Raw genomic sequence first — 53,265 nt, forward strand, 5'->3', positions numbered from 1 at the left:
GGTGTCGCTGTCCCATGTGGCGACGTCGGCGAAGCGGGCTCCGCCGAAGCCGGTGCCGATGAGGACCCGGCTGGCCCCGTAGGCGTAGAGGTTGCCGTTGAGGGGGCCGCCTTCGATCCGGTAGATGACGTCGCCGCTGCCGTCGCGGTCCCAGTCGGCTACGCCGGCGAAGGTCGCGCCGCCGAAGCCGGTGCCGGCGCGCTGGGGGCCGCTGGCGTTGTACACCATGAGGTCGCCGGCGTTGGGGCCGCCGTCGAGCCGGTAGTACACGTTGGTGGCACCGTCGCCGCGTACGGCGAGGCCTGCGAAGGTCGCGCCGCCGAAGCCGCTGCCGGCGAGCCTGGCGCCGTCNTTGCCGTAGGCGTAGAGCTTGCCGGCNTTNNNGCCGCCGTTGATGCGGTAGATGACGTCGCTGTGGCCGTCGCGGTCCCAGTCGGAGATGCCCACCATGGTGGAGCCGCCGAATCCGGTACCGATCCGCACGCGCGGGGCAGACCGCAGGCCGGTGGTGCCGGTGCCGGGGTAGCTCCACATCACGCCGTACTCGTCNACCGCGACGAGNTCGGCCTTGCCGTCCTTGTCCCAGTCAGCGATACCNGCGAAGTCACAGGCCGTGCACTCCGGAGAGTTCTGGAGCAGCAGGTTCGGCGACCCGTCACCAGCGGCCGTCACCCGGCCAGCCACCGCACCAGCCTTCACCGCGTCGGCCGTGGCCGCCGGGGTGAGACCGTAACGGGTACGGAGGTTGGCAGCGACGCCAGCGACGTGCGGGGTGGCCACCGAGGTACCGCTGGCCACCATGTACCAGTAGCCGTTCTCGGTCCCCCACGACGGCGCGATGGCCGAGGAGAGGATGTCGAGACCCGGCGCGAAGATGTCCACGCACTTGCCGTAGTTCGACGCGCCGAGAACTGAGCCGTCCTCGTCGGTGAACGTGGCCCGCCAGTCGGAGCTGTTGGTGGCCCCGACCGTGATCGCCTCCGGAACCCGGGCCGGCGACTGCGTGCACGCGTCGACACCCGCGTTGCCTGCCGACACGACATACGTCTTGCCGGACGCGATCGACTTCTTCACCGCTTCGTCGACGGCCACGTCGCCGTTCCGGAAACCGAGGCTCATGTTGACGACGGCGTTGGCTACACCGTTCTGAGTCACCCAGTCGATCCCGGAGACGACGGTCGACGTGCTACCGCCGCCGTCGCAGTCCAGCACGCGGACCGCGGCGATGGTCGCCTTCTTCGCCACGCCGGCGCCAGCGCCAGCGATGGTGCCAGCCACGTGGGTACCGTGGCCCGCACAGTCGATGCTCGAGCCGCCGTCGTTGCTGAAGTCAGCGTAGGTGGCGGCCCGGCCACCGAACTCGTTGTGCCACGAGAGCACACCACTGTCGATCACGTAGACCGTGGAGCTCTTGTCGTACGCCGAGGCCGGGTAGTGGAACGCCCCGTCCATCGGCCGGTCCGGCTGGTCGATCCGGTCCAGGCCCCACGGAAGCGGGAAGTCGCCCGGCCACGGATCGGTGCTCACGTCGTCGGCACCAGCAGCACCCTTGAGGTTGAACCGCTTGCCGGAAATGGCGTCGACGGTCACCTTCTGGTCCTGCTGGACGTAGGCCACGGCCGGGTCAGCGGCGAGCTTGCGCGCCTCTGATTCCGACATGGCCGCGGCGTAACCCTTCAGGGCACTGCCGTAGACGCGCTTGACCTTGCCACCGTGCCGGCCCGACAGGCTGTCTGCGGATGCCGACACGGCGTCCTTGCTCTTGCTCTTGTCCTTGAGCACCACGACGTAGCTGCCCGGAATAGCATCCGGGTTGCCAGCTCCGACGATCTGCCCGCCCGGCTCAGCCGCCGCCGCACCAGCGACAGCGAACGTGAGACCGAGACCCATTGCCGCACCCGCACCCAGAATCCTGGGCATGCGTGAACTGCGCATATGAGGGTGTTCCTCCCCGTAATCCAAGCCGCGGCTCGATAGTCCGCGGCGCGCGAAAACTCGCGCGAGGAAAGTTAGCGAAATCACCTCACACATGCATCGCCCAAATGGCCATTATGGATGCCGGAACCCCCGGAAGTGACAAAGCCCACATCGAATAGTCCGAATTGGACTAGCTCGGCGCGAGAGCCTTGGCTGACCCGCACCGCCGGTCTATGGTTGCCGTCGTCACCGGGGAGAGGAACAGGGCAGTGAAGAAGTACGTACTCTTCGATCACGACGGCGTTCTGGTGGATACCGAGCACTGGTACTACAAAGCCGGAGAACGCGCCCTGGCCGACATCGGCTTCACCCTGGACAAGGACCAGTACCTCCAGGACATGAACCAGGGGCTGGCGACCTGGGCCCAGGCCAGGGCGGCGGGTGTCGGCGAGGAGACCATCAGCAGGCAGCGCGTGGTCCGCGACGCCTACTACCAGGAGTACCCGCGAACAGAGGCCATCGAGATCGAAGGCGTCCTGGAGACTCTCGCCGAGCTGTCGGAACACGTCCGCATGGCCATCGTGACCACGTCGAAGTGCGCGGACTTCGAGGTCATCCACGAGAAGCGCGGCATCAGGAAGTTCATGGACTTCGTGCTCGTCCGCGAGGACTACCAGCTCGCCAAGCCGCACCCGGAGCCGTACCTGACCGCCCTGAACCGCTTCGGCGCCACCAGGAAGGAGGCGCTGGTCGTCGAGGACTCGCTCCGAGGGCTGAACTCGGCGGTGGCGGCCGGTATCGACTGCGCCATCGTCCACAACGACTTCACGAAATCACACGACTTCTCGCAGGCGAGCCACCGGATCGCGACCCTCGCCGGACTGAAAGACATCGTTCTCTAGCTCGGCAGCAGCTCCAGGCCGTGTGAGGCCGGTGCCGCGCCCAGCTCGATCGCCTGGAGAGCGCTCGCCGCGTCCCGGTCGAGCAGCACGACGCTCAGGTGCCCGCACAGCACCCCGGGCAGGCCGTCACCCTCCGGGAAACGCCAGGCCCTGGCGTGCTTGCGGAACGCCGACCCGCGTACCTTCCGGCCGCGCGCCTGCTGCCCGGCCCACGCCGTCTCCGGCGCCACGTCGAGGGCGACCACGTGGGTCTGGCCGCCGGTGACGAGCCGGAGCAGCCGGCGCCGCGTACCGCAGTCGTGCAGGATCACGCCGCGCCCCGCCCGGACGGCCCGGGAGACGGTGAGCAGGTGGCAGGCGTGGACGAGCGGCCGGTACAGCGCGTAGGGGACGCGGGAGCCGAGGCGCTGGCGCCAGCGGTTCCGCGACTGCTCGGAGTCGATGACCTGCGCGCCGCCGGGCAGGGGCACGGGCTGGTCCTCGCGGCCGGTCAGGCCGAACAGCCTCCGCAGCAGCGTCGTCTTGCCGGCGCCCGGGATGCCGACCACCACGATGGTGGACCCCACCGGGTACCGGAGGGTGATGTTCTCGGCCCTGCCCCGCAGGTCATGGACGTTCACGGCAGGCTCGCCGTGAGCCGGGCCAGATAGCTGGCGTAGAGCGCGCGGAGATCCGTGGTCTCCGGATCGACCAGCCACAGAATCAGCGCACCTTCCAGAAAAGCGAGCAGTTCGGCCGCAGTGCCCTGCGGGTCGTCACTTCCAGCATCCGCCAGCACTGCGGCCAGGTGGTGCCGCAGCATCCTGCCACGCTCCTGGAACCACAGGTGTACCGGAGAGCCTGTGCCCAGCTGCTCGGCCTGAAGCACGGCGTGCAGCGTGGCCAGCCCGGAGTGCCGCATCGTGTGCTCGGCGTCGGACAGCAGCGCCTCGGCGAGCCCGGCCCACCCGGTGCCCGCATACCCCTCCAGCCGGGCGGCCGACCGCGCGTCGTGCTCGGCCAGCACCGCCTGCAACAGGGCTTCCTTCGTGCCGAAGTGGTGGATCACGGCCGAGGGTGTGACCCCGGCGGCGGCTCCGATCGCGGCGACGGAGGTGCCACGGTAACCGTGCTGGCCGAACAGGCCGATCGCGGCATCGACGATCTGGCGGCGGCGCTCGGCGCCACGCCGCTGTACCTGTCCCTTGATCCCGGCTATGCCCGCCAGTTTATCGGATTGCCGCACGGGGGAGCCGTCATTATCCTGAACGACCATGCAGGAAAATACGATCCACACCACCGTCACCATCCATGCCCCAGCCGCCCGGGTCTGGGCGGTCCTGGCCGACTTCCCCGGGTATGCCGGCTGGAACCCGGTGCTCGAATACCTCTCCGGCACGGCGGACCCGGGCGCGGATGTCCTGACCAGGGCGGCCAAGGGCACCCCGGCCGAGCGCGACTTTCCCGGGACCGTGATCGAGGCCGTCCCCGGCAAGCTCCTCGTGACCGAGGGCGGCGACCCGGCCATGCTCCACGGCCGCCACCGCTGGGAACTGTCCGAAGTAAACGGATATACCGTCCTGGTCAACTCCGAGACCCTCACCGGAGCCCTCGCGGACTCGGTCCTCGGCGAGCACCGGGCGGCGCTGACCGCCGAGTTCGACGCCTTCAACGAGGCGCTGAAGACGGAGGCGGAGCGGGACTGACAAGGCGGAAGGCCGGGGACACCGGCCTTCCCCCTCACTAGATCACGCGCTGAGCTGCGAAAACAAGACTTGAATCTGGCTGTCGTCACCGGCAGGCTTCCCCGGGTCGATTCGAGAACGGGGAGACGTACATGCGCGACCAGGTGACCACAGCGGACCTGCGGGCGGCCGTAGCCGGAGTGGCGGAGCTGCTCGGCACGGCGATCGGAGAAGACTGGACGGCAAAGGCCGGTACCACGGACTGGACCTGCGCGGCGACCGTCCGGCACCTCGGTGAGGTGGGCGTGCACTACGCGGCCCAGCTCGCCGTGCGCGCCGGTACCGGGCACGTCCGGGTGATGAGCGGGCCGCACCCGGAGGGTACGAACAGCCGGCTCGCCCAGCACATGGAGTCCGGCGGAGCGCTGCTCGCCGCCGTCGTGGAGTCCGCCCCGCCGGACGCGCGGGCCTTCCACGCGTACGGGATCGCCGACCCGGAGGGCTGGGCGGCGATGGGGTGCGCGGAGTTCCTGCTGCACGGCGGGGATCTCGCGGCGGGGCTCGGAGTCCCGTACGAGCCGGACGGCGAACTGTGCGGCCGGGTACTGGCCCGGCTCGCACCCCAGCACACAGCCCACGGCCTGGACGGCTGGCTGGGCCTGCGCTACGCCTCGGGCCGCGCCGCCGTACCGGGGCTGCCCAGCGTGGGTACCTGGCGCTGGCAGGCAGCGCCGGCCTGAGCCTGCTAGGGCTTGGGCTTGGCAGGTAATCGAGCAGCGCGGGGCTGGAGACGAGCCGCGTCGCGGCCGCCAGGTCCACTGGGTACTTGGCCGCCGCGTCCCTGGTGTTCAAGATGTCGACGGAGATCGAGCCGTGCCCGGGATAGACCATCGCCGCACGGAGAATGCCGGTTACCGGTTCGCCGGCGTTGGTGAACAGCAGCGATCCGTCCGCCTGCGGCTGCGCGGACGCCGCATGCGTGCGGGTCGGCTGCGGCGTGGACGAGCTGGTGCACGCCGCCAGGGCACCGGCGGCGAACAGCGCGGCCATAGCCTTCGCGGAAGGCAGCTTGGTACTCATGTCGTTTCCCTGTGCGCCGGACAGCCGTTCGCCGGCCTGCCCGGCCCCGGGCCACTACATCAGGTGGATCTTGGCCGCGCACGCGAGAACCCCCGGCTGCCCACAAGGCCGGGGGTTCTCGCGTGACTGGGTGTGATCAGGCGGCGACGAGGTCGCTGATCTGGGCGATGGCGCGCGCCTCGGCACCCTCGGCGTCGAACGCCTGGCCGGTGCCGTCGAGCACCTGGACGTCCTTGACCCCGAGGAAGTTCAGGAAGAAGGCGGCGAAGCCGCTGGCGTAGTCGCCCTGGCCGTCGATCGAGGTGCCGCCGCTGGTGACCGCGAGGTACGCCTTGCGGATGTTGTGCACCATGCCGACCGGGCCGGTCTCGGTGTAGTGGAAGGTCTCGTCGACGGCCGCGATCTGGTCGAAGTACGCCTTGAGGCTGGCCGGCACCGAGAAGTTGTAGATCGGCAGGCCGACGACCAGGTAGTCCGCCGACTTGAACTCGTCGATCAGGTGCTTGGAAGCCGACACCACGTGGTGCTGCGCCGGGGTACGTTCGGCAACCGGCGTGTACCGGGCCTCGATCAGCGTCTCGGTCACCACGGGCAGGCCCTGGGCGACGTCGCGCTCGATCACCTGGGCGTCCGGGTGCTGGCGGAGAAGGTCGGCGACCACGGCCTCCGCGATCCGTCGGCTGCTGGCGTCGGCGTACCGGGCACTAGAGTTGACCTTGAGAATGCGGACGGACATGGGAGCCTCCGGGCTCTTGCGGGGGTATCGTTGGGGTTGCTTACCATAGGTAAGCGGCCTTGCGCTTATGAAACGTAAGCGCTTACTGATGGTAAGTGCAAGGGGAGGGGAAGTGATGGAGGCCATACCGAAGACGAGCGAGGGGTACTGCGCTCAGGTGCAGTTCGCCGCTGAGCTGGTCGGACGCCGGTGGACGGCTTCCATCATCGGGGTGTTGTGTGAGCTGGGTCACGCCCGGTTCCGTGACATCAAGGCCAGCATTCCGGGTTTGTCAGACCGGCTGCTCGCCGACCGGCTCGAGGAGCTGGAGCAGTACGGCATCACGCGGCGATGTCCCGACGGCAGCGGGTACGGGATCACGGAGAAGGGCCGCGAGCTGGAGCCGATCCTCGGCTCGCTCGGCACGTGGACGTACAAGTGGGACGACGAGCTCGGCCCGAAGCCCGGCCGGAAGAACTGCCCCTCGGCGGAGGCGTGCCCCGAGCCGGACGAGGACGGCACGGAAGCCGGGCCGGTGAACACCACGGTCACAGCGGCACCCAGCGGCCCGGCCCAGGTCCGGGTCGACGCCTAGCCGCAGGTCAGGAGCTCTTCTTCTCTCCCGTGTACTCCGGATCGTCCGGCCCCTCGCTGGGGGCCGTGGCATGCTCCCCGCGCCGCTTGGCCTCAGCGGTCGGAGCGTCGTCCGGATACGCCTGGGAGTCGACAGTCGTGTCGTAAGGGCGCTTCTTCTCGGTCTTCATGAGCTGACCTCCCCGCACACGTACCAGCTTAATTCCCTGCTCTTGATCTTGGTCTAAGACGCGGTGGCCCGCTGAGCGGAAATCTGATCGCATAAACGAAAGCCCGTGTACTGGGTTGTACACGGGCTTTCGTTTCGCGCAGCTCAGATTTTCGCTCAGCGGGTCGGCAGCACCTGAGTGATGCGGAGGGCGGGGGAGTCGGGGGTGGCGGTCCAGGCGCCGAGGGTGTAGCCGATCTGGCCGCCGGCGTGCCCCTCGAAGTAGCAGATCATGTTGACCGGCCAGCCGGTCTGCTGGAGGACGTAGCTGTCCATCGGGGTCGGGTTCTCGCTGATCCGCATGCCGCGTTCCCCGGGCGGGCCGATCTGGTGCCAGTCGGGGTGCAGGTGGATCGAGCCGAGTACTTCCAGGTCGTCGTCCTCGGCGTCGCGTGTGATCCGCAGCAGGTCCTTCGAGTCGCACCAGAAGCCCCGGCGGCTGTTGCGGTACGCGGCGCCGAAGCAGGGGACGATGGTCTGCTCGTACTCCTCGGCCGCGACCTCGTCGCTGGAGCGCACGTTGCGGCCGAAGGCGATCCGCTCCACGGTGTACCGGCCGCCCTCCGCCCGGCCGACGAGCACCGCGAAGCAGGAGGGTGGCTCCTCCGGGGTACACGCGAGGTATTCCTCCCTGGCTGCCTCCAGGAACGGCGCCAGCACGCCCGGGCCGAGCACCACCTCGGCCGGCTCGGCAGGTGCCGGGCTGGCGAGCAGGTGCCGGGCCAGTGCGTCGTCGAGCGCCTCGGCCCGCCCGCCCGACCAGTCGTAGAAGCCCCGGCCGCTCTTCATGCCGAGGTGGCCGGCGCCGACCAGCTCGGACAGTGCCGGCGGGACGGGCTTACCCTGGCGTTCGAGGATGGCGGTGACGGTGTCGAGGCCGGCCATGTCGAGCCGGTCGAAGATCCCGGTCACGCCGAACCGGCTGCCGATGCCCTTGCTGAGCACCAGGTCGACCAGCTCCGGCTCGGCGACGCCCTCGGCGACGATCCGGAAGGCCTCGCCGAGCAGCGCTGTCTGGAGGCGCGGGCCGATCGTGCCGGGCGCGTCCCAGCCGAAGACGCCGGCTGTCTTGCCCAGGCCCTCGATGATCTCCCGGGCCGCCGTGACGGCCTCGGGGGCCGTGTCCTCACCAGGCACGATGTCGACCAGCGGCACGAGGTGCGCTGGCAGGTAGAAGTGCGTGGCCAGGATGCGGTCACGGTGCGTGGCCTTCGCCGCGATCCCGGTCACCGGCAGTGCGGTGGTCGTCGATCCGATCAGGACATCGGGTGCCGCGAGGCTGTCCAGCTCCGCGATGATCTCCTGCTTGATCTCGAGATTCTCCGGTACCGCCTCGACGAGGTGATCGGCTCCGGCCACCGCTGTGGCCAGCCGGTCGGTGTGGGTGATCCGGCGGAGTGTGGCCTCGGCTCCCGGTACGCCGAGCCTCGTGAGCTGGGTGGCGAGCCGGGTGACCTGGGAGCGGCCGGAACGCGAGTACAGGGTGACCTGCCGGCCGGCCAGCGCGTACGCGAAGGCGATGCCGCTGCCCATCGCTCCGGCGCCGATCACACCGACCTGGCGGGCGGCTGTCCGATAGGAAGGGGTCATTGTGTGGGGTTTCCTCTCGGTTTGGGAGGTCCACTATGTACGGACGGCGCCAAGTCTAGATCGTCTCTTGCGAGCCCAGCTTTACATCAACTAGCCTCGTGTAAAGCGGATCGAGAGGGGTCGACATGGACTGGCGGGACGGCAAGCGATACCTCTGGCCGCTCGGGCTGCTCGTGCCTACCCTGCCCTTCGTGGCCTGGCTCGGCGTGCAGCTCACCGGGCTGTCCGCGTTCTGGTGGATCGGCCCGTTCATGGTCTTCGTCGTGTTCCCGGTGCTCGACACCATCTCCGGTGCCGACCCGGACAACCCGCCGGACGAGGTCATCGCCCACCTGGAGCAGGACCGCTACTACCGGTGGTGCACGTACCTCTACCTGCCGATCCAGTACGCGACGCTGGTGTTCGCCTGCTGGCTGTGGGCCTACGGCGGGCTGGGCGCCGTCAGCAAGATCGGGCTCGCGGTGACCGTCGGCTGCGTGAGCGGCATCGCGATCAACACGGCACACGAGCTGGGGCACAAGCGGGAGAAGGCCGAGCGGTGGCTGAGCAAGGTCGCGCTGGCGCAGACCGGGTACGGCCACTTCTTCATCGAGCACAACCGCGGCCACCACGTCCGGGTCGCGACCAGGGAGGATCCGGCCAGCTCACGGCTGGGGGAGAGCTTCTGGGCCTTCCTGCCCCGCTCGGTGTACGGGAGCGCGCGGTCGGCGTGGCGGCTGGAGCGGATCAGGCTCAGCCGGGGCGGCGGGACGGTGTGGACGATCCGCAACGACGTGCTGAACGCGTGGGCGATGACGGTGGTCCTGTTCGGAGCGCTGCTGGCGGTGTTCGGGATCGGCATCACGCCATACCTGCTCCTCCAGGCCGTCTTCGGCTTCGGCCTCCTCGAAGTCGTCAACTACCTGGAGCACTACGGGCTGGCCCGGCAGCGCGAGGCCACCGGCCGCTACGAGCGTGTCCGCCCCGCCCACTCCTGGAACTCGAACTTCGTGCCCAGCAACGTCCTGCTCTACCACCTCCAGCGGCACAGCGACCACCACGCGAACCCGACCCGGCGCTACCAGTCGCTCCGGCACATGGACGACGCCCCGCAGCTCCCGAGCGGGTACCCGGGCATGATCCTGCTCGCCTGGGCCACCCCGCTCTGGCGGCGCGTCATGGACCGCCGGGTGCTCGCCCACTACGGCGGTGACGTGACCCGGGCCAACGTCCGATGAGTACCTACCGGTGCCCGGTGTGCGAGTACGAGTACGACGAGGCGGCGGGGGAGCCCCGCGAGGGGTACCCGGCCGGCACGCCCTGGGCCGGGCTGCCCGAGGACTTCACCTGCCCGGACTGCGGGGTGCGGGAGAAGCCGGACTTCGAGCCAGCCTCATAGCCCGTACTTCAGTCTCACAGCCCGTACACCCGGTTGAGCCGGGCCACCTTGAGGGCGAGGTGCAGGCACAGCCGCTCGCCGCCGTCCTTGAGGTTGGTGCCGGCCAGTTCCTCGATCCGCTGGAGCCGGTAGTACAGCGACGTGCGGTGCATGTGGAGGCGCTCGGCGGTGGCTCCGGCGTTGCCCGCCAGGTCGAGGTAGGTCTCCAGCGTGTGCAGCAGCGGCTCGTGGGCCGGCGAGGCCAGCAGCCGGGCCAGGCCGGGGTGCGCCGACTCCGGAGTGCCCTGCTGGAGGCCGATGAACCGGTACACGCCCAGGCCTGCCCAGTGCACCACCGGGCCGAGCCCGCACTGGAGCATGCCGACCCGTGCGGCGAACTGTGCCTGGTGGTACGACTCGGCGGCACTGTCCAGCGTGTCCTGTGGCGTGCCGGCGCCCACGGCCACCGGGCCCAGGAGCCGGTGCGCCACCGCGTACAGCCGATCCGCGCTGCCACCCGGGGCGGTGGTGAGCAGGACGCCGTGGTCGCGGCGGGTCAGGTGCAGGGCGGAGTGCGGTTCCTCCGCGCGGACGGCGGCGGTCAGCACGTCCTCGATCGCCGCCTCGGCCCGGTGGGTACCCTCCGGCAGGAGAAGAACCAGCGCTGTCACCGAGGCGGCGGCCGTGAAGAAGCCGTCGTCGGCGATGTCCCGGATGGCGGCCTCCCGGGCCGGGGCGCTCCCGCTGAGCAGGTCCCGGAGCGCGTCGCCGGCTCTGCGCCTGGCCTCACTCGCGCGGATCTCCCTGAGCAGCAGCGCGGCCAGGTCCTCGGCCCCGCCAGCCGCGCTGGCCAGGTCGGCGGCGGACATGGGCAGCCCGTCCTCGATGAACCAGACGTAGCCCATCACCTGCTCGCCGTGCCGGATCGGCACGCAGATCCTGGCGAGCATCCCCAGGCGCGGGCAGGCCGGTACGCGGACCGGGCCGGTGGCGCGGGTGATGCCCTGCTGCCGTAGCCAGGTGACGACCTCGGCCGTGGTGTGCCGGCGCAGGATGGACAGCCGCCGGACGTCGTCGACGGGCTCGTCGTGCTCGCTGTACACGATGACCCGGTGCTCGTAGTCCTCGATCACCGCCGGGCGGCCGGCCCGGGCGGCGAGGGAGTCCACCGCCTCCTGCATGCTCTGGGCTCTCATCGTTCTCCTCGCCGCTGGGCCTCCGGTGTGGACGATCGTGCGCGAAGACTGCACGATCCACGTGCATTCCGGGTAATCCCGGAATCCCATAGCACGTAGTTATGGCTGCCATCTGGTCACGATGCGTGGCGATCCCCTACTGTCGCGGCATGGAACTGGAGGTCCGGCACCTGCGGCTCTTGTGCGCGATCGCCGAGCACGGCAGCCTGACCCGGGCCGCCGCCGCACTCCGGCTCACGCAGCCCGGCCTGAGCGCCCAGCTCAAGCGGATCGAGCGCATGATCGGCGGGGCGCTGTTCGTCCGGGACGTCCGGGGCGCGGTACCGACCGCGCTCGGCGAGCTGGTGCTGTCGAGGGCACGCGCCGTGCTGCCGGCCCTGGACGACCTGCGGGCCGTGACGACGGCAGCCCCTCCGGGCTCCGGCCACGTCCTGCGGCTGGGCACTGTGAACAGCCCGCTGTTCGGCCGGTTCGTCCGGGGCCTGCGGGAGCTGTTCCCCGCGGTCACGATCACCACCCGCGCGGAGTCCAGCTCCGCGCCGCTGGCGGACCTGGTCGGCAGCGGGCACCTGGAGCTGGCCGTGCTGGGCGACAGCCCCGGCTACGAGCTGGCTCCCCGGCCCGGCCTGGTGCTGCACCCGGTGGCGGCCGAGCCGCTGTTCGCCCTGCTGCCCGCCAGCCATCCGCTCGCCGCCGGCCCGGAGGTGACACTGGCCGAGCTGGCCGGGATCGAGTGGACGCTCCCGCCGCGCGACGACGACCGCATCCACGAGTACTACACCTCCGTCCTCGACCGGCTCGGCGTCGAACCGCGCATCACCCACCAGGTCGAGGGCACGGTGGTGTTCGACCTGATCCGGGAGGCCGGCGTGGCCTCGCTGTGCCAGGCGGCCTGCCGGGAACCACCGGGCGTGGCCGTCCGGCCGATCACCGGCGATCCACTGTGGTACCGGCAGGTGCTCGCCTGGCACGCCCGCGGCCCGGTGGCCGGCCACGAGGAACAGGTGATCGAGCTGGCCAGCCGGGCACAGCGCGAGGCGGCCCGGCGCAGCCCGGCCTACACTGCCTGGCTCAGCCGCGCGCACCACTCATGATCGTGGGACCCCTCATGCTGCTATAGCGGCATGAGGGGTCCCACGGCTCAGCCGAGGTACGCCTCGATGACGCGGCGGTCGGCGCGCAGTCCGGCCGCGTCCCCGTGCAGGCCGAGGCGGCCACGGCTGAGCACGTAGCCGCGCTGGGCCAGGCCGAGGGCCGCGCGGGCGTTCTGCTCGACGAGGAGTACCGACGTGCCCTGCTGGTTGATCTCCTTGACCAGGCCGAGCACGGTGCGGGCCATCCTGGGCGCGAGCCCCATCGTCGGCTCGTCGAGCATCAGCAGCCGTGGCCGGGCGATCAGCGCGCGGCCGATCGCCAGGAGCTGCTGCTCGCCGCCGGAGAGGGTGGCGGCGTTCTGTGCCCGGCGCTCGGCGAGGACGGGCAGCAGCTCGCAGACGGCGGCCACCCGGCGGTTCACCTCGCGTTCGTCGGCGAGGACGTATCCGCCGAGCTGGAGGTTCTCCCGCACGGTCAGCCCGCCGAAGACCCGCCGGCCCTCGGGCACGTGGCCGGCGCCCAGCCGGACGATCGCGGCCGGGCTCAGTGCCGCCAGGTCCGTGCCGCCGAGGCTGATCCGCCCGGCCGACGGCCTGACCAGCCCGGAGATCGCCGCCAGGGTCGTGGACTTGCCAGCGCCGTTCGCGCCCAGGAGCGCCACGATCTCGCCGTCGCCCACGTGCAGGGACAGGTCCCGGACCGCCCGCACCCCGCCGTAGCTGATGTCCACTCCGGACAGTTCAAGCAGCGGCATCGGCATCTCCCAGGTACGCGTCGATGACTGCCTGGTCGGTGCGGATCTCGTCCGGCGGGCCGTCGGCGATCTTGCGGCCCCGGTCCAGGACGGCTACCCGGTCGGCCAGCTCCAGTACCAGGCCCATGTCGTGCTCGATCATGAGGACGGCCACACCGGTCGAGCGGACCTCCCGGATCAGCCGGACCAGCCCGGACCGCTCCGCGTGGTTGAGCCCGGCGGCCGGCTCGTCCAGCAGCAGGACCCTAGGGCCGGCCGCGAGCGCCCTGGCCAGCTCGACCCGGCGCTGCTCACCGTAGGGCAGTGTCCCGGCCGGCTGGCCAGGGTCGCCCTCGTACCCGGCGACGTCCAGCCAGTGCCGGGCCTGCTCCAGGGACTCCCGTTCGGAACGGCGGTACCGGGGCGTGTGCAGCAGCACGTCCCACAGCGCCTGCCGCGTGGCCCGGTGCAGCCCGGCGCGCACGTTGTCCTCGGCGCTCATCGCCGGGAACAGCCGGAGGTTCTGGAAGGTGCGGGCCAGCCCGAGCCCCGCGATCCGGGAGGGCGGCAGCCCGGTGATCGGCCTGCCGTCGACGGTCACGCTGCCCCGCTGTGGCCGGTACACGCCGGTGACGCAGTTGAACGCCGAGGTCTTGCCGGCCCCGTTCGGGCCGATGACCGCGAGGATCTCGGCCGGTTCGAGGTCGAAGGACACTCCGTTCACGACGGTCAGGCCGCCGAACGACAGCCGGAGGTCGCGTACCGACAGCAGGCTCATGCCGTGGCCCTCCTCCGGTGCCGGAGCAGCATCACGACGACCAGGAGCACGCCGAACAGGAAGTACCGGGCGTCGGGGAACGCGCGCAGCAGCTCAGGGGTGACGGCCACGAACGCCGCCGCGAGGATCACGCCGGTGATGTTGCGGGCCGCGCCGAGCACGACGGCCACGAGGACCAGCGCCGACTGGAGGAACGTGAAGCTGGCCGGGGAGATCGCCGACAGCTGCGAGGCGAACAGCACCCCGGCCAGCCCGCCCCAGACGGAGCCGAGGACGTACGCGGCGAGCTTCACCCGGTACGTGCTGATCCCGGTCGCCTCGGCGGCGTCCTCGTCCTCCCGGACGTACTGCCAGGCCCGGCCCAGTTTCGACCGGCCGAGCCTGGCCGCGCCGGTGAGCGCGAGTGCCGTCACGACCAGTACGAGATAGAAGAAGGCGACCGGATCGGCGGCCAGCGGCGGGATGCCGTAGATGCCGGTCGGCCCGCCGGTGATCTCCAGGCGCGTGGCGGTGACCCGGACGATCTCCCCGAAGCCGAGCGTGACGATCGCCAGGTAGTCGCTGCGCAGCCGCAGGGTCGGGCCGCCGATCACGATCCCGGCCAGCACGGTCGCGCACAGCACGGCCGGCAGCGTGGCCACCAGCGGCAGCTCGAACCGGGTGGCCAGGATGCCGCTGGTGTACGCGCCGATGGCGAAGAAGGCCGCGAAGCCCAGGTCGAGCAGCCCGCAGTATCCGACCACGATGTACAGCCCGGCCGCGAGCATGACGAAGATGCCGGCGGTGGCGGCCATGTTCAGCACGTACGGGCTGATCGTGAAGACCGGCAGCGTGGCAACCGCCGCGAAGGCCAGCAGCGCCCGCTTCACATCCGGACCACGGCTTTCTCCCCGAGGATGCCCTGCGGCCTGGCCACCAGGAACACGATCAGGCAGCCGAAGGCGAACACGTCCCGCCACTCGCCGCCGGTCAGCCCGGTGCCGAACGACTCCAGCAGGCCCAGGGCCAGCCCGCCGAGCATGGCGCCCGGCAGGTTGCCGATCCCGCCGATCACCGCGGCCGTGAACGCCTTGAGCCCGATCACGAAGCCCATCAGGAACTCGATCCGCCCGTAGTACGCCCCGGCCATCACCCCGGCGGCCCCGGCGAGCGCCGAGCCGAGGAAGAACACCCTGGCGATCACCTGGCCCACCTCGATCCCGCTGAGATGTGCGGCTTTCGGGTCGGCGGCGATCGCGCGCATCGCCCGCCCGGCCCTGGTACGCATCACGAGCGTGTGCAGCGCTCCCATCAGCACGAACGCCACCGCGACCAGGACCAGCTGCTCGGCGGTCAGGCGCGCGCCGAGCAGCTCGACGGGCTGGCCGTCGAGCCGCACCGGGTACACCTTGGGGTCGGCTCCCGCGATCAGGCGCACGCCGTACTCCAGGCTGAACGACACGCCGACCGCCGTGATCAGCACAGCGAGCCGGGGTGCCTGGCGGAGCGGGCGGTAGGCGAGGCGCTCGATGCCCACGCCGGCCAGCCCGGTGGCCAGCATCGCCACCACGAGGACGATCAGCAGGGCCGGCAGGCCGCTTGTCACTCCACTCAGGAGGGTCAGGCAGTAGTAGCCGATGAACGCGCCCAGCATGTAAACGTCGCCGTGCGCGAAGTTCAGCAGCCGGATGATGCCGTAGACCATGCTGTAGCCGAGCGCGACGAGGGCGTAGAAGGATCCGGTGAACAGGCCGTTCCAGATCAGCTGGCTCACTTCACCAGCTCGAATCGGGAACCCTTCACTTCCAGGATCACGAATCCCGACACCGCCAGGGTGTGCTGCGGTGTGAAGGACAGCGGGCCGGAGAACATCGGGAAGGCCTTGGTCTCCTCCAGCGCCTTGCGGAGCTTGTCACCGTCCGTGCTGGCCGCCCGGGTCAGCGCGTCGGCGACCAGGCGCACGGCGTCGTAGGACTGCGTGGAGTACGGGCCAGGTTCAGAACCGAACTTCTCCTTGTACTTGCTGATCCACTGCTCGGCTCCCGGCGTGAACTCCGGCAGCCCGGTCATGGTCGCGTACACGCCCTGCGCCTTGTCCTGCCCGGCGATGGTGATCAGCTGCTTGTCGACCGAGCCGTCCGCGACCATGATCTTCCCGGTGTAGCCGGCCTGGCGCAGCTGCCGGATGAACAGGCCGCCGTCGGCGTAGTAGCCGGTGAAGTACACGAGATCGGGGTTCTTCGCCCGGACGGCCGTCACCGCCGGGCCGTGCTCGGCCTCGCCCTTCGTGATCACGACGCTGCCCGCCGAGCGTTCCTTGAGCGCGGCGCTGGTCAGGTCGGCGATGTTCTTGGAGTAGCTGGTGTTGTCGTGGACGACCACGACCCGGGACAGGCTCTGCTTGGTGGCCCACTCCACGGCGGTACCGGCCTGCTGGGTGCCCGTGCTGTTGATCAGGAACACGTAGGGCAGCTTCTTCTCGAAGAGCTGGTCGGAGTTGGCGGCCGGGATGACCACGGGGATCTTCGCCCGGTCGAACACCGGCAGCGTCGGCAGCGTCGCCCCGCTGCAGTAGCCGCCGACCGAGGCCACGACCTTCTGCGAGACCAGTTTCGTCGCGGCGGCCGTGGCGGTCTGCGGATCGCAGGCGTCGTCCTCCGCGGCCAGCTTGAGCTTGCGGCCCAGCACGCCGCCCTTCGCGTTGAGCTCGTCGATGGCGAGCTGCGCGCCGTTGCGCATGTACGGGCCGATCGCGGCGCTGTCCCCGGACAGCGGGACCGGCATCCCGAGGACGATCTCGCTGGTGTCGTCCCCGCCGCCGAACAGGCCACCGGAACAGCCGGGCAGGGCGAGCAGGACGGCCAGGATCGCCGCGGCTCTGAGCTTCATCGTGACCTGCTTTCGAGGGAAGGGTGGTCCTCGGGGTGGTTGAGTCTGGCAGCAGGACAGCGGCCAGATCTTCCGGCAGATGACGGAAGTCCTTCCTGCATATGTAGGAAGGACTTCCGCCGTACCGTCACGCGACGGTGATCCGCACGTCGTCCACGGCGGCCTCGACCAGGCTCCCGCCCTCGGCGTCGGCGGCCTCCACTGTGATCTGCACGCGCTGCCCGGCGAGCGCCGACAGGTCAGCGCTGCCGGACTGCCAGGCTCCGGCCGCGTGGCTGGCGCTGGCCCTCTTCTCGAACAGCACCCTGCCGCCGGCGCTGACCCGGAAGTAGTCGGCCGCCGTCGCGTTGTCCGCGTGCGCCAGGTACCAGCGGAACGTCAGCGTGACCGTCCCCGCCGGCAGTGTGATCTCGGGAGACCGCATGCTCGTCAGCCCGCCGTCCACGTCGTACGTGCCCGCGTCCGCGCCAGCCAGCCGCCCGGTCACCAGCGCACTCGTACCCGACGTGGTGTCCCCGCGCTGGTACGTCGTCCCGTTGAACACTGTCGCCTCCGGGTCGCCGCGCTCGAAGCGCCCCGTGGTGGCCGTGTCGCCGGTACCAGCCGTCCAGCCCTTCGCCGTCTCGAAGTCGTCGGAGAACACTGTGGACCCGGTGACGGTGCCATACGTGGCCCGCACGACGTAGTTCTCCCCGGACTGGCTCAGCACCTGGATCTTCACGCCTGCGGCGCTGTCGGTGAACGTCTGCCCCGGATCCCACGCCCCGTCGTTGAACTCGTGGCCGGAACAGCCGCCGGAGCCCGGCCGGGAGTCCTTCACCCTGACCGGCCCCGAGCCGCTCTGCACGGCCGAGTCGACCGAGTAGATCAGCACCCCGGTGTCACAGGAGGCGCTGTTGTTGCCGCGCCGCGTCCTGACCTCGGCGACGTAGGCGCGGGTGTCGGCGTACCGGACCACGATCGCCTTCGTCCCGCCTGCCGTCTCCAGTGGCGTGATCGTCTGCTCGGTGGCCGTGTTGTACGTCCGGACACAGGAAACCTGCTGGTCGTCCAGCCAGCCGAGCTTCCACTTGTGCCAGGCGAACAGGTCTGGCGACGGGCCGCCGAGGTTGCCCATCAGGTCCCAGCCGCCGATGTAGCCGTGGCCGCCCGTACCGCCGTAGAGATCCGGCAGGCTGATCGTGTGCCCGTGCTCGTGGGCGAACAGCAGGTGCCGGTGGCCCGGCCAGTCGGTACCGAGCGTCGCCCCGGCCCTGATGGTCTTCCCGTCCAGCGTGACGTTCTCGAACTCGGCGTACGAGCGGGAGGTCCCGGCGTCCACCAGGAACACGCTGTCGATCGCCGAGAAGTCGAACCGCGAGTCCGCCTGCTCGGCTGCCCGGCCCCACACCGTGGAGGCGGCCAGCCCGGACCCGGTGACCGGCGCGGCCACGTCACCGGTCAGGTTCCCCGGCGGCGTGGCGTCGAGGGTCACGCTGGGGCCCTGGACCAGCTCCAGCGTGTACCGCCCGTAGGAACTCGTCCCGAACCACTGCTCGGCGGGCTTGAGCCTGCTGACCTCGGCAGCCGGGTTGCCGATGCCCCGGAAGAGCAGCGCGACGCGCAGCCTGCCGACCGGCCGGGGGAAACTGGCCCAGTTGGTGGTGCCCTCGCTGAGGAACGTGCGGCTGGGCAGCTTGCAGTCCGCGCTCGGGTCGGCGGCCTGTGCGAGCGCTGGCGCTGTCGTGAGTACCGTGCCGAACAGCAGCACGGCGAGTGCTTTCCTGATCATGGTGACTCCAGTTGAGGGGTTACTGGCTGACGCGGAGGGTGTAGCCGCCACCGGACGTGCCCAGCAGCTCGATGCGCGTCCGGCTCTGGGGGTCGGAGAACGTGCGGATCTCACCGGGGCCGAGGTCGTAGGCGGCGTCGTTGAGCGGGTCGCCGCAGACGCCTGTCGACGGGTGCGCGTCGGCCACCCGGATCGACCCCGAGCCATTCGCCCGCGAAGCGTCCACCTTGTACACCAGGACGCCCTTGTCGCACGCCGCCGAGTCCACTCCGGTGCGCTGCCGGACCTCGGCGACCCAGGCCGTGTACCGTCCCGTCCTCGCGACCACGGCTTTGCGGCCACCGGCCGTCTCGATGGGGGACAGGGTGACGACCTGGGACTCGCCGGGCAGTACGCAGGCGATCTGGCTGTCGGTGACCCAGCCCAGCTTCCACTTCTCCCAGGCGAGGAAGTCCGGCGCCTCGGCCGCGATGTTGCCCATCACGCCCCAGTCGCCGGTGAACTGGAACGTCCGGCCGCTGCCCGTGGCGTTGTACAGCTCCGGCAGCCCCGTGTCGTGCCCGGTCTCGTGGTTGAGGATCTTGTAACCCCAGTGCCAGGCGTCCTGGCCGAAGGTCACGCCGTTGCGGAACACGCGGCCGTCGAAGACCACGGCACCCCGGTAGTCGTTCCACTCGGGGGAGTAGGGGATCGCGGTGGCGTTGCGGGAGGGCACGACATACACCAGCTGGTACCTGCTGAAGTCCACCTCCGCGTCCGCCAGCCGCATCGCCTCGCTGATGTAGCGCGCCTGCACCTCGGGCGTGACGATGTACCCGAGTTCGTAGTCCCGATCGTTACGGCTCATCCGGTACCAGCGCTGCGGCGCGTCCACCGTCAGCCGGAACTGCCCGTAGGACGCGTCGCGGAAGAACTGCGTGCTGCCGGGTACGAGATGGTTGTAGTAGGTGGCAGTGCTGCCCGAAGCCCGGGCGTTCGGGAAGTCGACGAAGAGCATGATCGCCCGCACGTCCCCGATCGGCCGGGCCTGGTTCGCCCAGTCGGTGTCGATCCCGTGGTGCAGCCGGGTGTTGTAGCCGGGTACGCCGCCACCCGGCCAGCCTTCCGGCGGGGCGGCGACCCGGCACTGCTCCGCCGGGGAGGTGATGGCTGCCTGTGCTGGCGCGGCGAGCGCCGTCACGGCCAGGAGGGCCGAGCACACCGCGCCGAGTGTCCTGTTACGCATCTGCTTCTCCGCTGAGGGGGTGCGGATAGGGATGCGTCCATCACAGCCCCCGAGGCCCCGTCCAGGCATCCAGCAGGTGTCGGGAATCCCGGGACCGATGGCCGTCACCTGCCGGACAGCGGCGGAGGAGACGGCCCGTGATCATCGGTTACTAGAATGGGCCGGTGACCAGCCCCATCCGCACGAGCGTGCTCGACGCCGTCAGTGAACTGCTCCGCACCACCCCGTGGGGCGCGGTCACGATGGCCGGCATCGCCGGCGTGGCCGGGGTGAGCCGCCAGACGGTGTACAACGAGTTCGGCTCGCGGCAGGCACTCGCCCAGGAGTACGTGCTGCGGGAGGTCAACCGGTTCCTCGGCGAGGTGGAGCAGGCCGTGCTGGCACATGCCTCGGACCCGCACGCCGCGATCACGGCGGCCTTCCGGGTCTTCCTCGACACCACGGCCGACCATCCGCTGGTGAAGAGCATCGAGCGGCACGACGAACTGTTCGGCCTGGTCACGGTGAACGGCGAGCCAGTGCTGCACGCCGCGACGGCCTTCCTCACCGGCCTGATCCTGCGTACCTGGCCGGACGTCGACCCGGCAGCCGTCGGCCTGCTCGCCGAGTCGGTCACCCGCCTCGGCATCAGCCACGTGATCCTGCCCAGCGGCCCGGCCGAGCTGACGGCCAGGGCGATGGCCGAGCTGATGGCCCCCTTCATCACCCTGCACACCGGCATCGCGCCCGGCGGAGACTAGGCACGCCAGGTATCGACGAAAGTCGTTCGGGAATCCACCACGGCGGCCCGGCCTGGCCCAGAATGGGGCGCACGTATCACCCACCACTGTGGAGGGAAAACATGCGCATGTCCTTTGGCCGTCTCGCATCAGCCGCCGTGCTCGCGGCCGGTATCGGTGCCCTCGCGATTCCGGCGGCCGCCCAGGCCGCACCGTACATCCACTGCGACACCGGCGGGTCGAGCTACATCTGCGACTTCGACGGCGGATCGAACCCGAAGTGGTACGTCAACAGCATCCACTACCCGGGCTTCGACGGGCAGTACACGATCTACGGCTCGTGCCGGGCCAACACCGTCGTGCGGGTCTCTGTCACGTACACCATCGGGGGTACGCCTGGCCAGGTGAACCGCAACTTCGTCTGCAACCCGGGCGACTGGCCGTGATCGGCTGACCACCAGCCCCTGACCTGCGAAAACGTGGCCCGCCGCTGACGGCAGCGTACGGATCGCCGTCCTCGGCGGGCCACGTCCCGCCCGCTGCCCGTTCGGGAACACCGGCTGTTCGTTCGGGAATCCTGAACGGCCCCGGGTCACGGCACAGACTGGGCACGCACCAATCACCAACCACTATGGAGTGAACAATGCGTATGTCCCTGGGCCGCCTCGTGTCCGCAGCAGCCCTCGCCGCCGGGATCGGCGCGATGACCATCCCGGCCGCCGCTCAGGCCGCCGAGCCCGCCGTGTGGTGCGAGTCGGGTGCCTCGACCTACTTCTGCGACTTCACCGGTCCGGGCACCGGCACCAAGTGGTACCTCAAGAACGTGTACTACCCGCAGCTGGACAACAAGAGCCACATCAGCCGCACCTGCATCGGCAACACCTCGGTCACCGTCGCGGTCGTCTACTACGACGCGGCCGGCATCAAGCACCAGGTCTCGACCCAGTTCGTGTGCAACCCGGGCGACTGGCAGTAGCCGTCAGGCCCCTTCCGGCCGGGCCATCCTGTAGAGCACGTGACGCCGCAGGGGGTGCCCGGCCGGGATCGTCGGGAAGTCGAAGTCGCCGGCCGGGTCCCGCGTCATGCCGATGCGTTCCATGACGGCCATCGAGCGCAGGTTGCTGGTGGCCGTCATGGAGACGATCTCGTCCAGCCCGGCCTCCCACCCGGCGGCCAGCGCGGCCCTCGCGGCCTCCGTCGCGTACCCGTGCCCCCACGCGCTCCTGGCCAGCCGCCAGCCGATCTCCACGGCCGGGGTGAACTCCGCCTCGAACCGCTGCCACTTGAGCCCGGTGAAGCCGGCGAACTCGCCGGTCGCCCGGACCTCCACAGCCCACAGCCCGAAACCCTCGGTCTCGAAGTGCTCCTCGAAGGCGGCGATCTGGGCGTCGGACTGCTCCCGGGTCATCGTCGACACGAAGTGCTCCATGACCGCCGGGTCGGCGTTCATCGCGGCGTATGGCTCGTGGTCGGAGGGCTGCCAGCGGCGGAGCAGGAGGCGTTCGGTGATCATCCCGATACGGTACTCGGTCATCGATATAGAACGGGGTGGCACAATCCGGCTGTGGTGATCCAAGTTGTGTGGGCGACGACCGGCCAGGCCCGGCCGGAGCACCGGGAGTGGTTCAGCCCAGCCGAACGGGAGCGCTGGGCGGCGTACAAGGCGCCGAACGCACAGGCGCAGTTCGCGGTGGGCTGCGCGATCACCCGGGCCGTCCTGGCGGAGCTGACCGGCGCCGGGCCCGCGGAGCTGGAGATCGACCGGGAGTGCTCACGGTGCGCCGGGCCGCACGGCAAGCCACGGGTGCCGGGCAGCGCGTGGAAGTTCTCGGTCAGCCACTCCGGTGACCGGATCGGGGTCGCGTTCGCGGAGGGTACCGAGCTGGGCCTCGACATCGAGCAGGTCACCGGGGCCGCCCGCGACGGGGTGGCCGGCATGATGCTCGCGCCGGCGGAGCTCGCCGCCTGGCAGGCCATGCCGGAGCCGGAGCGCACGTCCGTCTTCTACACGTACTGGGCCCGCAAGGAGTCGGTCCTCAAGGCGACCGGCGACGGGCTGACCGCCTCCCTGCCCGAGGTGCGGGTGACCCCGCCGGGCGAGCCGCCGAGGCTGCTGGGCTACCCGGGCGGGGCGATCGTCGAGGCGAGCATGGCCGACCTGGACGGCGGTCCGGGCTACGCCGCGGCGCTGACCGTGCTCGGCCCCGGCCCGATGGCCCCCGTCGAGTACCGCGACGCGGCCCGGATACCCGGCTTCTGAGGCCGCCAGGCACCTATCCTTGCGGCATGGGTACCTATCGGGCTGTGGTCGTCGGTGGCACCGGGGCTGTCGGCTCCTCGCTGGTCAGCGAGCTGCTGGCCTCGCCTGCGTGTACCGAGGTTGTCAGCCTCGGCCGCCGGGCAGGCCCGGAGCGTGAGGGCCTGACCCAGCACGTCGTCGACCTCCGCGACCTGGAGTCCGCGACCGCCGAGGCCGGCGCCGGGTGCACGGTCGCGTTCTGCACCCTCGGCATGGGCCAGCCCAGCAAGGAGTCCAGGGCCGACTTCCTCCGGGTCGACGTCGAGTACCCGGCGGCGTTCGCCAGGGGAGCGAAGGCCGCCGGGGCCGGGCACATCAGCCTGCTCAGCTCCGTCGGGGCCAGCGAGAGCTCGCGGGCCTTCTACCTGCGGGTCAAGGGCATGGCCGAGGCGGCGATGAGCGCACCGGGCTTCGGCCGGGTCAGCCTGTTCCGGCCGAGCCTGCTGACCACGCCGCAGAGCCGGTACGGCTGGCGCGACACCGTCTACCAGGCCGTCATCCCGAAGGTCTCGTGGGCGCTGCCCTCCCAGTACCACGAGATCAGCGTGGCGGACCTCGGCCGCGCGATGCGGCTGAACGCCGAGCGGACCGGAGCCGGGCTGGAAGTCCTGTACTACAAGGACTTCGCGGCCCTCCTCCGCCCCGTCTCGGGTTTCTGACCCCTAGGACCTGTCCAGGCGTTCGCGGATGACGTCGGCGTGCCCGTTGTGCTGTGCGTACTCCTCGATCACGTGCAGGTACACCCAGCGAAGGTTGACCTGGCCGGTCGGGGCGCCGTCGTCGGCCACCGGCTCGGCGAGGTCCCGCCCGGCGGTCACGGCGTCGGCGGCCTCCTGCTCGGCGAGCAGGGTGGCGAAGTCCGCCTCGGGGTCGGCGTCCGCCACGAGGCCGAAGTCGCCGCCCTCCAGTTCCGGTGTGGAGTAGATGTCGGGCAGGTCGAGCTGCCCGTACTTCACCCGGAACCAGAAGCGCTCGATCTCGGCCATGTGCCGGACGAGGCCGAGCAGCGTGAGGCTGGACGGCGGGGCCGAGGCCGTCTTGAGCTGCCCGGCGGTGAGGCCGGCGCACTTCATCAGCAGATAGGTGCGCTGCCTGTAGAGGAAGTCACGCAGGGTGGCCAGCTCGGTATCGGCCATGTTGGTGCGGGGCCTGCGTTCGATCGTGGGTGCGGTCCAGGTCATGCGGTCATGATCGCAACCAGCACAATCCATTTCCGGTACCCGGCGGGACTCTCACTCCTGGTTCAGATAGGTGAGAACCCCTGCTACCTGCGCGGCGATGGCCGACCCGACCATCAGCCCCGCCACGATCCAGTACTTCCGCGTACTGGCTGAGCGGCCGGAGAACCCGGCCGTCTGCACAACCTCGGTGTCTGACAGGCGCTCGGACATGTGCGGCTGCGGGGCGCCCTCCGTCAGCAGCTCGATGGTGAGACGCGTGCCGGAAGGTATCGGGCCGGGGCCGAGGCGCAGCTCGTTCCTGGATGTCCTGGTCATGGGCTCCTCGGCCCGCTCGCCGGTCTTGCTGGCCGCGTGCAGCCTGATGACCTTGACGATGGGGACACCCAGGTCGAAGACGATGGGGCGGCCTGCGTCGAACTGGCTGTTCAGCACGTCGTGACGCCCAGTGGAGTCCACTGTGATCGTCTGCACGTGCGGGCTGGTGACGGGCTCGCCGGCCACCGTGACCGCGAGGTCCGGCAGCCGTCCTCCGGAGCTGGCGAGGAGGGGTACCGGCCGGCCGAAGCTGACAACGAGTCTCCGCCTGGGCGGATACAGGGCCCGCCAGGCGAAGAGCGCACTCAGGACAGTCACCGGAAGACCTGCGACGGCCACCCAGAGCAGGATCGTGTTCAAACCGTATTCCTTGAGATGGATCCATCGGGGCCCCGCAGTCTACGGGCACGGTGCGAGCCTGAGACGGACGGAGAAGCCCCCGCCGTGAGACGGGGGCTTCCTCGTAGGAGCCGGCCCGGCCACGGTCCACGCGCCAGGTGGACACGGTGCACATCGCCGCGTCCGGGTTGGCCCGACGGAGATCGAGATCAAGCCGCACGCCTCGAAGGGGTTATGCGCTTCTCAGCGACATCAAGCTTCCGTTCGCTCTCAACCATCGGGGTCGGGTTGGTGTCTCTTCCTGGCATCAGCGCTCACACGCCGGGTGGTACAGCGGGGCGATCGAGGAGTACACGTCGCAGCGGACGTACGCGACACCATCCAGCCGGGCGTACGGTGCGACCCGTTCCACCTGCTGGCCACGGAGATCCAGGCATCCGGCAGCACTCGTGCAGAGGATGCCGACCTCCGAAGCGGACGCCTCCTGAACGGGAAAGAGCTTCACATCGCCTCCACAGTGGAAACCCCGGCTGGCGCGCGTGCGGTCACTCAGCGTGGGAAGGCGCATCGGTGATCGGGACACGCCAGCCGGGGAGCTTGGGTGAGCGAGCCCCCGCCGGTGCTCTTCGCTGTGATCGCATGGCCAAGGGCTGTCAGCAGGGCTGGAACCTGGACTTTCCTGCCTACCCGACCAACGGGGGACGCTCACAGGGCGCTTGGCGCCCATAGACACAGCGTCCCTGACCGGAGACCATCGTTGAAGCAGGCGAGTATCCCCCGAAGTTCACCTCACGAGGTAGGTATGCAGCTTCCCGACCGGCACGCGCTGAAACTACATAGAAAAGAGGCTGGTTTGACCGTGCCTCAAGTTGCGGCCGGCCGCTTCAGCGCCAAGTACCTCTACAACGTCGAGTCAGGATCGAAGCCTGTCACGGTGTGGGTTGTGCAGGCGTATGAGCAGGCAGTAGGGAAGGCACTCATGGAACGCCGGGAAGCGCTGGGCCTTGCTGCGGGCGGGCTTCTCATGTCTTTGCCCGCCTGGCAAACGCCGGAAGGATCGACGAAGGGCCGCCGCGTTGGGGAGCCCGATGTGGAGTCCGTACGAGCTGTCACGTCTACCTTCCGACAACTAGACAACCGGTTTGGGGGCGACCAAGCGCGGGAAGCTGCCAGCCGCTATCTAGACAGTGACGTGATACCTCTGCTCAAAGACGGTCGGTACAGCGCTTCGGTGGGACTCAGCCTGTCCAGCGCGATAGCCGAACTAGTTCAGCTTGCTGGTTGGATGAGCTACGACGCTGGCTTGCACAGCGTGGCTCGGCGGTACCTGGCCCAAGCCCTCCAGCTTGCCCGCGCGGCAGAGGATGTCTCCCTTGAGGCCGAAATCCTTGCGGCCATGAGTCATCAGTGCACCTACCTTGGGGCCTCTGCCGAAGCCGTCGAGCTAGCCGAAGCCGCTTCACGTTCAGCTCGTTCCGCTGGAGTTCCCGCCCTGGTGGCAGAGGCCGGGGCAATGGCAGCCCACGCACACGCGACTGCGGGAGACGACCGGGCAGCGGCACGCGCCGTCGGCCTCGCAGAGGCGAGTCTTGAGCAGGCGGACCGATCTCAAGATCCGAGCTGGATCCGGTACCTCGATGAGGCTTACCTATCTGCCAAGTTCGGGCACACCTTCGTCACGATGACCGGCCGGGAGCCAACCCGGCGGGCTATCCGCTTTGCACAGCGATCGCTGGACATGGACTCGTCGTATGTACGCGGCAGGGCATTCAACCTGGCACTACTCGCACGGGCACACCTTCAGGACACAGAGCCCGTTGCGGCCTTGGAATCGGCCAGGACGGCTCTCGCCCTGACGGCGGGTCTGAAGTCGAAGCGAGCGGTTGACTACCTTGCCGACCTGTACACCAGATTCCAGCCATTCGAGACAGAACCAGGCGTGATCGAGTTCCGGCGGGACGCACGGGTTCTACTCGACAGCTACGCTCCCGCGCGTGGCTAGTACGTGGCAAAGCGCGGCGACAGAGGCGGCACCGATGATCTTTCCTTCTGCGATCAGGCCAAGGACCGATGAGAGGGGCACCCACTCAACTCGGGCAGCCTCGTTGATGTCCGCCGGGCTGCCGGTGTAGGTGGCTCCCTCCGAAGCGAAGAGAAGGTTCTCAGCGTCGGCCGTGCCGACCATCGGCTGTACCGCAGCAAGCAACTTCAAGCCCTCCGGACGCCAGCCAGTCTCTTCCTCAACCTCACGGGCTGCCGTTACCTCCGGCGGCTCGTTCTCATCCACGTACCCGCCCGGCAGCTCCCACACCCAACGGTCAGGGATGAACCGATGACGCCAGAGCATCAACACCCGCGCTTGGTCGTCAACCACGGCGACGATCGACGCCTTCGGCAGACGTAGAACCCACTGCTCGAACGTCACACCGTTCGGGAGTTCGACAGAGGCGATGCTGACCCGTGCCCGCCGGGTGTCGTCCACCAGGCGCTCATCGTGGATCTTCCACAGGGACGATTCGGGCTGGGCTTCGGTCATGGGATGACCCTAGCCTTCCAGGACATGTACCCGTGAGCCTGAGGCGGACGGAGAAGCCCCCGCCGTGAGACGGGGGCTTCCTCGTGACTACGGGTTGCGGCGGTACTGAGCCGGGAGGCTCTTCGTCGCCGGGTCCTCGTACGCTCCCGCCCGGCCACGGTCCACGTGCCAGGTGGACACAGTGGACATCGCCGCGCTCGGGTCGGCCCGGTCCGCCGTGACCCGCATGTGAGCGGTGAACCGCTGCGGGGTCACGTGGTAGAGGTCGTAGCCGTAACGGTTGCCCTCGAAGTACTGGAGATGCGGGTTGCCAGCGCCCATCTTCGGGCCGTTCGCGGCGTTCCACGACGAGGAGTAGGCGCTGGACGTGATCGAGTGCGCGACGAACTCCGTGCCGATCACGGGCGAGGACGTGTTGTCGAAGTCCGGCCGCAGGTCCTGGACGAAGGCGCTGTGCCAGTCGCCGGTGACCGTGACGAAGTCGGAGAGCCCGGCAGCGTGCGCCCTGGTCAGGATGTCCTTGCGTTCGGTGAGGAAGCCGTCCCACTGGTCGGTGAACATGTAGCCGCCGCCGGGGCCGCTGCGCAGCTGGCCCAGCATGATCGAGTTGGCCCAGACGTGCCAGCCGCCGCTGCGGCCGCCGATCCGGTCGAGCAGCCACTGCTTCTGCGTCGCGCCGAGGATCGTGCCGTCGCTGAGGTTCTGCGCCGAACGGTACTGCCGCAGGTCCAGCACCACGAGTTCCAGCAGGTCACCCCATTGGCGGTACCGGTAGATCTGCGGGTCGGGCAGCGCGGTGTCCGTCCCGTCGATCCGCAGCGGCTGGTTCTCGTACCACGCCTGGTAGGCCGCAGCCCGGCGTGCCATGAACGGCGCGTCGGCGCTCGAACCAGAGTAGTCGTTCACCACCTCGTGGTCGTCCCACGTCAGGTACCAGGGGTGGGCCGCGTGGGCCGCGCGCAGCAGGGGATCGCCCTTGTAGAGCGCGTGGGCCTTGCGGTAGTCGTTCAGCGTGTACTGGGTGCCGAGTTCCGTGTGCTCGTACGTGTAGTCGCCGAGGTGCACGACGAAGTCGATCGAGCTGTCGGCGGCGATCTCGCGCATGCCCGAGTACTCGCCCGACTGGTAGTTCTGGCAGTTCAGCGTCGCGAAGCGTACCTGGCTGAGCGCGCCGACCCCAGCGGTCTTCGTCCGGCCGACCACGCTCTTCTGCCCGAGCGCCGCGAACTGGTAGTAGTACCGCTGGCCGGGCGTCAGCCCGTGCACCGGCACGTGCACGCTGTGCCCGAGCAGCACACTCGCGGCCACGGAACCGGAGGCCACGACGGCCGTCATCGCCGGGTCGGTCGAGACAGCCCAGTCCACCTGCACGATGTCGCTGAGCGGCTGCGTGTCGGCCAGCGGCTGCGGGGCCAGCCGGGTCCACAGCACCACGCTGGTCGGCAGCGGGTCGCCGGAGCCGACGCCGAGTGTGAAGGGCGCGGGGTCCCAGCTCGCGCCGAGCGCCTGGGCCGCTGCGTGTGCCGCCTTCGGGCCCATGCCGGGCATCAGCGGCCACGCGGCGCCCATCGCGCCCGCTGCCAGCGCGGCGGCGAGGAGGTCACGGCGGTTGAGGGACATCATGCGGCTCCGATGGTGAGGGTGAGGGCGTCGGCGTAGCCGTCGTTGGAGGTACCGCCGGCCCGGCCGAACAGCAGCAGCACCCGGGCGGTCCGGCTGCCCGGCGGGACGGTGCCGGTCGCCGACCGGTAGAACAGGCCGGTACGGCCACCCCGGTCACCCGAGGTCACCGGGCCGAGCACGACCAGCCCCAGCGGCGGGCCGGACGCCGGCAGGAACTCGACGGACAGCCGGACGCCGTCCTCCTGCGTCAGGTACCCGCCGAGCCAGCCGCCGAACGTGAACCGCGCCCGGCCGGCGTCGATGTCGGCCACGCCCGGCAGCGTGACGGTCTGGGCGAGCCGGGTACGGGCCGAGTTGCCGCCCGCCAGGAAGTTCGCGCCCCGGTCGGACGGCCCCGGGTCGCTCGCGGTCGGGTACCCGCCGGACGTGCCGTACCGGACGACCGACGCCGCACCCTCCACAGTGATCCAGCCGGGGATCGTGGCGCTCGGCTCGCCAGAGCCGCCAGCGCTGCCCTCCGCCGAAGGGTTCACGATCAGGTTGCCGGACGGCGGCGCGCCCACGGTCACCGTGAGAGTGAGCGAGTCGGCGTACCCGTCGTTGGAGCTGCCACCCTTGCGCGTGAACAGCAGGCTCAGCCGGGCCTTGCGGGCACCGGCCGGGATCGCGGCGGTCACCGAGCGTTCCAGGAGCTTCGTCACGCCGCCCCGGTCGGAGGCGCTGACCGGCCCTGCGGTCGCCGAGCCGAGCACCTGGCCACTCGCGCCCAGGAACTCGGCGGTCAGCTGCGCGCTGTCCTCCTGGCCCGCGTACCCGCCGAACCAGCCGCCCAGCCGGTAGCTGGCCAGGCCGGCGTCGATCTCAGCCTGGTCAGGGAGCGTGACCTCCTGCGTGATCCGTGACTTCGGCGAGGTCCCGCCGCCGAAGAAGTTCACGCCACGGTCCGGTGGCCCGGGGTCGCCCGGGCCGGGGTAGCCGCCGCCGGTGTCGTACCGGATGACGGCCACACCGCCCTCAGCGGCCTGCCAGCCGGGAATCTGCCCGGCCGGGGAACCGCCTCCGCCGGGGCCGGTCTCGGCTCCCGGGTTGACGATCAGATTGGCGGATGTGGACACACTGCCTCCTGGGCGGCTGCCTGCGCGTGGGGGTGGAAAGTGGGTGCAAGCCTGGCCGATCCGCGCGTAACGAGGCAAGATCCAGCAAGGCCAACGGCACATGAACTTTCCACCGCGGATCTCCGGGCCCGGCAGCCATCGCGTACCGTTGGCGACCGTGAGTTTCCGGTTCCTGCTGGCCGGCGGGCTGAGCTTCGCCGTGGACTTCGCGGCGCTCTACCTCCTGCACGGCGTGGCCGGAGTGTGGCTGCCACTCGCGACGGCCACGGCATTCACCGTCGCCTTCTTCGTCAACTTCGCCCTGAACCGCACCTGGGTCTTCCAGGCCACGGGCGGGGCCGGGCGGCACCTGTTCCGCTACACGTGCCTCGTCGCCGCGAACCTCGCCGTCACGGTGGCCCTGGTCGCGGCGCTCACGGCCCTCGGCACGCCGTACCTGATCGCGAAGGCCTGTTGCACCGGCACGCTGTTCATCGCGAACTACTTCGTCTCGAAAAAGTGGATCTACGCCTGATCCGGCGCTGTCACGCCGACGCGGCCCGCGCGTACAGCTTGCCGATCGCGGCGCTGAAGTAGGCGCTGTAGGACACGTCAGCGGTGTCCCCGCCGCCCTCGTACCCGCCGATCACCCCGACCAGCTTCCCGCCGGACAGCAGCGGCCCGCCGCTCGTGCCGGTCGTGAAGCCCTCGCAGTCGATCCGGAGCTGGAACTCGTCCTGCTGGCTGGTGCGCGTCTCGCAGACGACCGGGTTCTCCTTGTCCGCCGGATACCCGGTCATCCGGATCTGGTGCTCGAACCCGGTGTCGAAAACCGGCTCGTGCGAGCCCGTCACGTCCTCGATCCGCCGGGAGCCCGAGACGTCGGCGACCTGGAGGAACGCCACGTCGAAGTTCTCGTCCTCCTCGTCGGTCCAGCGCTCGTCGACGAACCGGGCCACGACCCGCCACACGCCGAGCGGGCGCTGACCGTCGTGATAGGACGGTACGAAGAGGAACTCGCCGTCGGGCACGCAGTGCGCGGCGGTGGCGACCATGTTGCGCTGCGGGCTGCGGACGACGCTGCCGGTACACAGGCGCTGGCCCTCTGGGGTGAAGAAGACGCCGATCGACGGGTCGGCCGTCAGCGCAGGCGTGCTCATCGCCCAGTCGCCGGACTCGGGGTCCGGCCGGGAGCCCGGCATCGGCGCGCGCCAGGTCACCGACGCCGCCACCAGCCCGCCGATCACGGCAACGACCAGCAGGCCGCCGCCGATCAGCCCGGCGGACGGTCCCCGGCGGTCCTGCCGGTGCCGCTGCACGCTCACCTGCCGCCGTCCTTCACCGCCACGGCCCCTTCGAGCCGGCCCTCCAGGTCCTCCAGCCGGGCGCGCATCAGGGCCACCTCCTCGGCCAGCGTGCGGGTCTCCTCCTCCAGGGTGGACGTCTCCCACGACAGGTGCACGCACACGAGCAGCAGGAACGCCGCCGCGAGGAACAGCACGAGGCTGACACCGCTGACGATGCCCAGCGCGTTGGCCAGGCGGTCGAGCTGGCGGGGGAGCACGGCCAGCGGCAGCACGGCCAGGCCGACGAGCAGCCACAGGATGCCGTACTTCTCCCGGAGCTGACGGCGGCGGAGCAGCTCGAAAATGATCACGAGCAGCGTGAAGCCGATCGTTGCCGTGACGACGGTAAGCCGCACGCCGCACCTCCAGGACAGTAATGGCGTTCACTGTACGACGGCGTCCGAGGGCCGATCCGGGCGGCCAGTACCGGATAGGCTGCGCACGGTAACCACAGTGACGGAACCCTATGGGAGAACTGACCGTGCGTATCGAATCCCTCGGCATCGACGGCGCCTTCGTGATCACCCCCGTAGCGCACGCCGACCGGCGCGGGATGTTCATGGAGTGGTACCGGGCCGACCAGTTCGGCACGGCGGCGGGCCACCCGCTCGGCCTCGCCCAGGCCAACATCTCCGTCTCCGCCCGTGGCACCGTGCGCGGCGTGCACTACGCGGACACCCCGCCGGGGCAGGCCAAGTACGTGACCTGCGTGAGCGGGGCCGTCATCGACTACGTCATCGACCTGCGCACCGGCTCGCCCACCTTCGGCCAGCACCGCACCGTCCGCCTCGACACCACCGGCCGCCGCGCCGTGTACCTCGCGGAGGGGCTGGGCCACGCTATCTGCGCCCTGGAGGACCAGACCACATTGGTGTACCTGTGCTCCGAGCCCTACACGCCGCAGGCAGAGCACGAGATCTCGCCGCTCGACCCGGAGCTGGGGCTGGACTTCCCGATCGCGCGTTCCGAGCTGATCCTGTCCGAAAAGGACCTCGCGGCCCCCAGCTTCGCCGAGGCGGCGGCCAGCGGCGTGCTCCCGTCGTACGCCGTCTGCCAGGCCTTCTACCGCAGCCTGCCGGTGCCGCGCGATCCCGACCCGAAAACGTACGGTGTCTGAGCGGTCACATTGTCATTGCCGGCCGGTAAGGTCACTACATGGACCGGCGCATCTTCGGAATTGAGACGGAGTACGGGGTCACCTGCACGTTCCACGGGCAGCGCAGGCTGTCCCCGGACGAGGTGGCGCGCTACCTGTTCCGCCGCGTGGTGTCGTGGGGACGTTCCAGTAACGTCTTCCTCCGCAACGGCGCGCGGCTCTACCTTGACGTTGGTTCCCACCCCGAGTATGCGACCCCGGAGTGCGACTCGGTCTCCGAGCTCGTCGCGCACGACCGGGCCGGCGAGCGGATCCTGGAAGGGCTGCTCGTCGACGCAGAGAAGCGGCTGCACGACGAGGGCATCGCCGGCGACATCTACCTGTTCAAGAACAACACCGACTCCGCCGGCAACTCCTACGGCTGCCACGAGAACTACCTGGTCTCCCGGCACGGCGAGTTCGGCAGGCTGGCCGACGTGCTGATCCCGTTCCTCGTCACCCGGCAGCTGATCTGCGGGGCCGGCAAGGTGCTCCAGACCCCGCGCGGCGCGGTGTACTGCCTGTCGCAGCGCGCCGAGCACATCTGGGAGGGCGTGTCGTCCGCGACCACCAGGTCCCGGCCGATCATCAACACCCGCGACGAGCCGCACGCCGACGCCGAGCGGTACCGGCGGCTGCACGTCATCGTCGGTGACTCGAACATGAACGAGGTGACCACCCTGCTCAAGGTGGGCACCGCCGACATCGTGCTCCGCATGATCGAGGCCGGCGTCGTCCTGCGCGACCTCACCCTGGAGAACCCGATCCGGGCGATCCGCGAGGTGTCCCACGACATCACCGGCCGCCGCCCGATCAAGCTCGCCAGCGGCAAGGACGCGAGCGCGCTGGAGATCCAGCGGGAGTACCACTCGAAGGCCGTCGAGTTCCTCACCAAGCGGGGCGACGACCCGACGACGGCCAGGGTGCTGGAGCTGTGGGGCCGGGTGCTCGACGCGGTCGAGGCCGGGGACCTGAGCCGGATCGAGCGGGAGATCGACTGGGTGGCGAAGCTCAGGCTGATCGAGCGGTACCAGGCGCGGCACGACCTGCCGCTGTCCAGCCCCCGGGTCGCCCAGCTCGACCTGGCCTACCACGACCTGCGGCGCGGCCGTGGCCTGCACGCGCTGATGGAGAAGCGGGGCGTGGTCGACCGGGTGGTCGGCGACCTCCAGATCTTCGAGGCGAAGGAGACCCCGCCGCAGACGACCCGCGCCCGGCTGCGCGGCGAGTTCATCCGCCAGGCCCAGGAGAAGCGGCGGGACTTCACCGTCGACTGGGTGCACCTCAAGCTGAACGACCAGGCGCAGCGCACGGTGCTGTGCAAGGACCCGTTCCGGGCACACGACGAGCGGGTCGACAAGCTCATCGCGAGCATGTGACCAGGCACTGAGCGCAGCCCCCGGGAGAGGTTCCGGGGGCTGTGTGCTGTTGTGGGCGGTATGCCACCGGTAACTGATCCGTGACCAGCGATCGGCTGGCTGGGGTGGGCGGCGGGTTGTAGGCTCGGCAGCGCCATGAGTAACGATAAAACCGAGCGCCCGGACTTCATCACCGGCCGCATGCAGCGCCGCCGCGCCAAGATCGCGGCCGAGATCCGCCGCAACCGCGAGGGCGGCCACAGGGTGCCCACCTGGCTCCTCGCCGTCCTGCTGGTGGTGGTCCTCGCCGCCTGGGCCTGGCTGATCTTCTCCGCGTAGCCGCCGCTCCGCCGTCTCCACCCACGGGTGTACAGCTGTTCACAACCCCGGTTTGACGATCGGCTCCCGGAGCGCGGATAGCGTTCTTCTCCTGGCCGCCACGGGGGCGGAGCGAGTCGCAGCGCTAGGAGGGCATCATGTCCGAGCAGCACCGGTTACCCCGCAAGTCGCTGAAGAGCCTCTTCGACGCGAAGGTCCGCGAGAACTCGCGGAACGCCGGTCAGGTGTTCCCGTCGATGGAGATGTGGCAGGAGCTGAACCCGCTGTGGATGCAGCCCCTCCGCTGAGCGGTGCCGGCGGCCGGGCCGCGCGGAGCTCAGATGAGTGATGCCGCGTGCCGCCCGGCTGCCGCCGCGGCGAGGAAGTAGTCCGTCTCCTGGTCGAGGCTCCGGCCCATCGTCGACAGCTTCACCGGGAGCGCGCGGAGGGCGGCGTCGAGCCCGTCCGGCTTGACGTGCACGAGCCGGTGCCGTCCCAGCAGCGGCGTGAGCTGCTCGGCGAAGGCCGGATCGCAGCCCTCGTGGAGTACCAGGTCGGCCGGCGCGAGCGCCACCCGCCCGTACGCGGTCAGCGTGTGGTGCGAGACGCCGCGGTGCCGTGGCCTCGGGTCCGCAGTGGACAGCCGGACCGAGCCGATCGGCCGCCCGCCCAGCGTGGCCGCCGCGTTGATCGCCTCGCCGGCCGCGACGCCGGAGAAGCCCCACGTCGTACCGGTGCCGAGGTTCCCCGGCCCCTGTGCCACGATCGCCACGTCCGCACCGAGCGCGTGCCGGGCGGCCAGCAGGCCGGAGTGCGTGTTGGTGGCTTCGAGGTCGCCGCCGAAGGCCTGCCCGACCGTGACGGTCCCGGCCAGCAGCCCGGACAGCGCGTCGAGATTCCGGGAGAACCAGGCCGGCAGGGCACCGCCGTCGGTCATCACGTACGCGACGCGAGCGGCTGGCCGGTCGGCGAGCACCCCGGCCAGCAGGGCGGGGAGCGCGGAGTGGAGGTCGGCGACGAGTACCGGCAGGCCGCCGAGGTCGTCGGCGTCGGCGAGCGCCGCGCGGTGCGGGGAGTCGTCCTCGTCGGCGGCCAGCACGATCACCTGCTGCGGCGTGTACCGGGCCTTCACCACGTGCCCGGGCCCCGGCCGGTCGGGTGGCAGCCGGTCGGGCAGGGCCACGACCAGCGCGTACCCCCCGGTACCGAGGCCGAGGTCGAGCGCTCCGGCGTTGAGCAGGACCCGGTCGCCGGGTACGGGCTCGCCCACCATCACCGGGTATGCCAGTGCGCGGGCTATGCCTCCGCCGTCCAGGGTGACGTCGAGCTCGACGGCGCCCCTCCACGAGCGGCGGATGAGTTCCACGGTTCCGGATCGCCAGCGCAGCACCCCCGCAACCTACCCTGCTAACGTCGAACAGGTGTCCCGGACCCGCACAGAGCGACTCGTCAACCTGGTGATCTGCCTGCTGTCCACCCGGCGGTTCCTGACGGCCGCCCAGATCGCGCAGACAGTGCCCGGCTACGAGCACGATCCGTCCCTCCCGAAGGACCATGAGGCCTTCCAGCGCAAGTTCGAGCGGGACAAGGCCGAGCTGCGGATGCTCGGCGTGCCGCTGGAGACGGGGACGTCGAGCGTGTTCGACGCCGAGCCCGGGTACAGGATCGCGCAGCGTGACTACGCCCTGCCCGAGGTCGAGCTCGAACCGGACGAGGCCGCGGCCGTCGGCATCGCCGCGAAGCTGTGGCGGGACGCGGGCCTGGCCGCTGCGGCGTCCTCCGGCCTGGTGAAGCTGCGCGCGGCGGGGATCGACGTCGACCCCCACGCGACTTTGGGCATCGAGCCGCAGATGAGCGTCGAGCCCGCGTTCGATCCGGTCACTGCCGCTGTCCGGGAGCGCCGGATCATCAACTTCGACTACCAGGTACCGGCGGAGGACGCCCCCCGCACCCGCCGCCTCCAGCCGTGGGGCGCGGTGTGCTGGCGCGGGCGGTGGTACGTCGTCGGCCACGACCTCGACCGGCGGGCCGCCCGGTGCTTCCGGCTGTCCAGAGTGGTCGGCAAGGTCCGCGCGGCCGGCGAGCCGGGCGCGTTCTCCGTGCCGGAGGGCGTGGACCTGATCGACCACGTGGCCAGGTTCTCGACGGCGAGCCCGGTGGAACGGACGGGCCGGGCGACCGTGCGGCTGCTGCCCGGCCGGGCCAACGGCATCCGGCGGCGCGCCGACCGGCTCGAAGGCGACGTGGCGACCCTGGCCTACTCCGATCCGGAGCACCTGGCGGAGCTGCTCGCCGGGTACGGGCCGGATCTCGTGGTGCTCGATCCCCCCGAGGTGCGCGACGCGGTCGTCAAGGTCCTCACGAACCTGGCCTGCGCGCACACCGTCCGAAGCGAGGTAGTGGCGTGACCCCGAGTGCCGACCGGCTTGGCCGGCTCCTGAACCTCGTCCCGTACCTGCTGGCCAGGCCCGGTATCCGGCTGGCCGACGCCGCCGCTGACCTCGGGGTCTCCGAGCGGCAGATCCGCGAGGACCTGGAACTGCTGTGGATGTGCGGGCTGCCCGGCTACGGCCCGGGTGACCTGATCGACATGGCGTTCGACGAGGACAGCGTCACGATCACGTACGACGCCGGCATCGGCCGCCCGCTCCGGCTCACCCCGGACGAGGCCGTCGCCCTCGACGTCGCGCTGCGCCTGCTGGCCGAGCTGCCCGGCTCGATGGACCGGGGCGTCGTGCACCGTACCCTCGCGAAGATCGAGAAGGTCGCGCACTCGGGCCCGGCGATCGCGGTCGGCATGCCGGAGCAGCCGGAACGCGCCGAGCAGCTGCGCGGGGCCTTCGAGCGGGGCCGGGCACTGCGGATCACGTACTACACCGCGCGCCGCGACGCCGTCACCGAGCGCACCGTCGACCCGTTGCGCCTGCTGATGGCCGACGGCCGCACGTACCTGGAGGCGTGGTGCCGCCTCGCCAGCGCCGTCCGCCTGTTCCGCGCGGACCGGATCGACGAGCTGACCGAGCTGGACGAGCAGGCCGACCCGCCGTCGTGGGCAGTACCGGCCGAGCGGGGTACGAAGGCCTTCCAGCTCACGCCCGAGCTGCCGCTGATCACGCTGCTGATCCAGCGCCCGGCCCGCTGGGTCGCCGAGTACTACCCGTGCGAGTCGGTGGAGCCGCAGCCCAACGGTGACTGGCTGGTCCGGATGCGGGCCGGCGACCTGGCCTGGGCCCGCCGTCTCCTGCTGGGCCTCGGCGGCCACGTGACAGCTCTCGGCCCGCCGGAGCTGGTCTCCTCGATCGGTGAGGCGGCCCGCCAGGCCCTCGCCGTGTACGAGGCGGAGCCAGCACTGAGCGCACGCCCCGAGTAGCACCCTCCCGCCCCGCCGGGCGGATTGGCGGGTTAGGGTCATGGCGTGATCTGGTGGACGCTTCTGGCCGGGTTCCTCACCGGCCTCGTGCTGCTCGTGCTGGCCTGCCTGCCGCTCGTGAAGCGGCTCAAGCCGCTCCAGCTGGCCGTGGTCCGGCTGCAGCGGACCCAGGGCGACGTCGCGCTGCTCCAGGGCCGGATCGCCGAGATGCAGGAGACGCTGGCCGTGGTACAACAGAAGCTGCCACAACGGTAAGCAGACCTAACAGTAACGCTCGCATCACATCTTCTTGCCGTCACCCTCCGTATACCCTGGGGAGGTTGACGTTTCGCTTGGCCTTCGCGAGGATTGCCCGGCGGATCCACAGGCGCTCCGCCGTGTGCGGGCCTCTACCGGGGTAGTGCGTACGATGGAACTGCATTGACGAGCTTTGGAGGTTCCTATGGGAAGCATGCAGCCGTGGCACTGGGCTGTGATCATCGTGGCGGTGATCCTGCTCTTCGGCTCGAAGCGGCTTCCGGACGCTGCCCGCTCGCTGGGCCGTTCCATGCGGATCATCAAGGCTGAGACCAAGGGCCTCTCCGAGGACGGCAACCAGGCGAACGCGCAGGCTCAAACCCAGGCCTACACCGAGGCCCCGCAGGCTCCCGCTGTGCCCCCGGCAGCCGCCCCGCCGGCCGTGCCGCCGGTCCAGCAGCCGCCAGCCGCGCAGCGCGACACCAGCATCTGACCGGCACCCCTGACCGGTTGTGAGCCCCGTCCTGCGTAAGAGGTCGGCGGCGCGGGCGCAACGCGCCGCCGACGGCTCCATGCCCCTGATGGAGCACATCCGCGAACTGCGGAACCGGCTGCTGAAGGCCTTCCTGGGCGCGATGGTCGGCTTCGTGGCGATGATCGCCTTCGCCGAGGACATCATCCGCTTCGTCCAGCAGCCCTACATCGACCTGTTCCCCAAGGGCCAGGACCCGAGCATGTTCAACCTCGGGCCGGCCGACTTCTTCCTGCTCAAGCTCAAGGTCGCCATGTGGGCGGGCCTGATCCTCTCGGCTCCCGTCTGGCTGTACCAGATCTGGGCGTTCGTCGCGCCAGGCCTGCACAAGCGGGAGAAGCGCTGGGCCTACGCCTTCGTGGCCGCGGCGACCCCGCTGTTCCTGGCCGGCGCGACCCTGGCGTACGTCGTGGTCGGCAAGGGCCTGGCGTTCCTGCTGCCCGGCGCCGACGACCCGGTCTCCAACGGCCTCGAGCTGACCAGGTACTTCGACTGGGTCACCGACTTCATGCTCATCTTCGGGGTGGCCTTCGAGTTCCCCCTGCTGGCGATGATGCTGAACCTGGCGGGCATCGTCAGCGCCCAGAACCTGCTGAAGTGGTGGCGCACGGTCGTCTTCCTCTTCTTCCTGTTCTCCGCGATCGTCACGCCGACGCCCGACCCGTTCGTCATGACGGGCCTGGCGATCTGCCTGAGCCTGATGTACTTCGGGGTCATCGGCCTGGCCTTCCTCAACGACAAGCGCAAGCGCCGCCGCAACCAGCTGGCCGGTGCCGACTACAGCCAGCTCGGCGACGAGGAAGCCTCGCAGCTGGACTACGTGCCGGAGCCGGTAGCCGAGCCGGAGCCGGTCGAGGCACCCCGCCCGGTCCGCCGTTTCGACGACAGCATCTAGAAGTACGTGCCAGAGCCGCCCGGGTACGTCCCGGGCGGCTCTGGCGTTCCGGCTACGTTACCGCTAGGTTCACCCGGTGATCGCCGTCATCGCCAATCCCTCGGCAGGCAAGGGCCGCCTGGCCGGCCGGTTCCCCGAGCTGCTGGACCGGCTCGGGCCGCATCGGCTGCTGGAGGCCGGGAGCGCCGCCGAGGCTCTCGCCGCCGCGAAGTCCGCTGTGGACGGTGGCGCGACGGGGCTGGTCGCGGCCGGGGGCGACGGCACGGTGCACCTGGCACTACAGGCCGTAGCGGGTACGGGAGTGCCGCTCGGGATCCTGCCGCTCGGTACGGGTAACGACCTGGCCGCGGGGCTGGGCCTGCCGTCAGATCCGGCCGGGGCTGCCGACGCGATCCGGGCCGGCGTGACCCGCCGGTTCGACCTGGGCCTGATCAACGAGCGGACGTACTTCGGGAGCGTGCTCGCCGCCGGGTTCGACGCGCTGGTCAACGAGCGGGCCAACCGGATGAGCTGGCCGAAGGGGCCGAGCCGGTACGACCTGGCGATCCTGGCGGAGATGTTCCGGCTCCGGCCGCTGCGCTACCGGCTCGTCGTGGACGGCGAGCCGCGTGAGGCCGACTCGGTACTGCTGGCTGTCGGCAACACGCGCAGTTACGGCGGCGGCATGCGGATCTGTGAGGGCGCGGACCCGGCGGACGGCCTGCTCGACGTGACGATGGGCGTTGCTGGCCGGCTGACAATGCTCGGCCTGAAGCCCAAGGTGCGTACCGGTCAGCACATCCACCACCCGGCCGTCAGCACGATGCGCGTCCGGGAACTCGTGATCGACGGCCCGGCCCTGCACGGCTACGCCGACGGCGAGCGGATCGCGCCCTTCCCGCTCACTGTCCGCTGTGTACCGGGAGCCCTGACGGTTTTCGCGCCAGTCCCCGGCTGAGCGTCCCGTACAGGGCCACGAGGCCGTGCAGGCCGGACAGGACCAGCACGGTGACGCGCGGCCCGGCCGCCTGGAGGCAGGCTCCCGTGAGGACAGTCCCGGCCGGGAGCACGCCGTAGCCGAGCATGCTCATGAAGCCCTGCACCCGTCCGAGGGCGTCCTCGGGGACGCTCGCGAGCAGGGCGCGGGCCTGGATCACGTTCATCGCCGAGATCATCACGCTGATCCCGGCCCAGACCGCACCGACCCAGGCCGGGGCCAGGCCCAGGGCCAGCAGCGGGAACAGTGCCGCCGTCGCCCAGCCCCGGACGACCACGGCCGCGCGCAGCCCGATCCGGTCCTCGATCGGCCTGGCTGCCAGTGAGCCGATCACCCCGCCGAGTGCCGCGAGCGCGAAGACGCCGCCGACACCTCCGGGCCCGGTACCGTCCGAGGACACCAGCACGGCCATCAGGACCGCGATCCCGGCGAACAGCAGGTCACCGGCGACCGTGATCAGGGTGAGGGCACGGAGCCGGCTGTCGCGCAGGACGAGCCGGCCGCCGGTGAACAGGTCGGCGCGCCAGCTGGGGGCGGTGCGCTGGGGACTGTCGAGGGGCGCTCTCACCATCAGTACACAGAAAGCGACCACCAGGAACGAGCAGGCGTCCGCGGCGAACGGCAGGACGGGGCTCTGGAGCATGAGCAGCCCGGCCAGCGGCGGCCCTGCGATCGACGACAGGTTCCAGATGAGCTCTGACTGGGTGGCGGCCTGGCCGAGGTGCTCGGGAGCGGCGATCCGGGGCAGGACAGCCATCTGGGTGACGCCGTAGACCATCCCGGCCAGGCCGTTGATCGTCGCGACGAGATAGATGTGCCAGGTGCCCGGCAGCCCGGCCATCGCGATCGACGCGGCGGAGGCCGCGCTGACGAGAGCCGAGCCGGCCAGGAGCGCCCGGCGCGGCAGCCGGTCGGCCAGCACGCCAGCCGGCACGCTGAGCACAGCGAAGGGCAGGACTTCGAGGGTCGCGGTCACGCCGGCCTGGAGCGGCGAGCCGGTCACCTTCAGCACCAGCAGCGGATAGGCCACGAGGGCCATCGCCGTGCCGATCGTGGAGATGAGGTTGCCAGCCCACCAGAGCCGGTAGTCACGGGAGGAGAACAGGCCTGCGGACATGGCGGCTGATCCTGCCGGTCACCCGCGCGGTCGGCAAACGGATTCCCGGGGGGATACCGTGCACAGGCATGAAGATCGGCCAGCTTTCGCGCCTGACCGGGGTCAGCGTGCGTTCCCTGCGGTACTACGAGGAGGAGGGGCTGATCCAGCCCGCCCGGAGTGCCAACGGCTACCGTGACTTCCCCGAGGCCGCCGTCGAGCGGGTCCGCCAGATCCGGGGCCTGATCGACTGCGGGCTGCCGACCCGGATCATCCGCGAGGTGCTGCCGTACATGGAGGGGCCGGCGGAGCTGATGCCTGCCACCCCGTGCGAGTACATGCTCGGCGAGGTCGCCCAGCAGCGCGAGCTGATCGACCGGCGGATCGGCTTCCTGACCCGTAACCGGGACGCGCTCGACGCGTACCTCACGGCGGCCAGGGCTGCGGCCTCCCGCGTCACAGCCGCTTGACCCTCACGCTTGTGTGAGGGTCCTACGGTCGGCCCATGAGCATTCCGAGCACGATGCGTGCCCTCCAGCAGACCACCCTCCACGGCCCGGCTGACCTCCAGCTGCTCGACAGTGCCCCAGTACCGGCACCGGGCCCCGGCGAGGTCCTGGTCCGGGTCGAGGCGGCCGGGGTCAACTTCGCGGACGTGATGCAGACCAGGGGCACGTACCACGGCGGCCCGCGAGCCCCGTACCTCGCGGGCTTCGAGGCGGCGGGCGAGGTCGCCGCGCTCGGGGCCGGGGTGACCGGGCTGACGGCGGGCGACAGGGTGATCGGGATCGGCCACGGGGCCTTCGCCGAGTACATGGTCATGCCTGCGGCGAAGGCCGCCCCGGTACCGGACGGCTGGACGGGGGAGCAGGCCCTCGGCCTCGTCCTCAACTGGGCGACGGCCCTCGCGGCCCTCAAGCCCCTCGGCCGGATCGCGGCGGGCGAAACGGTACTCGTGCACGCGGCGGCCGGCGGGGTCGGCCAGGCGGCCGTGCGGATGGCCAAGCACTACGGCGCGACCGTGATCGGCACGGCTTCCCACGCCAAGCACGGCACGGTCCGGGCACTCGGCGCCGACCACGTCCTCGACTACCGCACAGCCGACGTCGCCGCCGAGGTACTCCGGCTGACCGGCGGCCGGGGTGCCGACCTCGTCCTGGAGTCGGCGGGCACCAGCTTCACGCCGAGCCTCGCCGCCGCCCGGCGCGTCACCGGCCGCGTGGTCGTCTACGGCCTGGCGGGCGGCGAGTCGGCCGTGACTAACTGGGACCTGGTCTTCCGGCACCAGATCCACCTCATCGGCCTCCACATCGCCGTGCTCGCCGAGTCGGAGCCGGAGATCTTCGCCGGCCTGATGACCGAGCTGTCCACGCTGAAGGACGCCGGGGTGTTCACCCCGGGGCAGCCCACTGTGTACAGCCTGGCCGAGGGTGCCCGGGCTCTCGCGGACCTGGAGGCAGGCCACACCACGGGAAAGCTCGCGATCCGGCCGTGAGCCTCACACCGGCGTTATGAGGTCCAGGATCGCGGCCAGGCCGTGCACCGCCCCCGGAGGCGAGGCCGGGAGCAGCATCGTCTGGAGGCCGGCCGTGACAGCGCCGCCGTCCGCCGCGCTGTCGCCGACCATCAGGGCCCGTTCCTCCGGTACGCCGAGGGCCCGGCAGGCGTGGGTGAACACGGCCCGCTCCGGCTTGCACCGGCCCAGCTCGTACGACAGCACCCACTCGGTGATCAGGTGCCCGAAGCCCAGCTCGTCGCACATCGGCCGGATGTCGAACCCGATGTTGCTGACCAGGGCGGTGGGCACACCGGCGTCCTTGAGAGCCTGGAGCACCGGGACGGTGTCGGCGTATGCCACCCAGCCGTCGGCGAGCGTCACCCGGTCGTAGAGCGCCTCGGCCAGCCCGTCGACGCCGGTGTCCACGGTGGCCGCGAGCCCGGCGTAGGCCTCGCGGTGCGCGTAGCCGTACAGGTCGCGGTTGGCCCAGACCTCGGCGAGGCGGGGCGGGATCCGGTTCGGCACTGGCCCGCCCGCCCGGCCAGCTGTGAGCAGCCGGTCCAGCAGGATCGTCGCCTTGGGGCCTTCCAGCTGCGCCCCGCAGGCGTCCAGGGCCTTGGCTAGCCAGCGGGCCGGCTCCTCGACCTGGGCGACGGTCCCGTGGAAGTCGAGGAGAACCGCCTCGACGGGGCGGCGCGGACCCGGGGGGCGTTCTGTCTGCGTCACAGTTTGCACCATACCGACCCCGGTACGGCGGGCTCGCCCCGGCCAAGGCGGCGGCGGGAGATCACTATGGCTTAGCCTGGAGACATGACAAGCCCCGCCGAACGGTACTCAGCGTCCCGCAGGCGGGCCGCCCACCCTGCACTGACCGAGTTCCTGGCAGGCCTGGACTTCGAGCTGGACGACTTCCAGATCGAGGCGTGCGAGGCCGTGGAGCGCGGGTCCGGCGTGCTGGTCTGCGCCCCGACCGGGGCCGGCAAGACCGTGGTGGGCGAGTTCGCGGTGTTCCAGGCGCTGCGCCAGGGCCGCAAGTGCTTCTACACCACGCCGATCAAGGCGCTGTCCAACCAGAAGTACAACGATCTGGTCGCGGTGCACGGCGCGGACAAGGTCGGCCTGCTCACCGGGGACAACGCCATCAACGGCGACGCGCCGGTCGTCGTGATGACGACCGAGGTCCTGCGGAACATGCTCTACGCGCGCTCCGCGACGCTCAGCTCGCTGTCCTACGTGGTCATGGACGAGGTGCACTACCTGGCCGACCGGTTCCGCGGCGCCGTCTGGGAAGAAGTCATCATCCACCTCCCGGACTCGGTCTCCCTGGTGTCGCTGTCGGCCACGGTGTCCAACGCGGAGGAGTTCGCGGACTGGCTGGTCACCGTGCGGGGCGAGACGAAGATCGTGGTGAGCGAGCACCGGCCGGTGCCGCTGTGGCAGCACATGCTGGTCGGCAAGAAGATGTTCGACCTGTTCCACGACCCGGAGGCGGCCACCAAGCACGAGGTCCACCCGGAACTGCTCCGCTCGACCCGCGACCAGCTCCGCCGGATCGGCTGGGACGAGCGCGGCCGCCGGGGCCGCAGTGCCCGTGATCTCGTACCGTCCAGGGTGGACGTCATCGAGCGCCTCGACCGCGAGGGCCTGCTGCCGGCCATCGTCTTCATCTTCAGCCGGGCAGGCTGCGACGCGGCCGTGCAGCAGTGCCTGCGGTCCGGCCTGAAGCTGACCAGCCCGGACGAGCGCCGCGAGATCCGCAGGATCGTGGAGACCCGCACGGCGCAGCTGCCGCCGGAGGACCTGAACGTCCTCGGGTACTACGAGTGGCTCGAGGGCCTGGAACGTGGCCTCGCCGCGCACCACGCCGGCCTGCTGCCGGCCTTCAAGGAGGTCGTGGAGGAGCTGTTCGTCCGGGGCCTGGTGAAGGCGGTGTTCGCGACGGAGACCCTGGCGCTGGGCATCAACATGCCCGCCCGTTCCGTCGTGCTGGAGAAGCTGGTCAAGTTCAACGGCGAGGCGCACGTCGACCTGACGCCGGGGGAGTACACGCAGCTCACCGGGCGGGCCGGGCGGCGGGGGATCGACATCGAGGGCCACGCCGTCGTGATCTGGACCCCGGAGACCGACCCCCGGCACGTCGCCGGGCTGGCGTCGACCCGGACGTACCCGCTGCGGTCGAGCTTCCGCCCCTCGTACAACATGGCGGTGAACCTGGTCGGCAGCGTCGGCCCCGAGCGGGCCCGCGAGCTGCTGTCCGCGTCGTTCGCGCAGTTCCAGGCGGACAGGTCGGTCGTGGGTGCCTCGCGCCAGGTACAGCGCAACGAGGAAGGCATCGCGGCGATGACCGCCGACATGGAGTGCCACCTCGGTGACTTCGGCGAGTACTTCCACCTCCGGGTGGCCATCGCCGACCGGGAGCGCGCCCTGGCCAGGGAGAGCGCAGCGACCCGCCGGGCCAGCGCCACGGCCTCGATCGCGAAGCTGCGCCCCGGCGACATCATCAAGGTACCGGCGGGCCGCCGGGCTGGCCTGGCCGTGGTGATCGACCCGGGTGTCAGCGGGTTCGGCGACCCCAAGCCGCTGATCGTCACCGAGGACCGCTGGGCTGGCCGGATCCCGGCCGCCGACTTCACGTCCCCTGTGGAGCCGCTGGGGCACCTGCGCATCCCGAAGCACTTCAACCCGCGGTCCCCGCAGGACCGCCGGGATCTCGTGTCGACGATGCGCAACACGGAGATCGAGCCGGCCGCGCGGCGCAGGGCCAGGCGTGCCCGCACGGCGGCGGCTGACGACCGCCGCCTCGAAGAGCTGCGCCGCGAGCTGCGCCGCCACCCCTGCCACGCCTGCCCGGAACGCGAGGACCACGCTCGCTGGGCCGAGCGCCGGGAGCGGCTGGCCAAGGAGACCGAGTCGCTGCGCGACAAGGTCGACAACCGGACCGGCTCGCTGACCAGGACCTTCGACCGGGTGTGCGGGCTGCTGGCCGACCGGGGCTACCTGACGGAGGCCGGAGAGGTCACCCCGGCCGGGCGCACGCTGTCGCGGATCTGGTCGGAGACGGACCTGCTGGTCGCCGAGTGCCTGCGGCGCGGCGTCTGGGACGCGCTGGACCCGGCCGAGCTGGCCGCCGCTGCCTCGATCCTGGTGTACGAGGCCCGCCGCGACACGGAGGACCGGGCGTCGGTGCCGCGTGGCGCGGTCGGCGACGCGGTGGACGCGACGATGCAGCTGTGGTCCGAAGTGGAGTCCCACGAGGCCTCGCGCGGGCTCCAGCTCACCAGGGAGCCGGATCTGGGCTTCGTCTGGCCGATCTACCGCTGGGCGCGCGGCGAGGCGCTGCCGAAGGTGCTGTCAAGCGTGCACGGCCTCGACGCCGAGATGCCGGCCGGTGACTTCGTGCGCTGGTGCCGCCAGGTGATCGACCTGCTCGGGCAGCTGGCGGAGGCGGCCGGCGACGCGCCGCTGCGCGCCACGGCCCGCCAGGCGATGGACGACATGCGCCGGGGCGTCCTGTCCTACTCCTCGATGGCGTAAAGGTTCCTGCCGTGTCCTGCCGGGGCACGGCGGGTGCCGCGCCTAAGCTGGGTGCGTGGTCACAAGCGCGGGCATTCTGCTGTACCGGCTGGCGGAGCCCGCCAGCCCCGAGCTGCTGATCGCGCACATGGGCGGCCCGTTCTGGGCCCGCAAGGACGAGCGCGCGTGGTCGATCCCCAAGGGCGAGCACGCTGAGGACGAGACTCCCGAGGACGCGGCCCGCCGCGAGTTCACCGAGGAGCTGGGCTGCCCGCCGCCGACCGGCGACCTGGTGCCGCTGGGGGTGCTGAAGCAGCCCGGCAAGCGGATCACGGTGTTCGCTCTGGAGGGTGACTTCGACGTGAACGGTGCCATCTTCGGCGAGTTCGAGATGGAGTGGCCGCCGCGTTCGGGTCAGGTCAGGAGCTTCCCGGAGGTCGACCGGCTGTCCTGGGTGGACTGTGCCACGGCCCGGGTGAAGCTGACAGCGGCGCAGGCGGTGCTTCCGGACCGGCTCCTGGCATTCCTGGGCTTGACGGACGGGTAACGTCTTTTCACATTCTTCGGGTACGTGCCGTGCTAGGTGGCTTCGCCCGTCCACAGTGTTGCTCCGAGTACCACATTGGCGCTTGTTGATGATGTTGCGGCATGGCAGCATCCAGATCACGGTTGCGCAACGGAACCGGGGGTTTGTGACCTGGATCCTATGTGGACCGCTGTAGCCCACCCCCTCTGGGAGACCTGATGAGAATCAGCAAGCTGATCGCCGCCGGGGCCCTGGTCGCCGGCACGCTTCTCGTCCCCGCCATCGCCCATGCCGCCCCGACGGCCGCGATCCCCTCGGCCGAGGCCGGGATCCGGGCCGGCCTCGGCGCCGAAGCCACCGCACTCCTCGCCGGTTCCCTCGGCGACCGCTCGGCCGGGTCCTACCTGGACACTGCCTCCGGCCGCATGATCGTCACCGTGACGGACGCCGAAGCCGCCGCCGCCGTGTATGCGGCCGGCGCCCTCCCGCACATGGTCACCCGCAGTGGCGCCGACCTGCGCGCGGCGACATCCGAGCTGGACCGCTCAGCGAAGATCCCCGGCACGACCTGGGCCGTCGACCCGGCCACCAACCAGATCCTGGTGACAGCCGACAGCACCGTGACCGGCGAGAAGCTGGCCACGATGAAGCGCGCCGTGGCCGGCCTGAACGGCGCTGCCCGCCTGGTCCAGGAGCCCGGCGTGCTCAACAGCTACATCTCCGGCGGCAACGCCATCTACATGGGCAGCTCCCGCTGCTCGCTCGGCTTCAACGTGAACCGTGGCGGCGTCAACCACTTCATCACGGCCGGGCACTGCACCAACCTCGGCACGACCTTCTGGTCGAACTCCAGCCACACCACCGTGATCGGCAGCCGGATCGGCACCAGCTTCCCGACCAACGACTACGGCATCGTCCGGTACTCCGGCTCGATCACCCGCCCGGGCAACGTGTACCTGTGGAACGGCGCCTACCAGGACATCACCTCCGCCGGTAACGCCTTCGTCGGCCAGGCGATCAAGCGCTCCGGCAGCACCACCGGCCTGCGCAGCGGCTCGGTGACCGCGCTCAACGCCACGGTCAACTACCCGCAGGGCACCGTGTACCAGATGATCCGCACGAACGCCTGCGCCGAGGGCGGCGACTCCGGTGGCTCGATGTTCGCCGGTTCCGTGGCGCTCGGCCTGACCTCCGGCGGCAGCGGCAACTGCTCCTCCGGCGGCACGACGTACTTCCAGCCGGTGCCCGAGGTGCTCAGCGTCTACGCGGCGAGCATCTACTAGCACCGCCTGACCACAGCGTTCCACTCCACCCCTCGCTGAGCCGCCGGAGCCCCCTCGCCGGCGGCTCAGCCTCGTATCCTGGTCTAAGCGGTCCTAACTCAATGACTGGCGGCGCTCTGGCGGCCTCAGAAGACGACCGGACTGCGCAGATCTCAGAGCCGGATACAACACCGGTATCCGGCTCTGAGATCTGCTTGCCGCTCGCCTCCTGGAACTCGCCACAGCACCACCGCCATTGAGTTAGGACCGCTTATGAGCACCGAGAAGCAGCCGGCCCGGGACTTCACGAAACTGCCGGAGCGCGTCCGGCCCGAGGACATGGTCGCGACCCAGGACGTGACCGTCACCCGCGACATCCCCGACACGATCAACCCGGAACAGGACGAGGCACTGCGCGGCGGTAACTAACATTCACCACATGCCACGACCGCTCCTGGCGCTCGACGCCCCCAGCATGTACTTCCGGGCCTTCTTCGGCGTGCCGGACACGGTGACCGCGCCGGACGGCACCCCGGTCAACGCCGTCCGGGGCTTCCTCGACATGGTCTCCACCCTGATCAAGACCCGCAGGCCCGACCGGGTCGTGTCGGCACTCGACTACGACTGGCGGCCTGCCTGGCGGGTCGAGCTGGTGCCCTCGTACAAGACGCACCGGGTCGCCGACCCCGCGGAGAACGAGGAGGAGGTGCCGGACTTCCTCTCGCCGCAGGTACCGATCCTGATCGACGTGCTGGCCGCCGCCGGTATCCCGTCGATCGGCGCCGCTGGCTTCGAGGCGGACGACGTGCTCGGTACCCTGGCGGCCGTCAGCGACCCGCCGGTCGAGGTGGTCACCGGCGACCGTGACCTGTTCCAGCTGATCACCGACGACGTCAAGGTGCTGTACGTCGGCCGTGGAGTGTCCAAGCTGGAGGTCATGGACGACGCGGCCGTCCGGTCCCGGTACGGCGTCCCGGCCGCCGCCTACGCCGACTTCGCCGTGCTGCGTGGCGACCCGAGCGACGGGCTCCCCGGCGTGGCAGGCGTGGGCGAGAAGACGGCGGCGCGGCTGCTGACCGCGTACGGCGACCTGCAGTCACTGCTGGCCGCAGCCCACGAGCAGGCACCGGGGCTGCGGGCGAAGCTGCTGGCGGCAGCCGACTACCTCGCCGTCGCCCCCCAGGTCGTCGCCGTCTCCCGCACCGTCGACCTCCCCGAATACGACGCCGGACTGCCCCGGGAACCCGCCGAACCGGACCGCCTCGCCATGCTCGCCGAGCGCTGGGGCCTCAAGAGCCCCGTCGACCGCCTGCTGTCGGTGATGGCGACCCGCTAGTACTCATGCTCCGGGGCGCGGTTGCCAGTCGGGTTGCGTGCCCCGGGTCAGGGTTTCGCGGGTGTTGCCGGCGCGGATGACGGTGATCCAGTGGGTGCCGTTGGGGTTCGGGGCGACGGCGAGAGTGTCGCCGCCCGCCGGGGACGGGGCCGGGAGGGCGTCGCCGGGCTCGCCCAGCCAGCCGCCGCCCGTACCGTCGAGGGCGGTCCAGCGGATGCGGACCGGGCCGCGCTCCCCGTTCGGGGGCTGCTCGGACTGGGTCGTCCACAGCAGACGGGTGCCGTCGGCCGTGAAGGCCGGCGTGGTCGAGAAGCCGGCGAAGGGGTTGCCGCCGCCACTGTGCGTCGCGACGGCCTTCTCCTGGTTGCTTTCGAGGTTGAGCAGGGTCAGGCAGTCGTCGTAGATGCCCGTGCACTCGCCACCGGGGAAGGAGATCCAGCGCCCGTCGGGGGACCAGGCGATGGCCTTGGCTTCGGCGAGGGGCGACGGGTCGACCTCGCGGAGGAGTACGGGCGCCTGGTCGCTCTCGTTGACCTGCCAGCCGGCGCGGATCCGGTAGAGGCGGCTGCCGTCGAGGTACGCGATCCAGTTTCCGTCGGGTGACCAGGCAGGGCCGCCGGCGTGCGCACCGTGCGTGATCTGCTCCCGGTCGAACGTGCCGTCCTGGAGCAGCCCGGCGATCCACAGGTCACCGGCGTGGATGTAGGCGAGCCGCGTACCGTCCGGTGACCAGCGCGGCCACGAGGACCTGCCGTCCTGGGTGACCTGCGTGAGCGTGCCGTCGGCGGCCCGGACGTGGATGTTGCCGTCGCGGGCGAAGGCGATGGCACCGGCTGTGCCCGGATAGGCAGCGCTCGCCGGGACGGCGGGCAGCAGGAACAGGGACGCGGCGGCGATGGCCAGGGTTCTGTGCAGGATTCGCATGGCTCCCATCATGGGGAAACCGCACCAAAGTGGACGGCTATATCGACGAAGACTCTCCTGTGAACGCTTCGGGGAGCGTGCGCTGGGCGCCCGTCACGCGGCCGGGCTCGCGGCCGCCGCGCAGGCCGCCGCGAACTCGATGATGATCCGGCGCCGGTCCTCACGGCGCCAGGCGAGCGCGAGGCGGGACGGGGAGATCTCGTCGACCGGCCGGTACACGACGCCTGGCCGGTGGTAGAACCGGGCGGTCGACTCGGCGGTGAAGCCGACCCCGAAGCCGTTGGCGATCGCCTCGATCCACTCCTCGGAGGACTGGGCGACCGCGCTGACCCGGACCGGGTGCCCGCGCCGCTCCGACACCGCCAGCCAGAAGTCCCGCCACGTGCCCGACTCGGGCGGCGTGGCGATGAACGGCTCGTCCAGCAGCGAGGCGAACGGCACGACCTCGTGCCTGGCCAGCGGATGCGCGGACGGGAGAGCGACCCAGCGTGGCTCGCTGAGCAGGATGCGCAGGGCGAGCGGCTCCTGGGCTGGTACGGGCAGGCGGACGAAGGCCACGTCCACCGAGCCGTCCCGCAGCCCGCAGGTGGGATCGGCCCACAGCGCCTGGGACATCGAGATCCGCCACTCCGGCCGCCTGCGGGTGAACTCGGCGAGGATCTGGGTGGTCAGCTCGCCGGCGGCGTTCGTGATGAACCCGACCCGCAGGGTCCTGTCCTCCTCGGCAGCCGCGGCCCTGGTCGCGGTCAGCGACTCCGACCAGGTGTCGAGCAGCTGGCGGGCCTGGGGGAGCAGGGCGTTGCCGGCCGCGGTCAGCTCCACGTGCCTGCTCGACCGGCGGAGCAGCTTGAGCCGCAGCTGGGTCTCCAGCAGCCTGACCTGTTTGGACAGGGCCGGCTGCGAGATGAACAGCCGCTCGGCCGCCCGGGTGAAGTGCAGCTCCTCGGCGACAGCGACGAAGTATCGCAGGAGCCGGAGATCTACATCCATACCTACCAGTTATAGCAGGAGAACTTAAACAATTTCCCCATTTTGGAAGAGCCGCCAATTGCCCCCCGGATCATAACCAAACCGCATGATTGTGGCTCTTGGACAGTGTGGCAGGCCCCGGGCCAGCCTGTATTCAGGCCGGGCGATACGAGGGCCGCCCGGAAAGAATGATCGGAGCACTGACATGAACGCTCGTTTCCGACGCAGTGGCCTCGCAGTAGCGGGCATCGCGCTGTTCGCCGTGGCCGGGCTGGCCATCCCGGGGGCCGCCGTCGCGGCCGACGACAAGGGCAACGCCGTCGTCGGCTCCTGCGGCTGGGACCCGTGGAACGACGAGGGCGTGTACGGCCACGCGACGACCGGCGTGAACATCCGGTCCGGCCCGGGGGCGCACTGCGCGCGCCGGGGCGGGGCGAACTCCAGCCACAGCCTGCACTACCGGTGCTACGCGTCCGACGGCAGCGGTGCCACGTGGACGTACCTGACGGACGAGTCCAACGGGGTCACCGGCTGGGTCAAGGACCAGTACCTGAGCGGCGGGGGCTCGTTCCGCCAGTGCTAGCCGGTACTTTCCGGGGAGTGACGAGCGGCCCGCCGGTGGGGGAGGGCGGGCCGCTCACCGGGTACAGGAAAAGGATTTCAGGGTTTGGAAGTCATGCATGCCATGGAGCAGCCCTTCAGGCCCAGAGGAGGTCGAGCCTGAGCCACGTGGCCAGGTCCTCGATCTCGGCGTGGACCGCGGCTGAGGTGGCGCTGTCGAATTCCTCGTCCTGGTGGAGTGCGCCGACCCTGAGCACGCCGGCCTTCCGGTCGGCGGTGGCGTCCAGTTTGCCGACGAGCCGGTCGCCGGACAGGATCGGCATCGCCCAGTAGCCCCACTTGCGCTGGGCCGCCGGCTTGTACATCTCCAGCTGGTAGTCGAACTCGAACAGCTCAGCCATCCGCTTGCGGTCGAACACCAGCTGGTCCAGGGGCGACAGCAGCGCCGCCCGGCCGGTGAACGGCTGACCGAGCAGTTCGGGGTCGACCCGCCAGGTGCCCCGGACACCCTCGATCACGGCAGGCTCGCCGGGATCCCCTGGCCCGGGCTGCGCCGATCCCCGGGCGCGGGCGATGCCGAGGGTGCGCAGCCGCCGTGCGCTCCGGATCCGGAGCGCCTCCTCGAGCGGGACGGCCGGGTCGCCGGGGTAGACCCGGTCCGCCAGATCCCACAGCGGATCCCGGCCACGCCGGCCAGCGAGCGCGACCTCGCCGCGGGCCACCATGAAAGCGAGCATCTGCCGGACGTTGCGGTTGTTGCTCCACCCGCTGGACTGCCATGGCACGACGCAAGTGTCGGGCAGCTCTGCGGCCGCCAGAGGTCCGGCGGCGTCGAGGCGGGCGAGCAGGTCGCGGCGGCAGGCGTCATTGGCCTGTACCCAGTCGCGCCGCAAAGCCCGTCCGAAGACATCCTCGTCTGACCACGCCGCCATCTCCGCCCGGAACAGTGCCACATCCTCGGCCGGGCGGATCATGCCGTGCAGCTCGACCAGCACCCGGTCGGCGAGAGCGATCCGCAGCTCGGCTGGCACGTAGCCGGAGCCGAGCCTGCTCCACGCGACGACGTCGGCGCTCGGCGCGACGGCACTCGTCGGCTCGACCTGGAGAAAGGTCAGCTGCCGCACCAGATCGGGCAGCTCCGTCGGGTCCAGCGGGCCGGACGGGCGCGGGCCGTCCAGGAGCTGGGCGCGAACGGCGATCCGGCGCGCGTCAGCACGGGAAAGCTGATGAACGGCCACCCGCCGAGACTAGGCGACAGCCTGCCACGGCAGCGAGCCGGCGGGGCGCGCCTGCTCGGGCGTCTGCCGGTAGGGATCTACTGGACAGATCCCAAGCTTCGGGCACCCGATCTGGTGGTGGCTGGCGGGGGACAAGCCCCTCCTGGAGAGCGGCAGTCTTCGGGCCCGGGTCCGTGGAGGCGGTGGGGTGGGATCGGGGGTTTCTGGTGCCTGTTTTTGGGGGCTGGGAGGCGTACGATCCGGCGGCATGAGGATCCTTCGCAAAGTGCTGCTGTGGCTGCTGGTCGCGGTGGTGGTGCTCGCGCTGGGTGGCGCCGGGTACGGGATGTGGACGGTGCGCCGGTCGATGCCCGACCGTGCGGAGGATCTGCGGATC

62 protein-coding genes (1 of these 62 only partly in view) are annotated in these 53,265 nt (G+C 70.5%); 33 read left to right on the forward strand and 29 right to left on the reverse strand.

What is annotated here, in order from left to right:
• Positions 1-2,031 (reverse strand): S8 family peptidase (locus A3G1_RS36865; RefSeq protein WP_157641408.1); only part of this gene is annotated, 2,031 nt, incomplete at its 3' end.
• 155 nt (positions 2,032-2,186) lie between these two features.
• Between A3G1_RS36865 and A3G1_RS0125830 the strand changes: the two genes are divergently transcribed.
• On the forward strand, positions 2,187-2,819 hold the full coding sequence (locus A3G1_RS0125830; RefSeq protein ID WP_018352395.1) for an HAD family hydrolase: 633 nt from the start codon (positions 2,187-2,189) through the stop codon (positions 2,817-2,819).
• Here A3G1_RS0125830 and A3G1_RS36870 read toward each other — a convergent pair.
• Both A3G1_RS36870 and A3G1_RS0125840 read right to left on the reverse strand, forming a co-directional pair.
• Entirely contained in the window at positions 2,816-3,439 is a 624-nt protein-coding gene (locus A3G1_RS36870) for an AAA family ATPase (RefSeq protein WP_018352396.1), read from the reverse strand. The genes A3G1_RS0125830 and A3G1_RS36870 overlap by 4 nt on opposite strands.
• The gene (locus tag A3G1_RS0125840; protein WP_018352397.1) at positions 3,436-4,044 is read right to left on the reverse strand and encodes a TetR/AcrR family transcriptional regulator; all 609 of its coding nucleotides are present in this window, start codon (positions 4,042-4,044) and stop codon (positions 3,436-3,438) included. The genes A3G1_RS36870 and A3G1_RS0125840 overlap by 4 nt, the downstream gene beginning before the upstream one ends.
• A 28-nt stretch (positions 4,045-4,072) precedes the next feature.
• Between A3G1_RS0125840 and A3G1_RS0125845 the strand changes: the two genes are divergently transcribed.
• Both A3G1_RS0125845 and A3G1_RS0125850 read left to right on the forward strand, forming a co-directional pair.
• Positions 4,073-4,504 carry an SRPBCC domain-containing protein gene (locus tag A3G1_RS0125845; protein ID WP_018352398.1) on the forward strand — a complete coding sequence of 144 codons (432 nt, stop codon included), beginning with the start codon at positions 4,073-4,075 and terminating at the stop codon, positions 4,502-4,504.
• 131 nt (positions 4,505-4,635) lie between these two features.
• Positions 4,636-5,223 (forward strand): maleylpyruvate isomerase N-terminal domain-containing protein, encoded by a 588-nt coding sequence (locus A3G1_RS0125850; RefSeq protein ID WP_018352399.1) that lies wholly within the window; start codon positions 4,636-4,638, stop codon positions 5,221-5,223.
• Between the two features lie 476 nt (positions 5,224-5,699).
• Here the strand turns inward: A3G1_RS0125850 and A3G1_RS0125855 are convergent, their stop codons facing one another.
• Positions 5,700-6,299, reverse strand: coding sequence for an FMN-dependent NADH-azoreductase (locus A3G1_RS0125855; RefSeq protein WP_018352400.1), 600 nt, complete (start codon positions 6,297-6,299; stop codon positions 5,700-5,702).
• A gap of 115 nt (positions 6,300-6,414) precedes the next feature.
• Here A3G1_RS0125855 and A3G1_RS36875 point away from each other — a divergent pair, with 115 nt between their 5' ends.
• Entirely contained in the window at positions 6,415-6,873 is a 459-nt protein-coding gene (locus tag A3G1_RS36875; protein WP_018352401.1) for a winged helix-turn-helix transcriptional regulator, read from the forward strand.
• A gap of 7 nt (positions 6,874-6,880) precedes the next feature.
• Here A3G1_RS36875 and A3G1_RS40840 read toward each other — a convergent pair whose 3' ends face one another.
• A complete protein-coding gene (locus A3G1_RS40840; RefSeq protein WP_018352402.1) occupies positions 6,881-7,042 on the reverse strand; it encodes a hypothetical protein in 162 nt (53 codons plus the stop codon).
• A gap of 155 nt (positions 7,043-7,197) precedes the next feature.
• Complete coding sequence (locus A3G1_RS41220) at positions 7,198-8,670, reverse strand: 3-hydroxyacyl-CoA dehydrogenase family protein (protein ID WP_018352403.1); 1,473 nt, start codon at positions 8,668-8,670, stop codon at positions 7,198-7,200.
• Between the two features lie 125 nt (positions 8,671-8,795).
• Between A3G1_RS41220 and A3G1_RS0125880 the strand changes: the two genes are divergently transcribed.
• Positions 8,796-9,887: an alkane 1-monooxygenase gene (locus A3G1_RS0125880; protein WP_018352404.1), complete on the forward strand. Its 1,092-nt coding sequence runs from the start codon at positions 8,796-8,798 to the stop codon at positions 9,885-9,887.
• Positions 9,884-10,048: a rubredoxin gene (locus A3G1_RS0125885; protein WP_026212522.1), complete on the forward strand. Its 165-nt coding sequence runs from the start codon at positions 9,884-9,886 to the stop codon at positions 10,046-10,048. The genes A3G1_RS0125880 and A3G1_RS0125885 overlap by 4 nt, the downstream gene beginning before the upstream one ends.
• Positions 10,049-10,062: 14 nt before the next feature.
• Here A3G1_RS0125885 and A3G1_RS0125890 read toward each other — a convergent pair whose 3' ends face one another.
• Positions 10,063-11,223 carry a PucR family transcriptional regulator gene (locus A3G1_RS0125890; RefSeq protein ID WP_157641409.1) on the reverse strand — a complete coding sequence of 387 codons (1,161 nt, stop codon included), beginning with the start codon at positions 11,221-11,223 and terminating at the stop codon, positions 10,063-10,065.
• A gap of 149 nt (positions 11,224-11,372) precedes the next feature.
• Here A3G1_RS0125890 and A3G1_RS36890 point away from each other — a divergent pair, with 149 nt between their 5' ends.
• Positions 11,373-12,317, forward strand: a complete 945-nt coding sequence (locus tag A3G1_RS36890) for a LysR family transcriptional regulator (RefSeq protein WP_018352407.1) — start codon at positions 11,373-11,375, stop codon at positions 12,315-12,317.
• 47 nt (positions 12,318-12,364) lie between these two features.
• Here A3G1_RS36890 and A3G1_RS0125900 read toward each other — a convergent pair whose 3' ends face one another.
• The 7 genes from A3G1_RS0125900 to A3G1_RS0125930 form a co-directional block, all read right to left on the reverse strand.
• Positions 12,365-13,072, reverse strand: coding sequence for an ABC transporter ATP-binding protein (locus A3G1_RS0125900; RefSeq protein WP_018352408.1), 708 nt, complete (start codon positions 13,070-13,072; stop codon positions 12,365-12,367).
• Positions 13,059-13,829 carry an ABC transporter ATP-binding protein gene (locus A3G1_RS0125905; protein ID WP_018352409.1) on the reverse strand — a complete coding sequence of 257 codons (771 nt, stop codon included), beginning with the start codon at positions 13,827-13,829 and terminating at the stop codon, positions 13,059-13,061. Before A3G1_RS0125905 ends, A3G1_RS0125900 begins: the two co-directional genes overlap by 14 nt.
• Entirely contained in the window at positions 13,826-14,698 is an 873-nt protein-coding gene (locus tag A3G1_RS0125910) for a branched-chain amino acid ABC transporter permease (RefSeq protein ID WP_018352410.1), read from the reverse strand. The genes A3G1_RS0125905 and A3G1_RS0125910 overlap by 4 nt, the downstream gene beginning before the upstream one ends.
• A complete protein-coding gene (locus tag A3G1_RS0125915; RefSeq protein WP_018352411.1) occupies positions 14,695-15,582 on the reverse strand; it encodes a branched-chain amino acid ABC transporter permease in 888 nt (295 codons plus the stop codon). Before A3G1_RS0125915 ends, A3G1_RS0125910 begins: the two co-directional genes overlap by 4 nt.
• On the reverse strand, positions 15,579-16,697 hold the full coding sequence (locus A3G1_RS0125920) for a branched-chain amino acid ABC transporter substrate-binding protein (protein ID WP_018352412.1): 1,119 nt from the start codon (positions 16,695-16,697) through the stop codon (positions 15,579-15,581). The genes A3G1_RS0125915 and A3G1_RS0125920 overlap by 4 nt, the downstream gene beginning before the upstream one ends.
• A gap of 127 nt (positions 16,698-16,824) precedes the next feature.
• Positions 16,825-18,468, reverse strand: a complete 1,644-nt coding sequence (locus tag A3G1_RS39055; RefSeq protein WP_018352413.1) for a hypothetical protein — start codon at positions 18,466-18,468, stop codon at positions 16,825-16,827.
• 19 nt (positions 18,469-18,487) lie between these two features.
• The gene (locus tag A3G1_RS0125930; RefSeq protein ID WP_018352414.1) at positions 18,488-19,693 is read right to left on the reverse strand and encodes a M6 family metalloprotease domain-containing protein; all 1,206 of its coding nucleotides are present in this window, start codon (positions 19,691-19,693) and stop codon (positions 18,488-18,490) included.
• A gap of 164 nt (positions 19,694-19,857) precedes the next feature.
• Here A3G1_RS0125930 and A3G1_RS0125935 point away from each other — a divergent pair, with 164 nt between their 5' ends.
• The 3 genes from A3G1_RS0125935 to A3G1_RS0125945 all read left to right on the forward strand — a co-directional run bounded on the left by A3G1_RS0125935 (position 19,858) and on the right by A3G1_RS0125945 (position 21,388).
• Entirely contained in the window at positions 19,858-20,433 is a 576-nt protein-coding gene (locus tag A3G1_RS0125935; RefSeq protein ID WP_018352415.1) for a TetR/AcrR family transcriptional regulator, read from the forward strand.
• Between the two features lie 101 nt (positions 20,434-20,534).
• Positions 20,535-20,858 (forward strand): hypothetical protein, encoded by a 324-nt coding sequence (locus tag A3G1_RS0125940; RefSeq protein ID WP_157641410.1) that lies wholly within the window; start codon positions 20,535-20,537, stop codon positions 20,856-20,858.
• A gap of 197 nt (positions 20,859-21,055) precedes the next feature.
• A complete protein-coding gene (locus tag A3G1_RS0125945) occupies positions 21,056-21,388 on the forward strand; it encodes a hypothetical protein (protein ID WP_157641411.1) in 333 nt (110 codons plus the stop codon).
• 3 nt (positions 21,389-21,391) lie between these two features.
• On the opposite strand, the gene A3G1_RS0125950 is transcribed toward A3G1_RS0125945, so the two are convergent.
• Positions 21,392-21,946 (reverse strand): GNAT family N-acetyltransferase, encoded by a 555-nt coding sequence (locus tag A3G1_RS0125950; RefSeq protein ID WP_018352418.1) that lies wholly within the window; start codon positions 21,944-21,946, stop codon positions 21,392-21,394.
• A gap of 30 nt (positions 21,947-21,976) precedes the next feature.
• On the opposite strand from A3G1_RS0125950, the gene A3G1_RS36905 reads away from it, so the two are divergent.
• Positions 21,977-22,672: a 4'-phosphopantetheinyl transferase family protein gene (locus tag A3G1_RS36905; RefSeq protein ID WP_157641412.1), complete on the forward strand. Its 696-nt coding sequence runs from the start codon at positions 21,977-21,979 to the stop codon at positions 22,670-22,672.
• A 26-nt stretch (positions 22,673-22,698) separates the two neighbouring features.
• Complete coding sequence (locus A3G1_RS39060) at positions 22,699-23,370, forward strand: NAD(P)H-binding protein (RefSeq protein WP_018352420.1); 672 nt, start codon at positions 22,699-22,701, stop codon at positions 23,368-23,370.
• 3 nt (positions 23,371-23,373) lie between these two features.
• Here A3G1_RS39060 and A3G1_RS0125965 read toward each other — a convergent pair whose 3' ends face one another.
• The 3 genes from A3G1_RS0125965 to A3G1_RS0125975 all read right to left on the reverse strand — a co-directional run bounded on the left by A3G1_RS0125965 (position 23,374) and on the right by A3G1_RS0125975 (position 25,051).
• Positions 23,374-23,892 (reverse strand): DinB family protein, encoded by a 519-nt coding sequence (locus tag A3G1_RS0125965; RefSeq protein WP_018352421.1) that lies wholly within the window; start codon positions 23,890-23,892, stop codon positions 23,374-23,376.
• A 51-nt stretch (positions 23,893-23,943) separates the two neighbouring features.
• A complete protein-coding gene (locus A3G1_RS0125970; RefSeq protein WP_018352422.1) occupies positions 23,944-24,567 on the reverse strand; it encodes a hypothetical protein in 624 nt (207 codons plus the stop codon).
• A 286-nt stretch (positions 24,568-24,853) separates the two neighbouring features.
• Positions 24,854-25,051 (reverse strand): hypothetical protein, encoded by a 198-nt coding sequence (locus A3G1_RS0125975; RefSeq protein WP_018352423.1) that lies wholly within the window; start codon positions 25,049-25,051, stop codon positions 24,854-24,856.
• A 297-nt stretch (positions 25,052-25,348) separates the two neighbouring features.
• On the opposite strand from A3G1_RS0125975, the gene A3G1_RS40845 reads away from it, so the two are divergent.
• Positions 25,349-26,548: an NsdA family TPR-like regulatory protein gene (locus tag A3G1_RS40845; RefSeq protein ID WP_157641413.1), complete on the forward strand. Its 1,200-nt coding sequence runs from the start codon at positions 25,349-25,351 to the stop codon at positions 26,546-26,548.
• On the opposite strand, the gene A3G1_RS0125985 is transcribed toward A3G1_RS40845, so the two are convergent.
• From A3G1_RS0125985 to A3G1_RS41520, 3 genes are all read right to left on the reverse strand, one after another.
• Positions 26,516-27,082: an NUDIX hydrolase gene (locus tag A3G1_RS0125985; RefSeq protein WP_018352424.1), complete on the reverse strand. Its 567-nt coding sequence runs from the start codon at positions 27,080-27,082 to the stop codon at positions 26,516-26,518. The two genes, A3G1_RS40845 and A3G1_RS0125985, sit on opposite strands and share 33 nt — an antisense overlap.
• A gap of 87 nt (positions 27,083-27,169) precedes the next feature.
• On the reverse strand, positions 27,170-28,705 hold the full coding sequence (locus A3G1_RS0125990) for an alkaline phosphatase D family protein (RefSeq protein ID WP_245563597.1): 1,536 nt from the start codon (positions 28,703-28,705) through the stop codon (positions 27,170-27,172).
• Positions 28,702-29,820, reverse strand: a complete 1,119-nt coding sequence (locus A3G1_RS41520) for a hypothetical protein (protein WP_018352426.1) — start codon at positions 29,818-29,820, stop codon at positions 28,702-28,704. The genes A3G1_RS0125990 and A3G1_RS41520 overlap by 4 nt, the downstream gene beginning before the upstream one ends.
• 157 nt (positions 29,821-29,977) lie before the next feature.
• Between A3G1_RS41520 and A3G1_RS36920 the strand changes: the two genes are divergently transcribed.
• Positions 29,978-30,334 carry a GtrA family protein gene (locus tag A3G1_RS36920; protein ID WP_157641414.1) on the forward strand — a complete coding sequence of 119 codons (357 nt, stop codon included), beginning with the start codon at positions 29,978-29,980 and terminating at the stop codon, positions 30,332-30,334.
• A gap of 10 nt (positions 30,335-30,344) precedes the next feature.
• On the opposite strand, the gene A3G1_RS36925 is transcribed toward A3G1_RS36920, so the two are convergent.
• Together A3G1_RS36925 and A3G1_RS0126010 are read right to left on the reverse strand one after the other, a co-directional pair.
• The gene (locus tag A3G1_RS36925) at positions 30,345-31,124 is read right to left on the reverse strand and encodes a trypsin-like serine peptidase (protein WP_018352428.1); all 780 of its coding nucleotides are present in this window, start codon (positions 31,122-31,124) and stop codon (positions 30,345-30,347) included.
• Positions 31,121-31,501 carry a DUF2304 domain-containing protein gene (locus A3G1_RS0126010; protein ID WP_018352429.1) on the reverse strand — a complete coding sequence of 127 codons (381 nt, stop codon included), beginning with the start codon at positions 31,499-31,501 and terminating at the stop codon, positions 31,121-31,123. The genes A3G1_RS36925 and A3G1_RS0126010 overlap by 4 nt, the downstream gene beginning before the upstream one ends.
• Positions 31,502-31,626: 125 nt before the next feature.
• Between A3G1_RS0126010 and A3G1_RS0126015 the strand changes: the two genes are divergently transcribed.
• The 4 genes from A3G1_RS0126015 to A3G1_RS40860 all read left to right on the forward strand — a co-directional run bounded on the left by A3G1_RS0126015 (position 31,627) and on the right by A3G1_RS40860 (position 34,264).
• Positions 31,627-32,262, forward strand: a complete 636-nt coding sequence (locus tag A3G1_RS0126015) for a dTDP-4-dehydrorhamnose 3,5-epimerase family protein (protein WP_040479913.1) — start codon at positions 31,627-31,629, stop codon at positions 32,260-32,262.
• A 38-nt stretch (positions 32,263-32,300) separates the two neighbouring features.
• The gene (gene pafA / locus A3G1_RS0126020) at positions 32,301-33,659 is read left to right on the forward strand and encodes a Pup--protein ligase (RefSeq protein WP_018352431.1); all 1,359 of its coding nucleotides are present in this window, start codon (positions 32,301-32,303) and stop codon (positions 33,657-33,659) included.
• 135 nt (positions 33,660-33,794) lie between these two features.
• On the forward strand, positions 33,795-33,977 hold the full coding sequence (locus A3G1_RS0126025) for a hypothetical protein (RefSeq protein WP_018352432.1): 183 nt from the start codon (positions 33,795-33,797) through the stop codon (positions 33,975-33,977).
• 137 nt (positions 33,978-34,114) lie between these two features.
• Complete coding sequence (locus A3G1_RS40860; protein WP_018352433.1) at positions 34,115-34,264, forward strand: hypothetical protein; 150 nt, start codon at positions 34,115-34,117, stop codon at positions 34,262-34,264.
• Between the two features lie 29 nt (positions 34,265-34,293).
• Here the strand turns inward: A3G1_RS40860 and A3G1_RS0126035 are convergent, their stop codons facing one another.
• Positions 34,294-35,346, reverse strand: coding sequence for a DUF3866 family protein (locus tag A3G1_RS0126035; protein ID WP_026212527.1), 1,053 nt, complete (start codon positions 35,344-35,346; stop codon positions 34,294-34,296).
• Positions 35,347-35,377: 31 nt separating this feature from the next.
• Here A3G1_RS0126035 and A3G1_RS36930 point away from each other — a divergent pair, with 31 nt between their 5' ends.
• From A3G1_RS36930 to A3G1_RS0126065, 6 genes are all read left to right on the forward strand, one after another.
• On the forward strand, positions 35,378-36,364 hold the full coding sequence (locus A3G1_RS36930; protein ID WP_040479816.1) for a helix-turn-helix transcriptional regulator: 987 nt from the start codon (positions 35,378-35,380) through the stop codon (positions 36,362-36,364).
• Positions 36,361-37,326: a helix-turn-helix transcriptional regulator gene (locus A3G1_RS0126045; RefSeq protein WP_018352436.1), complete on the forward strand. Its 966-nt coding sequence runs from the start codon at positions 36,361-36,363 to the stop codon at positions 37,324-37,326. The genes A3G1_RS36930 and A3G1_RS0126045 overlap by 4 nt, the downstream gene beginning before the upstream one ends.
• 45 nt (positions 37,327-37,371) lie before the next feature.
• Positions 37,372-37,581 (forward strand): hypothetical protein, encoded by a 210-nt coding sequence (locus tag A3G1_RS0126050; RefSeq protein ID WP_018352437.1) that lies wholly within the window; start codon positions 37,372-37,374, stop codon positions 37,579-37,581.
• Positions 37,582-37,768: 187 nt separating this feature from the next.
• A complete protein-coding gene (tatA, locus tag A3G1_RS42145; protein WP_018352438.1) occupies positions 37,769-38,056 on the forward strand; it encodes a Sec-independent protein translocase subunit TatA in 288 nt (95 codons plus the stop codon).
• Between the two features lie 19 nt (positions 38,057-38,075).
• Positions 38,076-38,990 carry a twin-arginine translocase subunit TatC gene (gene tatC, locus A3G1_RS0126060; protein ID WP_026212528.1) on the forward strand — a complete coding sequence of 305 codons (915 nt, stop codon included), beginning with the start codon at positions 38,076-38,078 and terminating at the stop codon, positions 38,988-38,990.
• Between the two features lie 76 nt (positions 38,991-39,066).
• The gene (locus A3G1_RS0126065) at positions 39,067-39,927 is read left to right on the forward strand and encodes a diacylglycerol/lipid kinase family protein (RefSeq protein WP_018352440.1); all 861 of its coding nucleotides are present in this window, start codon (positions 39,067-39,069) and stop codon (positions 39,925-39,927) included.
• On the opposite strand, the gene A3G1_RS0126070 is transcribed toward A3G1_RS0126065, so the two are convergent.
• Entirely contained in the window at positions 39,872-41,083 is a 1,212-nt protein-coding gene (locus A3G1_RS0126070) for an MFS transporter (protein WP_018352441.1), read from the reverse strand. The two genes, A3G1_RS0126065 and A3G1_RS0126070, sit on opposite strands and share 56 nt — an antisense overlap.
• Before the next feature lie 68 nt (positions 41,084-41,151).
• Here A3G1_RS0126070 and A3G1_RS0126075 point away from each other — a divergent pair, with 68 nt between their 5' ends.
• Positions 41,152-41,532: a MerR family transcriptional regulator gene (locus A3G1_RS0126075; protein WP_018352442.1), complete on the forward strand. Its 381-nt coding sequence runs from the start codon at positions 41,152-41,154 to the stop codon at positions 41,530-41,532.
• Between the two features lie 35 nt (positions 41,533-41,567).
• Positions 41,568-42,557 (forward strand): NADPH:quinone oxidoreductase family protein, encoded by a 990-nt coding sequence (locus A3G1_RS0126080; protein WP_018352443.1) that lies wholly within the window; start codon positions 41,568-41,570, stop codon positions 42,555-42,557.
• A 3-nt stretch (positions 42,558-42,560) separates the two neighbouring features.
• Here A3G1_RS0126080 and A3G1_RS0126085 read toward each other — a convergent pair whose 3' ends face one another.
• On the reverse strand, positions 42,561-43,298 hold the full coding sequence (locus A3G1_RS0126085; RefSeq protein ID WP_026212529.1) for an HAD family hydrolase: 738 nt from the start codon (positions 43,296-43,298) through the stop codon (positions 42,561-42,563).
• A gap of 72 nt (positions 43,299-43,370) precedes the next feature.
• Here A3G1_RS0126085 and A3G1_RS0126090 point away from each other — a divergent pair, with 72 nt between their 5' ends.
• The 5 genes from A3G1_RS0126090 to A3G1_RS0126110 all read left to right on the forward strand — a co-directional run bounded on the left by A3G1_RS0126090 (position 43,371) and on the right by A3G1_RS0126110 (position 49,197).
• Positions 43,371-46,094, forward strand: a complete 2,724-nt coding sequence (locus tag A3G1_RS0126090) for a DEAD/DEAH box helicase (RefSeq protein ID WP_018352445.1) — start codon at positions 43,371-43,373, stop codon at positions 46,092-46,094.
• Positions 46,095-46,149: 55 nt separating this feature from the next.
• On the forward strand, positions 46,150-46,620 hold the full coding sequence (locus tag A3G1_RS0126095; protein WP_018352446.1) for an NUDIX hydrolase: 471 nt from the start codon (positions 46,150-46,152) through the stop codon (positions 46,618-46,620).
• A gap of 197 nt (positions 46,621-46,817) precedes the next feature.
• Complete coding sequence (locus A3G1_RS0126100; protein ID WP_018352447.1) at positions 46,818-47,882, forward strand: S1 family peptidase; 1,065 nt, start codon at positions 46,818-46,820, stop codon at positions 47,880-47,882.
• 252 nt (positions 47,883-48,134) lie between these two features.
• Complete coding sequence (locus tag A3G1_RS40865; protein ID WP_018352448.1) at positions 48,135-48,290, forward strand: hypothetical protein; 156 nt, start codon at positions 48,135-48,137, stop codon at positions 48,288-48,290.
• A 10-nt stretch (positions 48,291-48,300) separates the two neighbouring features.
• Positions 48,301-49,197 carry a 5'-3' exonuclease gene (locus A3G1_RS0126110; protein WP_018352449.1) on the forward strand — a complete coding sequence of 299 codons (897 nt, stop codon included), beginning with the start codon at positions 48,301-48,303 and terminating at the stop codon, positions 49,195-49,197.
• 3 nt (positions 49,198-49,200) lie between these two features.
• Here A3G1_RS0126110 and A3G1_RS0126115 read toward each other — a convergent pair whose 3' ends face one another.
• Both A3G1_RS0126115 and A3G1_RS36940 read right to left on the reverse strand, forming a co-directional pair.
• On the reverse strand, positions 49,201-50,121 hold the full coding sequence (locus A3G1_RS0126115) for a TolB family protein (RefSeq protein ID WP_018352450.1): 921 nt from the start codon (positions 50,119-50,121) through the stop codon (positions 49,201-49,203).
• 93 nt (positions 50,122-50,214) lie between these two features.
• Positions 50,215-51,111, reverse strand: a complete 897-nt coding sequence (locus tag A3G1_RS36940) for a LysR family transcriptional regulator (RefSeq protein ID WP_018352451.1) — start codon at positions 51,109-51,111, stop codon at positions 50,215-50,217.
• A 184-nt stretch (positions 51,112-51,295) separates the two neighbouring features.
• Between A3G1_RS36940 and A3G1_RS39070 the strand changes: the two genes are divergently transcribed.
• The gene (locus A3G1_RS39070; RefSeq protein ID WP_018352452.1) at positions 51,296-51,673 is read left to right on the forward strand and encodes an SH3 domain-containing protein; all 378 of its coding nucleotides are present in this window, start codon (positions 51,296-51,298) and stop codon (positions 51,671-51,673) included.
• Between the two features lie 115 nt (positions 51,674-51,788).
• Here the strand turns inward: A3G1_RS39070 and A3G1_RS0126130 are convergent, their stop codons facing one another.
• A complete protein-coding gene (locus A3G1_RS0126130) occupies positions 51,789-52,889 on the reverse strand; it encodes a DNA glycosylase AlkZ-like family protein (protein WP_018352453.1) in 1,101 nt (366 codons plus the stop codon).
• A gap of 247 nt (positions 52,890-53,136) precedes the next feature.
• Here A3G1_RS0126130 and A3G1_RS0126135 point away from each other — a divergent pair, with 247 nt between their 5' ends.
• A protein-coding gene (locus A3G1_RS0126135; protein ID WP_040479821.1) for a penicillin acylase family protein crosses the window boundary here: on the forward strand, positions 53,137-53,265 show its beginning. 2,337 nt of this gene lie beyond the right edge of the window; the window shows 129 of its 2,466 coding nt (coding positions 1-129); the start codon lies at positions 53,137-53,139; its stop codon lies beyond the right edge, outside the window.

The organism is Longispora albida DSM 44784 (assembly GCF_000379825.1).
Lineage (GTDB): Bacteria > Actinomycetota > Actinomycetes > Mycobacteriales > Micromonosporaceae > Longispora > Longispora albida.

What these genes read in the sequence shown, in the direction of transcription:
- A3G1_RS0125845 (WP_018352398.1), top strand. Translation starts at nt 4,073, where the DNA reads ATGCAGGAAAATACGATCCACACCACCGTCACCATCCATGCCCCAGCC.
- A3G1_RS0125850 (WP_018352399.1), top strand. Translation starts at nt 4,636, where the DNA reads ATGCGCGACCAGGTGACCACAGCGGACCTGCGGGCGGCCGTAGCCGGA.
- A3G1_RS0125855 (WP_018352400.1), bottom strand. Translation starts at nt 6,299, where the DNA reads ATGTCCGTCCGCATTCTCAAGGTCAACTCTAGTGCCCGGTACGCCGAC.
- A3G1_RS36875 (WP_018352401.1), top strand. Translation starts at nt 6,415, where the DNA reads ATGGAGGCCATACCGAAGACGAGCGAGGGGTACTGCGCTCAGGTGCAG.
- A3G1_RS40840 (WP_018352402.1), bottom strand. Translation starts at nt 7,042, where the DNA reads ATGAAGACCGAGAAGAAGCGCCCTTACGACACGACTGTCGACTCCCAG.
- A3G1_RS41220 (WP_018352403.1), bottom strand. Translation starts at nt 8,670, where the DNA reads ATGACCCCTTCCTATCGGACAGCCGCCCGCCAGGTCGGTGTGATCGGC.
- A3G1_RS0125880 (WP_018352404.1), top strand. Translation starts at nt 8,796, where the DNA reads ATGGACTGGCGGGACGGCAAGCGATACCTCTGGCCGCTCGGGCTGCTC.
- A3G1_RS0125885 (WP_026212522.1), top strand. Translation starts at nt 9,884, where the DNA reads ATGAGTACCTACCGGTGCCCGGTGTGCGAGTACGAGTACGACGAGGCG.
- A3G1_RS0125890 (WP_157641409.1), bottom strand. Translation starts at nt 11,223, where the DNA reads ATGAGAGCCCAGAGCATGCAGGAGGCGGTGGACTCCCTCGCCGCCCGG.
- A3G1_RS36890 (WP_018352407.1), top strand. Translation starts at nt 11,373, where the DNA reads ATGGAACTGGAGGTCCGGCACCTGCGGCTCTTGTGCGCGATCGCCGAG.
- A3G1_RS0125900 (WP_018352408.1), bottom strand. Translation starts at nt 13,072, where the DNA reads ATGCCGCTGCTTGAACTGTCCGGAGTGGACATCAGCTACGGCGGGGTG.
- A3G1_RS0125905 (WP_018352409.1), bottom strand. Translation starts at nt 13,829, where the DNA reads ATGAGCCTGCTGTCGGTACGCGACCTCCGGCTGTCGTTCGGCGGCCTG.
- A3G1_RS0125920 (WP_018352412.1), bottom strand. Translation starts at nt 16,697, where the DNA reads ATGAAGCTCAGAGCCGCGGCGATCCTGGCCGTCCTGCTCGCCCTGCCC.
- A3G1_RS39055 (WP_018352413.1), bottom strand. Translation starts at nt 18,468, where the DNA reads ATGATCAGGAAAGCACTCGCCGTGCTGCTGTTCGGCACGGTACTCACG.
- A3G1_RS0125930 (WP_018352414.1), bottom strand. Translation starts at nt 19,693, where the DNA reads ATGCGTAACAGGACACTCGGCGCGGTGTGCTCGGCCCTCCTGGCCGTG.
- A3G1_RS0125940 (WP_157641410.1), top strand. Translation starts at nt 20,535, where the DNA reads ATGCGCATGTCCTTTGGCCGTCTCGCATCAGCCGCCGTGCTCGCGGCC.
- A3G1_RS0125945 (WP_157641411.1), top strand. Translation starts at nt 21,056, where the DNA reads ATGCGTATGTCCCTGGGCCGCCTCGTGTCCGCAGCAGCCCTCGCCGCC.
- A3G1_RS0125950 (WP_018352418.1), bottom strand. Translation starts at nt 21,946, where the DNA reads ATGACCGAGTACCGTATCGGGATGATCACCGAACGCCTCCTGCTCCGC.
- A3G1_RS39060 (WP_018352420.1), top strand. Translation starts at nt 22,699, where the DNA reads ATGGGTACCTATCGGGCTGTGGTCGTCGGTGGCACCGGGGCTGTCGGC.
- A3G1_RS0125965 (WP_018352421.1), bottom strand. Translation starts at nt 23,892, where the DNA reads ATGACCTGGACCGCACCCACGATCGAACGCAGGCCCCGCACCAACATG.
- A3G1_RS40845 (WP_157641413.1), top strand. Translation starts at nt 25,349, where the DNA reads ATGCAGCTTCCCGACCGGCACGCGCTGAAACTACATAGAAAAGAGGCT.
- A3G1_RS0125985 (WP_018352424.1), bottom strand. Translation starts at nt 27,082, where the DNA reads ATGACCGAAGCCCAGCCCGAATCGTCCCTGTGGAAGATCCACGATGAG.
- A3G1_RS0125990 (WP_245563597.1), bottom strand. Translation starts at nt 28,705, where the DNA reads ATGATGTCCCTCAACCGCCGTGACCTCCTCGCCGCCGCGCTGGCAGCG.
- pafA (WP_018352431.1), top strand. Translation starts at nt 32,301, where the DNA reads ATGGACCGGCGCATCTTCGGAATTGAGACGGAGTACGGGGTCACCTGC.
- A3G1_RS0126025 (WP_018352432.1), top strand. Translation starts at nt 33,795, where the DNA reads ATGAGTAACGATAAAACCGAGCGCCCGGACTTCATCACCGGCCGCATG.
- A3G1_RS40860 (WP_018352433.1), top strand. Translation starts at nt 34,115, where the DNA reads ATGTCCGAGCAGCACCGGTTACCCCGCAAGTCGCTGAAGAGCCTCTTC.
- tatA (WP_018352438.1), top strand. Translation starts at nt 37,769, where the DNA reads ATGGGAAGCATGCAGCCGTGGCACTGGGCTGTGATCATCGTGGCGGTG.
- A3G1_RS0126070 (WP_018352441.1), bottom strand. Translation starts at nt 41,083, where the DNA reads ATGTCCGCAGGCCTGTTCTCCTCCCGTGACTACCGGCTCTGGTGGGCT.
- A3G1_RS0126075 (WP_018352442.1), top strand. Translation starts at nt 41,152, where the DNA reads ATGAAGATCGGCCAGCTTTCGCGCCTGACCGGGGTCAGCGTGCGTTCC.
- A3G1_RS0126080 (WP_018352443.1), top strand. Translation starts at nt 41,568, where the DNA reads ATGAGCATTCCGAGCACGATGCGTGCCCTCCAGCAGACCACCCTCCAC.
- A3G1_RS0126085 (WP_026212529.1), bottom strand. Translation starts at nt 43,298, where the DNA reads ATGGTGCAAACTGTGACGCAGACAGAACGCCCCCCGGGTCCGCGCCGC.
- A3G1_RS0126090 (WP_018352445.1), top strand. Translation starts at nt 43,371, where the DNA reads ATGACAAGCCCCGCCGAACGGTACTCAGCGTCCCGCAGGCGGGCCGCC.
- A3G1_RS0126100 (WP_018352447.1), top strand. Translation starts at nt 46,818, where the DNA reads ATGAGAATCAGCAAGCTGATCGCCGCCGGGGCCCTGGTCGCCGGCACG.
- A3G1_RS40865 (WP_018352448.1), top strand. Translation starts at nt 48,135, where the DNA reads ATGAGCACCGAGAAGCAGCCGGCCCGGGACTTCACGAAACTGCCGGAG.
- A3G1_RS0126110 (WP_018352449.1), top strand. Translation starts at nt 48,301, where the DNA reads ATGCCACGACCGCTCCTGGCGCTCGACGCCCCCAGCATGTACTTCCGG.
- A3G1_RS0126115 (WP_018352450.1), bottom strand. Translation starts at nt 50,121, where the DNA reads ATGCGAATCCTGCACAGAACCCTGGCCATCGCCGCCGCGTCCCTGTTC.
- A3G1_RS36940 (WP_018352451.1), bottom strand. Translation starts at nt 51,111, where the DNA reads ATGGATGTAGATCTCCGGCTCCTGCGATACTTCGTCGCTGTCGCCGAG.
- A3G1_RS39070 (WP_018352452.1), top strand. Translation starts at nt 51,296, where the DNA reads ATGAACGCTCGTTTCCGACGCAGTGGCCTCGCAGTAGCGGGCATCGCG.